Origin of the sequence: Allobosea thiooxidans, assembly GCF_900168195.1 — a bacterium.
GTDB classification, from domain to species: domain Bacteria; phylum Pseudomonadota; class Alphaproteobacteria; order Rhizobiales; family Beijerinckiaceae; genus Allobosea; species Allobosea thiooxidans.
The window spans coordinates 57672-108269 of sequence record NZ_FUYX01000016.1; the positions used below are offsets into that span (position 1 = coordinate 57672).

Here is a 50598-nt window from a genome sequence, read left to right on the forward strand (position 1 = left end):
GTGTCAGGATGACCGATCAGGGCGACCCCCGCCATGGTGTGAGCGCGGGGGGCGGAATGTTCTTGACGCAGATCAAATAGACCAAAGACTAATTGGCCTGCGTCTTGTGCATGGCTTGGCGTGTGCCTTGCGCTGGGCGGCTCCGGCTGTCCGTCTATGCCGGATTGAGTCCTTCGCTCAGGGCATAGGGCGCGAGCACGTCGCGGATGTCGCGCTCGACACGGGGCGTGAGCAGGGCGCGCGTGACCACCGCCCGCAGGTGATGATCCATCAGGTCGGCCGCGCGTGCGGCGTCGCCCGCACGCAGCGCCTCGATCAGCTGGCGGTGTTCGGAGACGGCGCATTCCGTCGAATGCGGGCGGCCATAGATCGCGAGAATGAGCGAGCAGCGCGACGAGGCTTCCTGCACATAGCGCAGCAGCAGTGCGTTGCCGGTCATCTCCGCCAGCTTGATGTGGAACTCGCCGGAGAGGCGGATCGACTCGGGGCCGTCCTGCTCATGCGCCTTCTCCTCCTGGCTGACATGGGCCTCGAGCTCCGCGGCCTGGGTCGGTGTGAGTCGGCCGGCCAGGTTCTCGGCCACGAGCCGCTCGAGCCCGCGCCGGACCTCGAAGACGTCGCGCGCCTCCTCCAGTGTCGGATAGGCGACCGAAGCGCCCTTGTTCGGCTTGAGCTCGACCAGGCCCTCCACGGCCAGCCGGCCGAAGGCTTCCCGCACCAGCGTGCGGCTGACGCCGAGCTGCTCGCCGATCGAGTCCTCCGGCAGCTTCATCCCCGGTTTGAGGGCCTGCTCGATGATGGCGCGGCGGAGTGCCCGGTAAACGGACTCGGCCCGCAGAACCGGAGTGCGTCGCTCGCCCATCTCGGCCTTTCCCCGTCCTGAAGCGGTGGTCTTCGAGAGCGTCAATGTCACGGGAGCGGGCTCCGATCCAGTTTTCGCTTGTGTTCAATAATCGCATACAATACCGTCACGATATCGTATGCAAGTCTGATCAATAATCGCACACGAGATGGCGTGCAAAGCGCCACGGTGCATAACGGGGTGGCAGGTACGATCGGGGTTCGCCCGCATGTCGCGGGGCTGGACCAACAAAAGGGGAGAGTTCGATGAAGAAGGCCTGGTTGCTCGCGGCCGTCGCCGCTCTGGCCCTGACGGGTGCCGCGGAGGCGAAGACGCTGAAATGGGGCGCTGCGCGGGAGATCGCCTCGCTTGATCCCTATTCCTATGGCGAGACCTTCACGCTCGCTGTTCTCAACCATGTCTATGAGGGGTTGGTGCGCTATACCGGCGACCTCAAGATCGAGTCGGCGCTGGCGGAATCCTGGGAGACGGTGACGCCGACCACCTGGCGCTTCAAGCTGCGTCAGGGCGTTAAGTTCCACAACGGCAATCCCTTCACCGCCGACGACGTGATCGCCTCGCTGACCCGCGTCACGCACGAGACCTCGCCGCTCAAGGGCAATCTGCCGGCCTATAAGAGCGCGAAGAAGGTCGACGACTACACCGTCGAGCTCGAGGTCAACGGCCCCTATCCGCTGCTGCTGAACGACCTCACCAATATCTTCATCTTCGACAAGGAGTGGATGGAGGCGAACAACTCCCTGCTGCCGACCGATTCCGGCAAGGGCATCAAGGGCTACGCCACCGACAACGCCAACGGCACCGGTCCGTTCAAGGTCGAGAGCCGTCGCGCCGACGCCAAGACGGTCTTCGTCAAGAACCCGGGCTGGTGGGACAAGCCGAAGCACAACATCGACGTCATCGAGTTCTCGCCGATCACCTCGGCCTCGACGCGCGTCGCCGCGCTGCTCTCGGGCGAGATCGACTACACCAACGTCGCGCCGCTGCAGGACCTGCCGCGTCTGCAGGCCTCGCCCGACGTCAAGGTGCTGCAGACCAACGAGCTGCGCTCCGTCTTCTTCGCCCTCAACCTGACCGACAAGCTGGTCGAGAGCGATGCCAAGGACAAGAACCCCTTCAAGGACATCAAGGTGCGCGAGGCGCTCTACCGCGCCATCGACATCGATGCGGTGCAGAAGCGCGCCATGCGCGGCCTGTCGCGCAACACCGGCGCGTTGGTCGCGCCGGCGATCCCGGGCTACGAGCCCAGCCAGGACGAGCGCCTGAGCTTCAACCTCAACGCCGCCAAGAAGCTGCTCGCCGAAGCCGGCTATCCCAATGGCTTCTCCTTCCTGATGAACTGCCAGAGCGATTCCCTCGTCAACGAGGAGGAGTTCTGCCAGGCGGTGGCGGCGATGTGGTCGCGCGCCGGGCTGAAGCCCAATCTCAGCATGGCGCCGCGCAGCCAGCAGACGCCGAAGCGCGTCAAGGGCGAGTTCGACGTCATCTCCTTCGGCTGGGCCAACGAGCCGATGATCGACGCCTATTCGCTGCTGGTGCAGGTGCTGCACTCCAAGAGCGGGACCGCCGGCGTCTTCAACTGGGGCAATTGGGGCGACCCGCGCATCGATGCGCTGATCGACAAGGCCGGCGTCGAGCTCGATACGCCCAAGCGCATCGAGTTGATGAAGCAGGCGCTCAAGATCGCCAAGGCCGAGCAGCTCTTCATCCCGATGCACCAGCAGCCGATGGCCTGGGCGATGCGCTCGACCGTCGCCTCGACGGTGCAGGCCTCGGACAACAAGCCGCGTCTGTGGTTGACCGTGATGAAGTGACGGCCTGACGCGAGCAACCTCTCTCAGCCCTCATCCTGAGGAGCCGCAAAGCGGCGTCTCGAAGGATGCTCCATGAGGCTCCTGAACCATCTGGAGCATCCTTCGAGACGCGAGCCTTCGGCTCGCTCCTCAGGATGAGGGCTGAGGGAACATCGGCTGAATCGGAGCTGTCCAGATGCCGGCTTTCCTCTTCAAGCGACTGCTCAACGCGGCCGGCGTCATGCTGGCGGTGGCCTTCCTCGCCTTCCTGATCTTCCGCTTCGTCGGCGACCCCGTCGAGCTGATGCTGAACGAACAGGCGAGCCAGCAGCAACGCGACGAGCTGCGCGTGCGCCTCGGCCTCGACAAGGGCTTCGTGATGCAGTTCGCGACCTTCGTCGGCAACGCCGTGCGCGGCGATTTCGGCATCTCCTATCGCAACCAGCAGGACGTCTTCACGCTGATCTCGGAGCGCTTCCCGGCGACCTTCGAGCTCGTGCTGGTCGCGACCTTCCTGTCGCTCGCCATCGGCATCCCGCTCGGCGTCTATACGGCGATCCGGCGCGACAGCTTCCTCGCCAAGACGCTGCAATTCGTCTCGGTTCTCGGCGTCTCGCTGCCGAGCTTCGCGCTCGGCATTCTCTTCATCCTGATCTTCTCCGTCACGTTGCAATGGCTGCCGGCCTTCGGCCGCGGCGAGGTGGTGCAGCTCGGCTGGTGGAGCACCGGCTTCCTGACGCCGTCGGGCCGCAGGGCGCTGATCTTGCCCGGCATCACGCTCTCGCTCTTCCAGATCACGCTGGTGATGCGCCTCGTCCGCGCCGAGATGCTGGAGACGATGCGCACCGACTTCATCCGCTTCGCCCGGGCACGCGGCTTGCCGGCCCGCGCCGTCCATTTCGGTCACGCGCTGCGCAACTGCCTGATGCCGGTCATCACCGTCACCGGCCTGCAGATCGGCAACCTCATCGCCTTCGCGCTGGTCACCGAGACGGTGTTCCAGTGGCCGGGCATGGGCATGCTCTTCGTCCAGGCCGTGACCTTCGTCGATATCCCGGTGATGGCGGCCTATCTGATCGTCGTCTCCTTCATCTTCGTCACACTCAACACGCTGGTCGACCTGACCTATGCCTGGGTCGATCCGCGCCTGCGCGAGGACGCGCTCTCGGGAGCTGCCAATGCCCGCTGATGCCGCGAAGCAACCCGGGCGCCTGCGCCGCTTCCTCGACAGCGACATCGGCTGGAGCTTCCGCCACAGCCCGGGCGCCTGGCTCTCGGCACTGGTGCTGGCGCTGCTCGTGCTGACCGCGCTCTTCGCCCCCCTCATTGCGCCGCAGAACCCGCACGACCTCGCCCAGGTCTTCATCGACAAGGCCGAGATCCCGCCGATCTGGCAGGAGGGCGGCGAATGGCCCTTCCTGCTCGGCACCGATCCACAGGGCCGCGACGTGCTCTCGGCCATCCTCTACGGCTCTCGCGTCTCGCTGATCATCGGCTTCGCGGCGGTCATCGTCTCGATGCTGATCGGCGTCTCGATCGGGCTCGCAGCCGGCTTCTATGGCGGGCGCATCGACAATCTGCTGATGCGCTTCGGCGATACCGTGCTCTCCATCCCGACATTGCTGATGGCGATCCTGGTCTCGGCGCTGTTCCGCGAGATGCTGCCGCCCTCGCTGCGCGAGCCCTTCGCCGCCGTCGTGCTGGTGCTCTCGATCGCACTGACGAGCTGGGTGCAGTACGCCCGCACCGTGCGCGCGCTCACCATGGTCGAGCGGCGCAAGGAATATGTGCTGGCCGCCCGGATCATCCGCGTGCCGGCAGGCCGGATCATGCGCCGCCACATCCTGCCCAACACGATGACGCCGGTCCTGGTCGCGGCCACGCTCAACCTCGGGCTGGCCATCCTCTCTGAGGCGACGCTCTCCTTCCTCGGCGTCGGCATGCCGATCACCCAGCCATCGCTGGGCACGCTGATCCGCATCGGCAACCAGTACCTGTTCTCCGGCTCCTGGTGGCTCGTCGTCTTCCCCTCGCTGCAGCTCGGGCTGATCGTGCTCTCGGTCAACCTGCTCGGCGATTGGCTGCGCGATGCGCTGAACCCCAAGCTGAGGTGATCGGGATGAGGCTGACGACGCTCATCCGTCATGGTCGGGCTTGTCCCGACCATCCACGTCGCTTGCGGTGTCCAAGACGTGGATGCTCGCCACAGGGGCGAGCATGACGGTGTGATTCAATCCGGCCATGACGAAAAACGAAAAGAGGATACGCCTGCGATGACTGCCTCCCTCCTGATCCGCAATGTTCGTCCGAACGCCGGGCCGGCCCTCGACATCCTGATCGAGAACGGCCGCATCAGCCGGATGGCGAAGGACATCGCTGCGCCTGCCGGCGTCGCGGTCGAGGATGGCCGTGGCGAGATCGCCATCCCCGGCCTGGTCGAGGCGCATGCCCATCTCGACAAGAGCCTCTGGGGTCTGCCCTGGTACGTCAACGAGGTCGGCCCGAAGCTGCTCGACAAGATCGACAACGAGCGCATGAACAAGCGCCGCCTCGACCTCGACCCGGCCCGCCAGTCGGCACGCCAGACTGTCCAGTCCTCGATGATGGGCTCGACCCATACCCGCAGCCATGTCGATGTCGACACCGATCATGGGCTCTGGGGCGTCGAGGGCATCATGAAGACCCGCGACGAATATGCGGACATCATGGACATCGAGCTGGTCGCCTTCCCGCAATCGGGCCTGCTGCGCCGGCCGGGCACGCTGGAGCTGATGCATGAGGCGATGAAGGCCGGCTGCGAGATCGTCGGCGGTCTCGACCCCTGCGCCATCGATCGCGACCCGAAGGGCCATCTCGATGCGGTCTTCGGGCTTTGCCAGACCTATGGCCGGCCGCTCGACATCCATCTGCACGAGCCCGGCGAGATGGGCCTGTTCTCGCTCGATCTCATCATCGAACGCACCCGCGCGCTCGGCATGAAGGGCAAGGTTACCGTCAGCCACGCCTTCTGCCTGGGCACCGCGCCGGAACTGGTCGAGCCTGTGATCCCGCAGCTCGCCGCACTCGACATCGCGATCATGACGACGGCTCCGGCCCGCAACACCGCGCCGGCCGTCAAGAAGCTGCTCGATGCCGGCATCCGCGTCTGCTCGGGCTCGGACGGCATTCGCGACACCTGGGGCCCCTATGGCAATGCCGACATGGTCGAGCGCGCCATGTTCATCGGCCTGCGCAACAATTTCCGCCGCGACGACGAGGTCGAGCTCGGCCTGCATGTCTGCACGACCGGCGGCGCCCAAGTGATGGAGATTGCCGATTACGGCCTGGCCGAGGGCAAGTCTGCCGATCTCGTCATCATGCCCGGCCAGAGCCTGACGGACATCGTCGTGACCCGTTCGCCCAAGCGCCGCGTGATCAAGCGCGGCAAGATCGTCGCCCGTGATGGCGTTTCGGTGAGGACTGCCCCGTGAGCCTGCAAGCCAAAAAGCGGCCGGAAGGCCGCGTCCTGATGACCGCGCGCTGGGTGGTCGGACACAAGGACGGCCGCCACCGCCTCTACGAGAACGGCGAAGTCGTGTTCGAGAACGGCGAAGTCATTTTCGTCGGGCACGGCTTCCCGGGCGAGGTTGCCCGCCGCCTCGACTATGGCCATGCGCTGATCGGGCCGGGCTTCGTCGACTGCGACGCGCTCTCCGACCTCGACACCACCATCCTCGGCTATGACAACCAGCCGGCCTGGAAGAAGGGCCGGGTCTGGCCGCGCAGCTATCTCGAGGCCGGTCCATACGAGATGTATACCCGCGAAGAGCTGGCCTTCCAGAAGCGCTACGCCTTCGCCTCGCTGATCCGCAACGGCATCACCACGGCACTGCCGATCGCCTCGCTGTTCTATCGCGCCTGGGGCGAGACGGTGCAGGAATTCGAGGATGCGGCGGAAGCGGCTGCCGATCTCGGCATGCGCGCCTATCTCGGCCCTGCCTATCGCACCGGCAACCAGCTCGTCGAGGCGGATGGGCGCATCGTCACCCATTACGATGAGGCCAGAGGCCTCGCCGAGCTCGACGCGGCGATCGATTTCGCCCGGCGTCACGAGGGCGCGGCGGGGGGGCTGATCCGCTCCATGTTCGCGCCCGACCGCATCGAGACCTCGACGGCTGAGCTCTTGCGCCGCACGGCCGCGGCCTCGCGCGAGCTCGATGTGCCGGTGCGGCTGCATTGCTGCCAGTCCAAGATCGAATACGACCTCGTCCTGGCGCAGCACGGCATGAGCCCGCCGGAATGGCTGGAGAGCCTCGGCTTCCTCAACGAGCGCTGCCTGCTGCCGCACGGCACCGTCGTCTCCGGCAGCCGGCATGTCGAACGCCCGGGCCGCGACCTCGAGATCCTCCGGGATTCCGGCGCCAGCATCGTCCATTGCCCGTTGGTGTCGGGCCGCGGTGGCAATGCCATCGACCATTTCGCGCGCTACCGGGCGATGGGGCTCAACATCGCGATGGGCACGGATACGAGCCCGCCCGACATGGTGATGAACCTGCAGATCGGCATGATCCTCGCCCGCAACATGGCCGGCAACGCCAGTGCGGTGCGTTCCGAGGATTATTACGACGCCGCGACCATCGGCGGCGCCGATGCGCTGCAGCGGCCCGATCTCGGCCGCCTCCAGCCCGGCGCGCGCGCCGACATCACCGTCTTCGAGCTCGACCGGCCGCATAGCGGGCAGGTCATCGATCCCATCCAGACGATGATGCTGACCGGCCATGGCCGCGACTTCTCGACCGTGGTGATCGATGGGCGCTTCGTCATGGAGGACCGGGTCGTCCCCGGCCAGGACGAAGCCGCCGACAACGCCCGCGCCCAGAAGCAGTTCGAGGGCGTGATGGCGCGCTATCCCGAGCGCACGCTCGGCCATCCGCCGATGAGCGAGATCTTCTCGTCGAGCTACGCGATCGAACGCAGCGAGGCCATCGCATGACCGAAACCGCCGCCGCGCCCCTCCTGTCCGTGCGCGACCTGCGCATCGTCTTCGACGGGCGCCACGGCCCGCTGACCGCCCTGGACGGCGTCAGCTTCGACATCGCGCCGGGCGAGATCCTCGGCGTGGTCGGCGAGTCCGGCGCAGGCAAGTCGCTGACCGGCACGGCGGTGATCGGCCTGCTCGATCCGCCGGGCCGCGTCGCCGGCGGCGAGATCCATCTCTCCGGCCAGCGCATCGACAACCTGCCGGCCGAAGCGATGCGCAAGCTGCGCGGCCGGCGCATCGGCGCGATCTTCCAGGATCCACTGACCTCGCTGCATCCGCTGCTCTCGGTCGGCGACCAGCTCGTCGAGACGATCCTGACGCATCTGCCCGTCGGTCGGGCGGAGGCGCGAAGGCGCGCGCTCGACCTTCTCAAGGAGGTCGGCATCCCGGCCGCCGAGACGCGCATCGACCACTACCCGCACCAATTCTCCGGCGGCATGCGCCAGCGCGTCGTCATCGCGCTCGCGCTCTGCGCCGAGCCCTCGCTGATTATCGCCGACGAGCCGACGACCGCGCTCGACGTCTCGATCCAGGCCCAGATCACGACCTTGCTGAAGCGGCTCTGCCGCGAGCACGGCACGGCGATCATGCTGGTCACCCACGACATGGGCGTCATCGCCGAGACGGCTGACCGGGTCGCAGTGATGTATGCCGGCCGCATCGTCGAGATCGGCCCGGTCGAGGAGGTGGTCCGCCGGCCGAACCACCCCTACACCGCCGGGCTGATGGCCTCGATTCCGAGCGTCCATGCCCGTCATGAGCACCTCAACCAGATCGACGGCGCCATGCCGCGCCTCAATGCCATCCCGCCCGGCTGCGCCTTCAATCCGCGCTGCGGCCGGGTCGAGGCCCTCTGCCGCGAGCACCGGCCGGGGTTGCCGGCCGCGCCGCATGCCGCGGCCTGCCATTTCCCGCTGAAGGAGGCGGCGCATGCATGATACCCTGGCGACGCCAATGCGGGATCAGTCGATGCGCGACCAGACCTTGCCGCAGCCGCTAGCGACACAGATGGCGGGGCAGGACGACATCATCCTCGATGTCGCCGCCGCCGCCTGCCGCTTCGACGTCTCGGCCCCAGGGTTGTCGCGCCTGTTCTCGCACGAGCCGCGGCGCATCCTGCGTGCGGTCGAAAACGTCTCCTTCACGGTCAGGCGCGGCACCACCTTCAGCATCGTCGGTGAATCCGGCTGCGGGAAATCGACGCTGGCGCGCATGGTCGTCGGCCTGCAGCGCCCCACCGAAGGCACGCTGAATTTCCGCGATATCCGCCGCGCCGATGGCTCCTTCGGCCCGCCGCGGGTGCAGATGATCTTCCAGGACCCCTATGCTTCGCTCAACCCGCGCTGGCGCGTCGGCGACATCATCGCCGAGCCGATCCGCGAGCTGAAGCTGCGGCCCGACGCGCAAAGCACGCTCCAGCGCGTCGGCGACCTGCTCGAGGTGGTCGGGCTCTCCCGCTCCGATGCGAGCCGCTATCCGCACGCCTTCTCCGGCGGCCAACGCCAGCGCATCTCGATCGCTCGCGCGCTCGCGACCGAGGCCGATTTCCTCGTCTGCGACGAGCCGACCTCGGCCCTCGACGTCTCCGTCCAGGCACAGATCCTCAATCTCATGGTCCGGCTGCAGAAGGAATTCGGGCTGACCTATCTCTTCATCAGCCACAACCTCTCGGTCGTCCGCCACATGTCGGACGATCTCGCCATCATGTATCTCGGCCGCTTCGTCGAGGCCGGGCCGGCCGAGCAGGTCTTCACCCGGCCGCGCCATCCGTACACGCGGCTGCTGCTCGACACGATCCCGGATGTCGAGCGGCCGAACCGGGAGCGCAAGCCGATGTCCGGAGAGGTGCCGAGCCCGATCGCCCCGCCGCCGGGCTGCAGCTTCAACCCGCGCTGCGCGCTCGCGGTCGACCGCTGCCGCGCCGAGCGGCCGGAGCTGCGCCGGCTCGACGATGTCGGCGTCGCCTGCCATCTGGCCTGAGGGATTGGGTGTTCCGCAAATTGCGAAAGCGTCGAGCCGGCAGCTGCCGGCTCGCCCGCCCCTGCGAGGTCAGGATGGTTCGCGACGGCGCCTAGCCCGCCAGCGTCGCCTCCAGCGTGATCGGCGCCTTGAGCAGTTTCGAGACCGGGCAGCCGGCCTTGGCCTTGTCGGCCAGCGATTGGAAGGTCGCCTGATCGGCGCCGGGTACCTTGCCCTTCAGCGTGAGATGGATCGCGGTGATGGCATAGCCGTCATCCAGCTTGTCGAGCGTGACGCGCGCGGTGGTATCGAGCGCATCGGCCTTGAGATTGGCCTCGCCGAGGATGAGCGAGAGCGCCATGGTGAAGCAGGCGGCATGGGCCGCGCCGATCAGCTCCTCCGGATTGCTGCCGGGCTTGCCTTCGAAGCGGCTGGAGAAGCCGTAGGGATAGGCGTCGAGCGCGCCGGTCTCGGTCGAGATCGTGCCCTTGCCGTCCTTGATGCCGCCTTCCCAATGTGCCGATCCGGTCTTGTTGATCGCCATGATGCTCCCTCCTGTCCTGGTTCGGGTGGATAAGCTGCGCGAGCAATGCGCTTCGTCGATAACGGTTCACGCCCTGTCGGGTTCACGCGCAACCATCGCCGGCCGCTTCTCTTCCGGCCGCCACGCCAACAATCACGGGCTTCGGGAACCCGGCGCCGAACTCGGCTTTCGGAGCCTCACCGGATCACCTGGTCGGCTCTGGAGAGCAGGTCGGGAGGAAGCGTTATGCCGATGCTCTCCGCGACCTTCACATTGAACACCAGCTCCCGATGCTTGTGGAACTCCACGGGAAGCTCGGCAGGGCTCGTCCCGCGCCAGATCTTGTCGATGATGGCCGGGAGACGGCGATGGCTGTCGACGACGCTCGTGCCATAGGTGATCAGGCCGCCCGCCGCGCCGAAGCCGCCGGCGAACATCGTGGGCAGGCGGTGTGTCCGGGCCAGCTCGGCGATCCGCTTGCCGTGGGCGAAATTGAGCGGGGTATCGAAGATCACGACGGCCTGAGCGCCTTCGCGCGTCATATCCGCGAAGGCGGCGGCGAAGTCGGGATCGGGCGATGCGGCGGTGGGGGCAGGGAGCTTCACGACCTGAGGGCGCAAGCCGAGCGCTTCGGCGGCCGCCTTGTTGGCCCGGTCGATTGGCGCGAGGCCGGAAGCGTCGGCGCCGGGGATCGTCTGGTCGCTGAGGAGGGCGAGGCGCTCGATCGTCGGGAGAGCCTCCTTCAGGAGGCGCATCTGGGCTGCTGCCTGCTCGGGGTCGAGGCTGGTGATGCCCGTCGCGTTGCGCCCAGGCCGCTGCGCCGTTTCGACCAGGCCGAGGGCGACGGGGTCGGTCACGATGGCGAAGACCACGGGGATCGTCGTCGTCGCCCTGCAAGCGGCGCTCGCCGCCGGTCCACCGAGCGCCAGGATGAGGTCGGTTCCGGCGTTGACCTGTTCCGCCGCCAACTGCGGCAATCGCCCGAGCTGGCCATTGGCGAAGCGTGGTTCGACGGTGAAGTCCCGGCCCTCGATGCGGTCGAGCTGCGCGAAATCCTGCGCGAACGTCCGGCGCCAGGCATCGTGGAATGGGCCCGCCGCGCCATTGATGAGCATGCCGATGCGATGTGGTGCAGGTTGCTGCGCAAGCACTGGGGAGCTGGCAATGGCCCCGGCCGCCGCCCACAGACCAGTTTTCAGCACGCGTCTGCGGTCCATGGCTGACCCCCGAGCTGGCTGCTTCAATATCGCATGGAACCGGGGTTTTCGCATCCATTTGTAAGGGAAAGTCCGCGCCGATCTCGCGGTGCGGGCTTCGCTGCATCGCTGCCTCGCGATGGGCTCAGCGAAAGAGCGCGAGCGACTTCGACAGGGCGATCCAGACGCCCTAGGCGATCGGCGGGCCGACCATGGCGGGCCGGGCAGGTTCCCGGCTCGTCGAACTTCTCGCTGCACCGCTTTGGCGGCGCCTTGCCTGCTAACCTTCGCGCCCCGGCCTGATCCGGGGCAGGGCGCGCCGCAGCAGGGGCGGGAGGTCCTCCGGCCGCGCGGTGAAGGCGGCGAGGAAGTCCCCGCGCATGCGCCCGGTCCAGAACTGGTTGATGTGGTCGGCCACGGAGGCGGCTGCCTGATCCTCCGGATAGGCCTTGAAGAAATCCGCGATCTGCCCGGCCATGCGCCGAAGCTTGGCGACATTCTCGTCGTGCTGTTCGCCCCCGGCGTGCTCTGTGGTCAGGGCGGCCTCCGTCATCGGGCGATGGTCTCGGTTTCGGGCGCGAGTGCGCCGGTGAAGACGATGCAGCCGTCGCGCCGCGCCACCGCGGCCAGCGTCAGGCCGAGATGTTTCGCCCGCTCGATGGCGAGCGAGGTCGGCGCCGAGATCGCGACCAGCGTGCCGGCGCCGAAGATCGCCGCCTTCTCGACCATCTCGAAGGAGGCGCGGCTGGTGACGAGCAGGAAGCCCTCGCTCGCATCGGCCCCGGCGCGCAGCCGCGCGCCGATCAGCTTGTCGAGCGCGTTGTGGCGGCCGACATCCTCGCGCACTGCCAGGATCGCGCCGGAAGCATCGCACCAGGCGGCGGCATGGACGGCGCAGGTGAGCTGGTTCAGCGGCTGGTGCTCGTCGAGCACGGCCAGCGCCGTCTCGATCGCGGTGGCGGGGACGGCGCGCGAGGCACGGGTCGCAGCGTCTGCCATCGGGATCTCCTCGATGGTCTCAACGCCGCAGAGACCGCAGGAGGTCCGCCCCGAGAGGTTGCGCCGCCGCGCCAGATGCTCGCGGAAGCGGCCGGGCGCGAGCTCGACCGTGACGATGACGCCGTCCTCCTTCGGCTCCACGGCGATGCCGCGGATCTCGTCCGCGCCGCGCACGATGCCCTCGGTCAGGCTGAAGCCGGTGACGAAATCCTCGAGGTCGGAGGGGCTCGCCATCATCACCGCATAGGGCATGTTGCCGTAGACGATGTTGATCGGCGTCTCGACCGCGATCTCGACGTCGCGCGCCTCCGCGCGTGCCGCGCCGAAGCGCAGCGGTTCGGCCGTGACGGCGGCCGAGGCCGGCGGCTGGGCGGGCGGGTTATTCCGCGGCATCGGGCAGGCGCTCCGCGATCCGGCGCAAGGTCACGTCTTCCTCGAAATTCTTCTCCTGCCAGGCCGACCAAGCGTTGGTGCGGCGCACCTCGACGGCGGTGACCTTGTATTCCGGGCAGTTCGTCGCCCAGTCGGAGAAGTCGGTGGTGATGACGTTGGCACCGGTCTTGGCGTGATGGAAGGTGGTGTAGACCACGCCGGGCTGCATGCGCTCGGAGATTTCGGCGCGCAGCGCGATCTCGCCCGAGCGGCTGGCGAGCGCCACGAGATCGCCGTCGCGGATGCCGCGGCTCTCGGCGTCGAAGGGGTGGATCTCCAGCACGTCCTCGTCATGCCAGACACCGTTCTCGGTGCGTCGCGTCTGGGCGCCGACGTTGTATTGCGAGAGGATGCGCCCGGTGGTGAGCAGCAGCGGGAAGCGTGGCCCCGTCCGTTCCTCGGTCGGAACGTATTCCGTGATCATGAATTTGCCCTTGCCGCGCACGAACCGGTCGACATGCATCAGCGGCGTGCCGACTGGGGCCTTCTCGTTACAGGGCCACTGCACCGAGCCGAGCTTGTCGAGCTTGTCATAGGAGACCCCGGCGAAGCTCGGCGTCAGGCGCGCGATCTCGTCCATGATCTCGCCGGGATGGCGATAGGACATCTCGTAGCCGAGCGCGCGGGAGAGCTCGACCGTGACCTGCCATTCGTCCTTGCCGGAAAGCGGCGCCATCACCTGCCGGACGCGGTTGATGCGCCGCTCGGCATTGGTGAAGGTGCCGTCCTTCTCCAGGAAGGAGGCGCCCGGCAGGAAGACATGGGCGTATTTCGCCGTCTCGTTCAGGAAGATATCCTGGATGACGACGCATTCCATCGCCGCCAGCCCCGCCGTGACGTGCTGGGTGTTGGGATCGGACTGGGCGATGTCCTCGCCCTGGATGTAGAGGCCCTTGAAGGTGCCGCCGACCGCCTCGTCCAGCATGTTGGGGATGCGCATGCCCTGCTCGGCGTCGAGCGGCACGCCCCACAGCATCTCGAAGACCTGCCGGGTGGAATCGTCGGAGACGTGGCGATAGCCCGAGAATTCGTGCGGGAAGGAGCCCATGTCGCAGGAGCCCTGCACATTGTTCTGCCCGCGCAGCGGATTGATGCCGACGCCTTCGCGCCCGATATTGCCGGTCGCCATGGCGAGGTTCGCCATCGCCATCACCGTGGTCGACCCCTGGCTGTGCTCGGTGACGCCCAGCCCATAATAGATCGCCGCGTTGCCCCCGGTGGCGTAGAGCCGCGCCGCCGCCCGCACCTCGGCCGCGGGCACGCCGGTGTACTGCTCGCTGGCCTCGGGCGAATTCTCCTCGCGGGCGACGAAGCGGGCCCAGTGCTCGAAATCGCCGAGGTCGCAACGTTCGCGGACGTAAGCCTCGTCGATCAGCCCTTCGGTGACGACGACATGGCTGAGGGCATTGAGCAGCGCGACGTTCGTGCCCGGCTTCAGCGCGAGATGGTGGTCCGCCTCGACATGCGGTGACCTCACCATGTCGATGCGGCGCGGATCGGCGACGATCAGGCGGGCACCCTCCCTGATGCGCTTCTTCATCCGCGAGGCGAAGACCGGGTGGCCGTCGGTCGGGTTGGCGCCGATGATCAGGATGACGTCGGCCTTGGCGACCGACTTGAAGTCCTGCGTGCCGGCCGAGGTGCCGAGCGTGGTCCTCAGGCCGTAGCCGGTCGGCGAGTGGCAGACGCGGGCGCAGGTGTCGACATTGTTGTTGCGGAAGGCGGCGCGCACCAGCTTCTGGACGAGGAAGACCTCCTCGTTGGTGCAGCGTGACGAGGTGATGGCGCCGACCGACACGCGGCCGTATGTCGCCTGGATGCGCTTGAATTCGGAGGCCGCCTTGCCGATGGCCTCCTCCCAGGAGACCTCGCGCCAGGGATCGGTGATCCGGTCGCGGATCATCGGCTTGGTGATGCGGTCCTTGTGGGTGGCGTAGCCCCAGGCGAAACGGCCCTTGACGCAGGAATGGCCCTCATTCGCCTGGCCGTCCTTGGAGGGCACCATGCGGATGACGCGGTCGCCCTGCATCTCCGCCTTGAACGAGCAGCCGACGCCGCAATAGGCGCAGGTCGTGACCACGGAATGCTCGGGCTGGCCGTGTTCGATGACCTTGTTCTCGATCAGCGTCGCCGTCGGGCAGGCCTGCACGCAGGCGCCGCAGGAGACGCATTCCGAGCCGAGGAAATCGGTCGGGCCGGCCGCGACGCGGGACTCGAAGCCGCGTCCGGTGATCGTCAGCGCGAAGGTGCCCTGCACCTCCTCGCAGGCGCGCACGCAGCGATTGCAGACGATGCATTTCGACGGGTCGTAGGTGAAATAGGGGTTCGACGTGTCCTTCGCGAGCCAGTTCGCATTGGCTTCGCCGTCCTTGCCCTTGGCGAAGACGTGGTTCTCGCCGTCATAGCCGTAGCGCACCTCGCGCAGGCCCACGGCGCCCGCCATGTCCTGCAATTCGCAGTCGCCATTGGCCGAGCAGGTCAGGCAGTCGAGCGGGTGGTCGGAGATGTAGAGCTCCATCACCCCCTTGCGCAGCGAGGACAGGTTTTCCGACTGGGTGCGGACGACCATGCCGTCTTCGGCCGGCGTCGTGCAGGAGGCGGGCGTGCCGCGCCGCCCCTCGATCTCGACGAGGCAGAGCCGGCAGGAGCCGAAGGGTTCGAGCGAGTCGGTGGCGCAGAGCTTCGGGATCGCCGTTCCCATGCTCATCGCCGCCGCCATCACCGAGGTTCCGGCCGGCACCGTGATGCTCTGGCCGTCGATGGTCAGGGTCACGGTCTTGTCCGAAAGCCGGATCGGCGTGCCGTAGTCGATCTCCTTGATCAGGGCCATGGCTGCCTCCTCACTCGGCCGCCAGAGGCAGCGGCGGGCGGTCGAAATCCTCGGGGAAATGGTTGAGCGCGCTCAGCACCGGCATCGGCGTTAGCCCGCCCATGGCGCAGAGTGAGGCGTCGGTCATCAGCTTCGAGAGATCGCGCAGCACAGCGATGTTCTTCGGCCGCTCCTCGCCGGCGATGATGCGGTCCATCACCTCGACGCCGCGCGTCGCGCCGATGCGGCAGGGCGTGCACTTGCCGCAGCTTTCCTTTGCGCAGAAGGCGAAGGCGAAGCGCGCCTGCCTGGCCATGTCTACGCTGTCGTCGAACACCACGATGCCGCCATGGCCGAGCATGGCGCGCATCGCGGCCAGTGCCTCGTAATCCATCTGCACGTCGAGCTGTTCGGCCGTGAGATAGGCGCCGAGCGGCCCGCCGACCTGCACGGCGCGGATCGGCCGGCCGGAACGCGTGCCGCCGCCCATATCCTCGATGATCTCGCGCAGGCTGATGCCGAAGGCGAGCTCGATCAGCCCGCCGCGCCTGACATTGCCGCCGAGCTGCACCGGCAGGGTGCCGCGCGAGCGGCCCATGCCGTAATCGGCATAGGCCTGTGCGCCATGGTCGAGGATCCACGGCACGGCCGCGAAGGAGAGGACGTTGTTGACCACGGTCGGCTTGCCGAAGAGCCCTTGCAAGGCCGGCAGCGGCGGCTTGGCGCGGACGATGGCGCGCTTGCCTTCCAGGCTTTCGAGCAGCGAGGTCTCCTCGCCGCAGATATAGGCGCCGGCGCCGAGCCGGACCTCGAGATGGAAGGCCTGTCCGCTGTCGAGGATGGAGGCACCGATCAGGCCCGCGGCTTCGGCCTTGAGGATCGCGCGCTGCAGTGTGCGATGGGCATGCGGATATTCGGAACGCAGATAGATGTAGCCGCGCGTCGCCCCGACCGCGAGCGCGGCGATCGCCATGCCCTCGATGGTGAGATAGGGGTCGCCCTCGAACAGCATGCGGTCGGCGAAGGTGCCGCTGTCGCCCTCGTCAGCGTTGCAGACGATGTATTTCTGCTCGGCCCGGGCATCATGAACCGTCTGCCATTTGATGCCGGTCGGGAAGCCGGCGCCGCCGCGCCCGCGCAGGCCCGAGGCCTTGATGGCGGCGACGATCTCGGCTCCGCTCAGCCTCAGGGCCTTCTCCAGCCCCCTGAACCCGCCATGGGCGCGGTAGTCGGCGATCGAGAGCGGATCGATGACGCCGACGCGTTCGAAGGTCAGCCGCTGCTGGCGCTTCATCCAGCCAAGCTCTTCGGTCTTGCCGAGCCGCAGCGCATGCGCGCCGCCTGCCATGAAATCCGCTGCGAACAGCGAAGCCACATCCTCTGCCGCGACGGGCCCGTAGGCGATGCGGCCTTCCGCCGTCTCGACCTCGACCAGCGGTTCCAGCCAGAGCATGCCGCGGGTGCCGTTGCGGACGATCTCGATGGCAAGGCCGCGTTCTGCCGCTTCGCTGGCGACGGCGCGTGCGACGGCCTCGGCGCCGACGGAGAGCGCGGCGGCGTCGATCGGAACATAGATCCGGACGGGTGCGGCGGCGCTCATGAATGCGCCTTTCCATGCTGGCAGAGCCCGGCGATCCGGGCTGCATCCACGCGCCCGATCAGTTCGCCATCGACCAGCGCCGAGGGGCCGAGCGCGCAATTGCCGAGACAATACACCGTTTCGACCATGGCGTCGCCGACCGGCGCGCCATCGACCGTGATGCCGTGCTCCCGCTCCAGCTCCGCGACGACGGCCTCGCAGCCGAGCGACTGGCAGGCCTCGGCCCGGCACAGCTTGATCACGCGGCCCGGCGGCGGGGCGGTCCTGAAGTCATGGTAGAAGGTGATCGCGCCGTGAACCTCGGCACGGGAGAGATTCAGCGCCTCGGCGATCAATGGCACCGCCTGTGGCGAGACATAGCCGAACTCGTCCTGCAGGGCGTGCAGCATCGGCAGCGTGGCGCCTTCCAGATGCGCGAGGCTTGCGATGATCGAACGGGCGCTCTCCTCGTTCCAGGCGGAGTAGCCGGCCATGTTTCCTCCATCGGCCCGGTTCGCCGGGCGCATTCCAGGAGAGGACGACAAGCTTGGAATGATTTCAAATCGTTTATATCGACCGAGTGATAGATCCCGACTATCAAAACCATGTGAGTGTCCCTGGCGTTTTGCGGACTTCTCCGAAGATGGGCCGTGAAAATCGCCAGCTCGGCACGCCTTGCTGCACTGCAGCGATAGATCAGGGCTATCGCGCTGCCGCCCGCCGCGACAGCCCGGCATCGGCGACCGGCCGGGTCATCGTCATCAGGTTGCGCGCCAGCGGCGCCATCGGCTGCCGGTCGGCGACGATGAGGCCGATGGTGCGCTGCGCCTCGGGCTCGATCAGCCGCAGCGCCTTGGTGCCGAGCGGCAGGCCGAAGAACTCCAGCAATTGGAGCGAGACGATGCTGGAGACGCTCTGGATGCCGGCATGGGAGCAGAGGTTGAAGATCGAGTTGGTTTCGATCGCCGGGCGTGGCGCCGCGCCGACCGAGCGGAAGATGCCGTCGATGATGCGCCGGTTCTGCATGTCGCCGGTGAGCAGGCAGAGCTTGTGCTCTGCGGCCTCCGCCCAGCTGATCGTTTCCTGCGCGCCGAGCGGCCCGTCCTCGCGCGTCAGCAGCACATAGGATTCCTGGTAGATCGGTTTCGAGATCACCCGGTCGAGCGGCTCGTTGTCGAGATAGGTCAGGCCGACATCGAGCTCGAAATTGTCGATGCCTTCCTGGATCTCCTGCGATGTCAGCGACAGCACGGTGAGCGACACTGCCGGGTAGCGGTCCGAGAACGGCGCGGTGATATGAGCGATCATCGGCAGCGCGGTCGGGATCGCGCCGAGCCGGATGCGCCCGCCTATGCCCTCGCGCAGCTCGGCGACCGACTCCTTCATCACCTCCGCTTCAGCCAGGATGCGCCTGGCATGGGCGAGCACGACCTCGCCCTCCTTGGTGAAGCCCTGGAAGCGCCGGCCGCGCTCGACGACCATCACGCCGAGCTCTTCCTCGAGCTGCACGATCGCCGCCGAAAGCGTCGGCTGCGAGACATGGCAGGCCTCGGCGGCGCGGCGGAAGTGTTTTTCGCGCGCGAGCGCATCGAGATAGACCAGCTGGCGAATGATCATGATGTGGCTTCGGAAGCGGCTGATATCGCCGCGCGCCCGAGCATCGGCATAGCCGGCGGCGGTTGCAAGCCTGGCAGTTGCATCCGCGCAAACAGGCTGTTGCTGCAATGGCAACGCCGCGCGAATTGCATCGCGGCAAGCACGATCCTACTTCCCCGGAGCCGGGATGGCCGGCAGGCAACAGGCCGCCACGCGGTCTCGGGATGGTCATGGAGCAGAAACTGGAATTCGGGCTCGACACCTTCGGCGACGTCACCCATGGGGCGGATGGCCAGCCGCTGTCGCATGCGCAGGTGATCCGCAACCTCGTCGACGAAGCTGTCCTGGCCGACAGCCTCGGCATCGATTTCATCGGCGTCGGCGAGCATCACCGCGCCGATTTCGCAGTGTCCTCCCCGGAGACCGTGCTGGCCGCCATGGCCGCGCGCACCAGCCGGATCAAGCTCGGCTCCGCCGTCACCGTCCTGAGTTCGGACGATCCGATCCGCGTCTTCCAGCGTTTCGCGACGGTCGACGCGATCTCGAACGGGCGCGCCGAGGTCATCCTCGGTCGCGGTTCCTTCACCGAGTCCTTCCCGCTCTTCGGTTTCGATCTGCGCGACTATGAGAAGCTCTTCGAGGAGAAGCTGGACCTGTTCACGGCGCTGCTGCCGCAGGAGCCGCTGACCTGGCAGGGCTCGATCCGCCCGCCGCTCAAGGACCAGCTGGTCTATCCGCCGGTGGAGCACGGCCCGCTCAAGACCTGGATCGGCGTCGGCGGCAGTCCGGAATCGGTGATCCGCGCCGTGCGCTACGATCTGCCGCTGATGCTCGCCATCATCGGTGGCGACCCGTTGCGTTTCAAGCCTTTCGTGGATCTCTACCACCGCGCCTATGGCCAGATTGGCAGGCCGGCGAAGCCGGTCGGCGTGCATTCGCCGGGCTATGTCGCGGCGACCGACGAGCAGGCCAGGGAGGAGTTCTTCCCGGCCTTCAAGGCGAACCGCGACCGTATCGGCGCCGAGCGCGGCTGGCCGCCGATGAGCCGCGAGGATTTCGAGCAGGAGGTCGCGCACGGCTCGCTCTATCTCGGCTCGCCCGAGACGGTGGCCCGCAAGATCGCCGCGACCGCCAAGGGGCTGGGCATCTCCCGCTTCCAGCTCAAATACAGCGCCGGCCCGCTGGCGCATGAGCGGGCGCTGGAATGCATCCGGCTCTATGGCGAGAAGGTCATTCCGCTGGTGCGGGAGATGCTGGAGTAGGGCGGGTTCAGCCGCCTCGCGTCATGGTCGGGCTCGTCCCGACCATCCACGTCTCCGCTTGTCGAGAGCTGCGCTCAAGACGTGGATGCTCGCCTCAAGGGCGGACATGACGGTAGTCGAGCTTCACCCGGCCACCTTCAGCGGATCGACCGAGAGCGTTCGCTTCAGCGTTCTCAGGCCGAAGGTCGTTCGCGTCTGGCGCACGCCCGGGATGCGGTAGATCGTTCCGCGCAGGAAGCGCTCGTAATGGTCGGTGCCGCTGACCACGACCTTGGCGAGATAGTCGTACTCACCCGTCACCAGATGGGCCTCGACCACTTCGGGAGCCCGGCTCAGCGCCTCGCCGAACTGGTCCAGCACCTTGTCGTCATGCTTGTCGAGCGTGATCTCGACGAAGACGACGTTGTTGTAGCCGAGCGCCTTGTGGTCGAGCAGGGCGACGTATTTCTCGATCGCTCCGGACTCCTCCAGCCGCTTCACCCGCGTCCAGCAGGGGGAGGGCGACAGCCCCACCTTCTCGGCCAGCGCCTGGGTCGTCAGCCGTCCGTCCTCCCGCAGCGCAGCGAGAATCTTGCGATCGATCAGATCGAGAGCAGGACCGTTCTGGCTCTTTTTGTTCATCGGCAGATCGTTCCGCTAGATTGCATGAATGCAGAAATATCTTCTGCATGATTTTCGGAGCGCCGGCAAATTCGGAAGGAACCTCCGCGGCGACGCGGCTAGCGTTGGTTGCAAGGGGAACGATCGCGGACCAGCCGTCGTTGCTGTGCGTGGCGGCGCCGATGACGGTTGGCCTTGCCGGATGCGCGCAATGGCGGAATGCTGGTCGCGTCAGGGATGGAGGCGCTCATGAGCAGCGACAAGGCCGGCAGCGCGCCGGTGGTAACCCAGCCACTGCAGTTTCACGTTCCCAGGCCTGCGAGCCGCCCCGGCGAGAAGCCCGATTTTTCCGATGTCGTGATCCCGAAGGCCGGCTCTGTCGCGCGTCCTCCGGTCGATGTCGACCCCAAGGATATCCGCGACCTCGCCTATTCGATCATCCGCGTGCTCAATCGCGAGGGCGAAGCGGTCGGCCCCTGGGCGCCGGATCTCTCGCATGACGACCTGATCCGGGGCCTGCGTCACATGATGACGCTGCGCACCTTCGACGGACGCATGCAGATGGCGCAGCGCCAGGGCAAGACTTCGTTCTACATGCAGCACACGGGCGAAGAGGCGGTAAGCTGCGCCTTTCGCATCGCGCTCCAGCCCGGCGACATGAACTTCCCGACCTATCGCCAGGCGGGGCTGCTGATCGCGCACGACTACCCGCTCGTCGACATGATGTGCCAGATCTACTCGAACGAGCGCGACCCGATGAAGGGCCGGCAATTGCCGGTGATGTACTCCTCCAAGGAGCACGGCTTCTTCTCGATCTCCGGCAATCTCGCGACGCAATACGTCCAGGCCGTCGGCTGGGCGATGGCCTCGGCGATCAAGAACGACACCCGCATCGCCGCCGCCTGGATCGGCGACGGCTCGACGGCGGAATCGGATTTCCATGCCGCCCTCGTCTTCGCCTCGACCTACAAGGCGCCGGTCGTCCTCAACGTCGTCAACAACCAATGGGCGATCTCGACCTTCCAGGGCATCGCGCGCGGCGGCTCCGGCACGTTTGCGGCACGCGGCCTCGGCTTCGGCATCCCGGCGCTGCGCGTCGACGGCAACGACTACCTCGCGGTCTATGCGGTCGCGCAATGGGCGGTCGAGCGGGCGCGCCGCAATCTCGGGCCGACGCTGGTCGAATACGTCACCTATCGCGCCGGCGCCCACTCCACCTCGGACGACCCCTCGGCCTACCGGCCCAAGCACGAATCCGACGACTGGCCGCTGGGCGATCCGCTGATCCGGCTGAAGCAGCATCTGATCGCGGTCGGCGCCTGGTCGGAGGAGCGCCACAAGCAGGCAGAGGCCGAGATCCTCGCCACGGTCATCGCCGCGCAGAAGGAAGCCGAGAGCTTCGGCACCCTGCATTCCGGCGGCAAGCCCTCGGCGCGCGACATCTTCGAGGACGTCTACGCCGAACTCCCGCCGCACCTGCGCCGCCAGCGCCAGCAGATCGGAGTCTGACGCGATGGCCAGGATGACGATGATCGAGGCGATCCGTTCCGCCATGGACGTCTCCATGGGCCGCGACGACGATGTCGTGGTCTTCGGCGAGGATGTCGGCTTCTTCGGTGGCGTCTTCCGCTGCACCCATGGGCTGCAGCAGAAATACGGCGTCTCGCGCTGCTTCGACGCACCGATCAGCGAATCCGGCATCGTCGGCACCGCCATCGGCATGGCGGCCTACGGGCTGAAGCCCTGCGTCGAGATCCAGTTCGCCGACTACATGTACCCGGCCTACGACCAGATCGTCTCGGAGGCGGCTCGCCTGCGCTATCGCTCGGCCGGCGACTTCACCTGCCCGATGGTGATCCGCATGCCGACCGGCGGCGGCATCTTCGGTGGCCAGACTCACAGCCAGAGCCCGGAAGCGCTCTTCACCCATGTCTCGGGGCTGAAGACCATCGTTCCCTCCAACCCCTATGACGCCAAGGGCCTGCTGATTTCGGCGATCGAGGACCCGGACCCGGTGATCTTCCTGGAACCGAAGCGGCTCTATAACGGCCCCTTCGACGGCCACTACGACCGGCCGGTCACGGCCTGGTCGAAGCATGAGCTCTCCGAGGTGCCGGAAGGGCATTACACCGTGCCGCTTGGCAAGGCGGTGACGCGGCGGGAGGGCTCGGCCGTCACCATTCTCGCCTACGGCACCATGGTCCATGTCGCGCTGGCCGCGGCCGAGGACACCGGCATCGACGCCGAGGTGATCGACCTGCGCACCCTCGTCCCGCTCGATCTCGAGGCGATCGTCGCCTCGGTCGAGAAGACCGGCCGTTGCATCGTGCTGCACGAGGCGACGCTGACGTCGGGCTTTGGCGGGGAGCTGGCCGCACTGGTGCAGGAGCACTGCTTCTACCATCTGGAGGCGCCGGTGATGCGCGTCACCGGCTGGGACACGCCCTATCCGCATGCGCAGGAATGGGACTATTTCCCCGGCCCCGCCCGCCTCGGGCAGGCGCTGCGCGACATCATGGAGGCACGCTGATGGGCGAGCGCATCATCAAGCTGCCGGATGTCGGCGAGGGCATCGCGGAGGCGGAACTCGTCGAGTGGCACGTCAAGGTCGGCGACATCGTCCGCGAGGACGACCTGATCGCGGCCGTGATGACCGACAAGGCGACGGTCGAGATTCCCTCGCCGGTCGAGGGCGAGGTCACCTGGGTCGGCGCCGAGGTCGGCGACACCGTCGCGATCGGCTCGGCGCTGGTGAAGCTCAAGGTTGCGGGGGAGGGCGGCGCGGCAGAGCAATCCGCCGCGGACGAGGACGCACAAGAAGCCCCGGCCGAACGATCAGCCGCGCCGCCGGCCCCGGACAAGGCAGAGCAGCCGGCCGCCGCGGCCACTCCCGTCAAGCCGGCCGCGCCTCCGCCTCCGCCGCCGAAGCCCATGCCGATGCCGGCGCGCGCCAGCGCCGCCCCCGCCCAGCGCCGCGCGCCGGGCGAGAAGCCGCTGGCCTCGCCGGCTGTGCGCCTGAAGGCGCGCGAGGCCGGGGTCGATCTGCGCCAGGTCCAGGGTACGGGTCCTGCCGGCCGCATCACCCATCAGGATATCGACGCCTTCCTGCTGCGTGGCCCGGAGCCGGCTCGCGGTGGCGGGCTCGTCGAGCAGAGCGCCATCACCGAGGTCAAAATCGTCGGCCTGCGTCGTCGCATCGCCGAGAAGATGGCGCTGTCGAAGTCGCGCATTCCGCACATCACGATCGTCGAGGAGATCAACGTCTCGCCGCTGGAGGATCTGCGCGCGACGCTGAACAAGAAGCCGACGCCGGAGCGGCCGAAGCTGACGCTCCTGCCCTTCCTGATGCGTGCCATGGTCAAGGCGCTAGCCGAGCAGCCGGCGCTGAACGCGCTTTATGACGACGAGGCCGGCATCGTGCGCCAGCATGCCGCGATCAATATCGGCATCGCCACGCAGACGCCGACCGGCCTGATCGTGCCGGTCGTCAAGCATGCCGAGGCGCGCGATCTCTGGGGCTGCGGCATCGAGCTCGCCCGCCTCGCCGAGCGCGGCCGCGACGGCACCGCGACCCGCGACGAGCTGACCGGCTCGACGATCACCATCACCTCGCTGGGGGCGCTCGGCGGCATCGCCACGACGCCGGTGATCAACTATCCGGAGGTCGCCATCGTCGGCGTCAACAAGATGGTGGTCAGGCCCGTCTGGGACGGCACCACCTTCGTGCCGCGCAAGATGATGAACCTCTCCTCCAGCTTCGACCACCGCGTGATCGACGGCTGGGATGCCGCCGTTTTTGTGCAGCGGCTGAAGGAGCTGCTGGAGAACCCGGCCACGCTCTTCGTGGACATCTGAGGGCGCGCCATGACGGACATCACCTGCAAGATCCTCGTCATCGGCGCCGGCCCGGGCGGCTATGTCTGTGCCATCCGCGCCGGCCAGCTCGGCCTCGACACCGTCATCGTCGAGAGCACCAAGCTCGGCGGTTCTTGCCTCAATGTCGGCTGCATTCCCTCAAAGGCGATGATCCATGTCGCCGAGGAATTCGAGAAGGCGGCCGAGGCCGCCGCCGGCAAGACGCCTTTCGGCCTGACGGTTTCCCAGCCGACGCTCGATCTCAAGCAGGCCGTCGCCTGGAAGGACGGCATCGTCCAGCGCCTCAACAACGGCGTCGCCGGGCTGTTGCGCAAGGCCAAGGTCAACAAGATCCTTCATGGCCGTGCCCGCTTCCGCGACGGCAAGACCGTCGTGGTCGAGACCGAGACCGGGCCGAAGACGGTCCATGCCGAGGCCATCGTCATCGCCACGGGCTCCGCGCCGGTGGAACTGCCCTTCCTGCCCTTCGGCGGCAACGTCATCTCCTCGACCGGAGCGCTGGCGCTGACCGAAGTGCCGAAGCGGCTCGTCGTGGTCGGCGGCGGCTATATCGGGCTCGAACTCGGCACTGCCTTCGCCCGGATGGGCAGCAAGGTCACGGTGGTCGAAGCGCAGGACCGTATCCTGCCGCTCTACGACGCCGAGCTCACCGGCCCGGTCTCGAAGCGCCTGACCGCGCTCGGCGTCGAGGTGCTGACCGGCGCCAAGGCGCTGGGCCTGACAGCCAAGGGCGACGGCCTGCGCATCGAGACGTCGGACGGCAAGGAGCGCAGCCTGCCGGCCGACAAGATCCTGGTCACGGTCGGCCGCAAGCCCGTCACCGATGGCCTCGGTCTTGAAAACCTCGTGCTCGACATGGATGGCCGTTTCATCCGCATCGGCGAGCGTTGCGAGACGACGATGCGCGGCATCTATGCCATCGGCGACGTCACGGGCGAACCCATGCTCGCCCACCGCGCCATGGCGCAGGGGGAAATGGTCGCGGAGATCGTCGCCGGCCTGCCGCGCGCCTGGGACAAGCGCTGCATTCCGGCGATCTGCTTCACCGATCCCGAGATCGTCTCGGTCGGCCTCTCGCCGGACGAGGCCAAGCGCGCGGGCCATGAGCTGAAGATCGGCCAGTTCCCCTTCGCAGCCAATGGCCGCGCCATGACCCGCCATGGCGAAGCCGGCTTCGTGCGCGTCGTCGCGCAGGCCGGCAGCGAGCTGGTGCTGGGCATCCAGGCGGTGGGGCAGGGCGTCTCGGAATTGTCGGCGGCCTTTGGGCTCGCGATCGAGATGGGCGCGACCTTGCAGGACATCGCCGGCACGATCCACGCTCACCCGACGCTCGGCGAAGCCTTCCCCGAGGCCGCGATGAAGGCGCTGGGCCACGCGCTGCATATCTGAGCAGGCCGCCTACGGATTCACGAGCCCCCATCCTGAGGAGCGCCGCAGGCACGTCTCGAAGGATGTTCAAGATGGTTCCGAGCCTCTTGGAGCATCCTTCGAGGCGCAAGCCATCGGCTTGCTCCTCAGGATGAGGGCTGAAATCGGGAACTGCTCCAAAGACCCGCGACCGATCCGCGCAGGCAGTCAGCTAAGATGCATACAATATTGACATTGTCCGCATCGAGGATGATTTGAGGGACGACGTCGATCGAACGGCGCCGCCCCGAGGAGAATCTCCATGTCCGGCGAGCAATGGCCGCCACTCTCTCCGCTCCAGACCGGCCTGCGCGGCCGCTGCCCGCGTTGCGGGCAGGGCAAGATGTTCGAGAGCTTCCTGAAGCTGAAGCCGAAATGCGAGAATTGCGGGCTGGACTATTCCTTCGCCGATCCCGCCGACGGTCCGGCTTTCTTCGTGATGATGTTCGTCTGCATCCCGGCTGCGGCTTTTCCACTCTGGCTGGAGCTGACCTACAACCCGCCGAGCTGGGTACATCTGGTCACGACACTGCCGTTGATCCTGCTGACCTGTATTCCACCGCTGCAGCCGCTCAAGGGCTGGCTGATCGCCTCGCAGTTCTTCCATAAGGCCGAGGAAGGCCGGCTCGCCCGCCCGACGCCGCAGGACAAGCCGGTCGCCTCGAACTGAGCCCCCGACCGGGCGCGCTCAGCGCCCGGCTTCCGCGTCATCCCGGATCAGCTCGGCAAGAAGGCCGAGCGCCGCGGCGAGCCGCGCCCGCTCTGGGATCGCTCCAAGCGCGATCCGGATCGCGTCCGGCGCCCTGCCGTCGGTGCTGAAGGCTTCGGCCGCCATGACGCCAAGCCCCGCGACGCGGGCGCGCTCGATCAGGCCGCCGCGCGCCCAATGGGCGGGCAAGGGCTGCCAGACATGCAGCGCATGTGGATGGCCCCGCATCGTCTCCGGCAGCAACTCCTTCGCCAGCGCCTGCCGTTCGGCCGCCTCGCGCCGGACGCCGTCGAGCAGGTCCTTTGCCGCGCCGATCCTGATCCAATGCGCGGCCAGCGCCGTCATCAGCGGCGCCGGCATCAAGGCCGTCGCGCGCAGCGCGGTCAGGAATGCCGCGCTGTCGGCACCCTCCGGCATCACCACGAAGGCCGTGCGCAGGCCGGGCGTCAGGACCTTCGACAGGGTCGCGACATGCCACGTGCGCTCGGGCGCGAGCGCGGCCAGCGGCGCCGGCGCATCGCCGGCGAGCGGGCTATAGGGATCGTCCTCGATCAGGATGAGGTTGCGCCGGCGGGCAACGGCCGCGAGGTCCCGACGGCGCCGCTCGGGCACAGTGATGCAAGTCGGGTTCTGCAGCGTCGGCGTCAGGGCGAACAGCCTGGCGCCATGCCGGTCGGTGGCCTCGTCGAGCGCGTCCGGCAGCGGTCCTGCCGCATCGCTTGCGACGGGGGCCATGGTGAGCCCACGCTGCCGCGCCGCGCCGATCAGGCCTGGATAGGCGAGAGGTTCCATCAGGATCGTCTCGCCGGGCTTCGCCAGCAGCGAGAGCAGGGCATTGAGACCCGTCTGGGCGCCCGACACGACCGCGATGCGCTGCGGTGGGATTGTGCCCATGAGCGGTGCGAGCCAGGCCGCTCCGGCGGCACGCTCGGCCAGGGAGCCGGCACCGCCATGATAGTTCATCAACTGGTCTGCATCGCTGCGCGCCAGGATCTCGGCTATGCCACGCTGCATCAGCTCGCCGAGCCGCAGCCCCTTCGGCGCCGGCGGGATCGTCATGCTGAGGTCGAGCGGAGGCCCTTCCTGCTCCTGCCGGGCCGAGATGAAGGAGCCGCGCCCCGTCACCGCGTCGATCAGCCCGCGCTCGCGCGCCTCGCCGAAGGCGCGCGTCACCGTGGTGAGATCGACCGCGAGATGTTCGGCCAGCCGGCGCTGCGGCGGCAGCCGGTCGCCGGGGCGGAGCAGGCCCGAAGTGACGGCGCGTTCGAGCTGTGCGACGATCTGCAGGTAGCGCGGCCCCGCGGCCGGATCGAGCCGGCCGATCCAGTGAAGCGCATCGTCGCTGTCAGCGCCAGCCTGAGCCAATTCCATACATTCCCGCGATTGTAGGTATCGCATAGCGCGGACAAGCGCTTGGCGCCAGTGGCATGCCGTTGCTGCCGGCTGGCCTCGCGGCAATGCCGGTGGTTGCGGGCTGTGGCTCCTGTAAAAGGGCGATGTCCCCCTAGGGATCGGAGACAGGGAATGGCACGCCTGCGCCTCGACGCGCTCGACCGCAAGATCATCGCGGAGTTGCAGATCAATTCGCGGCTCTCGGTGCAGGACCTCGCCCACCGCATCGGGCTGTCGGCCTCGCCCTGCGCGCGCCGGATCCGCATGCTGGAGGAAGCCGGTGTCATCACCGGCTATGCCGCTATCATCGACCAGACCAAGGTCGGGCTCCCGATCAGCGTCTTCGTCTCGGTCAAGCTTGAGCGCCAGCGCGAGGATGAACTCGACCGCTTCTCGCAGGCCGTGGCGCGTTGGCCCGAGGTGGTCGACTGCTATCTGATGACCGGCCAGCGCGACTATCTGCTGCGCATCGTCGTGCGCGATCTGCCGGCCTATGAGCGCTTCCTCAAGGACAAGCTCACCCGCCTCGACGGCGTCGCCTCGATCGAGTCGAGCTTTGCGCTCGGTCAGGTGAAGCGCTCCAGCGCCCTGCCGATCGCGGCGGTGCCGGAGGAGGACTGAGGTCACCCGTCATTCTCGGGCGCGGCGCAGCGGCGGCCCGAGAATCTCGTGACGAGAAGGCGCTGGTTTCCGAGATGCTCGGGTCAAGCCCGAGCATGACGGCGCACGTGACTTACCGCTCCGCCGAGGCCGCCCAGATGTTGATGCCGCCGTCGACGGCATGCTTGTCGATGGCCGCCAGTTCCTCGGGCGTGAACTCAGTGTTCTTCAGCGCCGCGACGCAATCGGTGACCTGCTCCGGCCGGCTTGCGCCGATCAGGGCCGAGGTGACGCGCCCGCCGCGCAGCACCCAGGCGATCGCCATCTGGGCGAGGCTCTGGCCGCGCGCCTTGGCGATCTCGTTCAGCGCCGCGATGCTCCTGAGATTGGCCTCGCTGAGGAAGCCGTCGCGGAAGGAGGGCGCCTTCTTGTCGGCGCGGCTGCCGGCCGGCACGCCCTTGAGATACTTGTCGGTCAGCATGCCCTGCGCCAGCGGTGAGAACACGATGGAGCCGATCCCTTCCGCGTCGAGCGTGTCGAGAAGCCTGTCCTCCTCGATCCAGCGGTTGAGCATGGAATAGCTCGGCTGGTGGATCAGGCAGGGCGTGCCCAGGCGGCGCAGGATCGCCGCCGCCTCCTGGGTGCGCTTCGAATTGTAGGAGGAAAGCCCGACATAGAGCGCCTTGCCCTGGCGGACGATGGCGTCGAGCGCGCCCATCGTCTCCTCCAGCGGCGTGTTCGGGTCGAAGCGATGCGAATAGAAGATGTCGACATAGTCGAGCTTCATCCGCTTCAGGCTCTGGTCGAGACTGGAGATCAGGTATTTGCGGCTGCCCCATTCGCCATAGGGGCCGGGCCACATCCGGTAGCCGGCCTTGGTCGAGATCACGAGCTCGTCGCGAAGCCCGTCGAAATCCTGCCTCAGGATCTCGCCGAAGGCGGTCTCGGCCGAGCCGGGCGGCGGGCCGTAATTATTGGCGAGGTCGAAATGGGTGATGCCGAGGTCGAAGGCCGTGCGGCAGATATCGCGCATATTGGCGTGGCTGCCGGTCTCGCCGAAATTCTGCCAGAGACCGAGCGAGAGCGCCGGCAGCTGCAAGCCGCTACGACCGCACCGGTTGTAGCGCATCGCGTCATAGCGGTTCGGATTGGCCATGGCCTTTGCCTCTCGATCGATTGAATGGGTCATAAAATGAAGGCCCGGTGGCATTTGTCCACCAGGCTTCGCTTTCACCGGAGCCACGCCGTCATGCTCGCCCTTGTGGCGAGCATCCACGTCTTGAACACGGGCCTGGACCAGCGAAGACGGGGATGGTCGGGGCAAGCCCGACCATGACGGAAGCGTCTCCGTTCGATGACGCCGCAGCGAGATGCCTCAAGCGGCGGCGTAACCGACAGTGCCCTTGATCTCTAGGAACTCCTCGAGGCCGAAATCCGCGTATTCGCGGCCGTTGCCGGACTGCTTGTAGCCGCCGAAGGGCGCGCCGGCGTCCCAGGCCGGGTAGTTGATGTAGACATTGCCCGAGCGCATCTGCGCCGCGACCTTGCGGGCGCGCTCCTGCGAGCCGGACTGGACGTAGGAAGCCAGGCCGTAGGGCGTGTCGTTGGCGCGCGAGACCACCTCGTCGTCGCTCTTGTAGGGCAGGATCGAGAGCACGGGGCCGAAGATCTCCTCGCGGGCGATCGTCATCTCGTCGGTGACGCCGCCGAAGACCGTCGGGCGGACATAGTAGCCGCGGTTCAGCCCTTCCGGGCGCCCCGGTCCGCCGGCGACCAGCGTCGCGCCTTCCTTGATGCCGGCCTCGATCAGGCGCTGCACCTTCTCGTACTGGGCCTCGCTGACCACCGGGCCGAGGAAGACGCCGTCGGCCGAGGGAGCGCCGACCTTGAGCGGCTCGGCCACCTGCTTGGCGATGGCAAGCGCCTCCTCATGCAGCTTCTCCGGCACGAACATGCGGGTCGGCGCATTGCAGGACTGGCCGGAGTTGCGCATCACGCTTTCGACGCCGAGCTTCACCGACTTCTTCAGGTCGGCATCGTCGAGGATGATGTTGGCCGACTTGCCGCCGAGCTCCTGGTGCACGCGCTTGACGGTGTCCGCCGCCGCCTTGGCGACGAGGATGCCGGCGCGGGTCGAGCCGGTGAAGGAGACCATATCGACTTGCGGATGACGCGAGATCGCTTCGCCGACCGTCGGGCCGTCGCCGTTGACGAGGTTGAACACGCCCTTCGGCACGCCGGCCTCTTCCATCGCCTCGGCGAAGATGATGGCGTTGAGCGGCGCGATCTCGGAGGGCTTCAGCACCATGGTGCAGCCGGCGGCGAGCGCCGGCGCGACCTTGCACATGATCTGGTTCAGCGGCCAGTTCCACGGCGTGATCATGCCGACGACGCCGATCGGCTCCTTGGCGATCAGGGTCGTGCCGCGCAGCTCCTCGAACTCGAAGTTCTCGAGCGTCTCGATCATCTTGGCGAGATGGGCGCTGCCCATCGCAGCCTGCGCCCGGTGCGCCAGCTCCTTCGGCGCGCCCATCTCGCGCGAGAGGATGTTGGCGATGTCGTCGTAGCGCTTCTTATAGGCCTCGGCGAGGCGGCGCATCAGCGCCAGGCGCTCGGCCTTCGACGTCGCAGCGAAGGCCGGGAAGGCGGCGCGGGCGGCGGCGACGGCCTTGTCGACATCGGCCTGCTCGCCGAGCGCGATCGTGGCGAACACCTCCTCGTTCGACGGATCGACCACGCCGAGCGTGCGGCTGCCGGACGGCTTCACCCACTGGCCGTCGATGTAGAATTCGAGCTCATGTGCCATGGTCTGGTCTCCTGCCTCATCTTGGCCCGAGAGCGCAGGTCACCGGCCGGGAAGCGTCCGGCGATCCATGCCCCGAGCGGGAACTGTCGATGTCCAAGCGAATGGGCGGCCTCGTGCGATCATGCATCGCAGGCCGCCATCGACGCTGTATCTGACGGGGCATAACGTTAGGGGGGCGACGCGCGCCTGTCACCTTGGCGGGAAGCGCGTTTGCGGATGGCCGCCATGCAGCGGTGCTTCTTGTCTGACGATCGATCTCACCAGCCACCCCGTCATTGCGAGGAGCGTGAGCGACGAAGCAATCCAGGGGGCCGGGTGAGATGCTCCACCCAGCCCCCTGGATTGCTTCGCTACGCTCGCAATGACGGGGTGCGCTATAGCCGCGCCTTGACGCTGCGCGGGGTCGCCAGCAGCAGGCTGGTCTCGCTGTTGGTGACGCCGGGGATCAGGCGGATGCGCCTGAGCACCTGGTCGAAGGCGATCAGGTCCGAGGTGCCGAGCTCCACCACGAGGTCCCAGTTGCCATTGGTGGTGTGGATGCTGGAGACCTCGCTGAAGCCGGAGAGCGCCGCGATCACCGAATCCGCGGCCTGGCCGGCGATCTCGATCATGGTGATGCCGCGCACGGGCAGGTCGATCGCGTCCGAACGCAGGATCACGGTGAAGCCGATGATCTCGCCCGACTGCTCCAGCTTCTCCAGCCTTGCACGCACCGTCGCCCGCGTCAGGCCGAGATCGGCGGCGAGGTCCGAGATGCTGCGGCGCCCGTCATGGCGCAGCAGGGTGATGAGCTTGCGGTCGATATCGTCCATTGTCCGAAATGGATAATTATCTTCACCGATTTGATCAATAGTGGCGTCGATCGGGTCAATTTGGCTTCTATCGACTGCCGCGAAAAACAGGTGAAATGGGTCTTTCACAAGAACAGCGCGGGGACCCATGATTCAGCAGCTCAACGTCGTGCCTTTCGTCAGCGTCGACCACATGATGAAGCTGGTCCATGCGATCGGTATCGAGCGGATGCTGTCCGATATCGCGGGTTACATCGAGGACGACTTCCGGCGCTGGGAGATCTTCGACAAGACACCGCGCATCGCCTCGCACAGCCTCGAAGGCGTGATCGAGCTGATGCCGACCAGCGACGGCAGGCTCTACGGCTTCAAATACGTCAACGGCCATCCGAAGAACATGAAGGCCGGGCTGCAGACGGTCACCGCGTTCGGCCTGCTCTCCGACGTCGCGACCGGCTATCCCGTCCTGCTCTCGGAAATGACCTTCCTGACGGCGCTGCGCACCGCGGCGATGTCGGCCGTGGCGGCGAAGCACCTCGCGCCGAAGAACGCCGCGACCATGGCGATCATCGGCAACGGCGCGCAGTCCGAGTTCCAGGCCTTCGCCTTCCGTGCGATCCTCGGCATCGAGAACCTGCGGCTTTACGACGTCGATCCGGCGGCGACCGAGAAATGTGCCCGCAATCTCGCCCGCCATGGCTTCAAGATCACCCGCTGCGCGACCGCGATGGAGGCGGTCGAGGGGGCCGAGATCGTCACCACCGTCACCGCCGACAAGCAGTACGCCACGATCCTGACCGACAACATGGTCGGCGCCGGGGTCCACATCAACGCGGTCGGCGGCGACTGCCCGGGCAAGACCGAGATCCATCGCGACGTGCTGTTGCGCTCCTCGATCTTCGTCGAATACCCGCCGCAGACCCGCATCGAGGGCGATATCCAGCAGCTCGCGCCCGATCATCCGGTCGAGGAGCTCTGGAAGGTCATCACCGGGGCGGCACAGGGCCGCACCGACGCCCGCCAGATCACGCTGTTCGACTCGGTCGGCTTCGCCATCGAGGATTTTTCGGCGCTGCGCTACGTCTACGAGCGCATCCGCGAGGCTGGCACCTATGTCGATCTCGATCTGATCGCGGACCCGGACGATCCGCGCGACCTCTTCGGCATGCTGATGCGTGCGGCGCCGGGCGCCGCCGCCGCGGCCTAAACTCAACCGGTCTTTCTGCTGAGCGCGAGGAACGCGGCCGCCGCCTTGGCGAGGTAGCGTTCCTTGTGGCGCAGCGCGAGGAAGCGGCGCTTCGGCAGCGGCAGCGCCACGGTGGCAAGCCGCCCTGCTGCGATCGCGTTGGCGGCGACGAGGCGCGAGATCGCGGTCGCGCCGGCGCCAGATGCAACGGCGGCGCAGATCGCTTCGTTGGAGGGCAATTCCAGCGCCACGGTGAGATCGTCCGCGCTGAGACCGAGCCCCGGCAACGCCGCCTCGAACATCGCCCGCGTCCCCGAGCCCGTTTCGCGCAACACCCAGGCGCCGTGCGACAGATCTCCGGCTGAAGGGGCGTTGTCCGCCCAGGGATGGCCGGCGGGCACGACGATGACGAGCTCGTCCTCGTCGACCTCGGTCATGTCGAGGGATGGGTCGTCGATCTCGCCTTCGATGAAGCCGAGATCGGCCACGCCGTCACGGATGGCGGCGCTCACCGTCTCCGTGTTGCCGATGGCAAGCGAGACGGCGATGCCGGGATGCTCTCGGCGAAACCGCTGGATCAGGGGCGGCAGCCAGTAATTCGCGACGGTCTGGCTGGCCATCAGCGCAAGCGAGCCGCGCACCAGTCCCGAGAGATCTGAGAGCACCGCTTCGGCCGCTGCCGCCCGCGCCAGCACGGCGCGCGCTTCGATCAGGAAGAGCTTGCCGGCTTCGGTCAGGACGATGCGCCGGCCGATCCGGTCGAACAGTTTCGTCGCATAGCGCGCTTCCAGCGTCGTGATCGCGGAACTGACCGCCGATTGCGTGAGGTTGAGGACGCGCGCGCCTTGCGTCAGGTGCTCCCGTTCGGCGACGGCGACGAAGATGCGAAGCTGTTCGAGCGTCATGCCTCCACCTTAAGCCGATTCACGAAGCCGGCATCTCCGCCAGGAACGACAGATAGGCCGGGTTGTCGCTCTCGCTCCAATAGGGATAGCCGAGCGCATCGAGCCTTTTGGCGAGTTGGCCGCGCTGGGCGGGCGGGATCTGGATGCCGGCAAGGATGCGCCCGTAATCGGCGCCGTGATTGCGGTAGTGGAAGAGCGAGATGTTCCAGTCGGCCGAGAGGCTGTTCAGGAACTTCAGCAGCGCGCCCGGCCGCTCCGGGAACTGGAAGCGGAAGATCAATTCGTCGCCGAGCCCGGGCGCCTTGCCGCCGACCATGTAGCGGAAATGCAGCTTGGCGAGCTCGTTGTCGCTCATGTCGAGCACGGGATAGCCGTGCTCGGAGAGCATCGCGATGATCTGACGCTTCTCGGCATCACCCTCGGAGAGCTGCACGCCGACGAAGATGCGCGCGGCCTTCGGATCGGAATAGCGGTAGTTGAATTCGGTGATGGCGCGCCGGCCGAGCAGTTCGATGAAGGCACGGTAGGCGCCGGGTCTTTCGGGAATGGTGACTGCCAGCAGCGCCTCGCGATGCTCGCCGATTTCGGCCCGTTCGGCGATATGGCGCAGGCGGTCGAAATTCATGTTGGCGCCGCTGTTGATCGCGATCAGCGCGCCCGTCCGCTTGGCTTCGCGCGCCGCATAGGCCTTCAGGCCCGCGAGGCTGACGGCGCCGGAGGGCTCGGCGATGGCGCGGGTATCCTCGAAGATGTCCTTCACCGCTGCGCAGATCTCGTCGGTCGAGACGGTAACGACCTCGTCGAGCAGGTCGCGGCAGAGCCTGAACGTCTCCTCGCCGGCCTGCCGCACCGCGACGCCGTCGGCGAAGAGCCCGACCTGATCGAGCACGACGCGCTTCCCCGCCGCGATGGCGCCGGCCATGGAGGCGGCATCCTCGGGTTCGACGCCGATCACCTTGATCTCGGGCCGCAGGAACTTCGCGTAGACCGCGACACCGGCCGCCAGTCCGCCGCCGCCGATCGGCACGAAGATCGCTTCGATCGGATCGGAGTGCTGGCGCAGGATTTCCATGCCGACGGTGCCCTGGCCGGCGATGACGTCGGGGTCGTCATAGGGATGGACGAAGGTCAGCCCCTTCTCGGCTTCGAGCTTGCGGGCATGGCCATAGGCTTCGTCGAAGTTCTCGCCATGCAGCACGACGCGCCCGCCGAGGCTGCGCACCGCTTGCACCTTGATGTCCGGCGTGGTGCGCGGCATGACGATGGTCGCCTTGATGCCGAGCTTGCGCGCCGCCAGCGCTACGCCCTGCGCATGGTTGCCGGCCGAGGCGCAGATCACGCCACGCTCGGCCTCGATGGCGGAAAGACCGGCGATCTTGTTGTAGGCGCCGCGCAGCTTGAACGAGAAGACCGGCTGCAGATCCTCACGCTTCAGCAGGGCGCTGCCGCCGATCCGGACGGATAGGCGCGGCAACGGGTCGAGCGGGCTTTCGATCGCGACGTCATAGACGCGCGCCCCGATGATCTTGCGGATGTAGTCTTGCATGGCCGGCCCGTCCTTTGGACGCGGCGATAGTCCGATGCGCGGACATGTCAATTGCGATCGTTGCGTGCGGCGAGGGGCGGGCGATGCCGGCCATGCGCCGGGCGGGATTGCCAAGCCCCCGGCCGGCGCGCCAAAGCGTTGGAGGAAACAAGGCGCCGCGCAGCGACGGTGCCGCAGAGGTGGAGACGAGCATGAACTGGGGCAATCGCGATTTCATGGTGCCGGGCCGGCCGGTTGCGGTTGGCGATCGCGGCATGGCGGCGACCTCGCACCCGGCCTCGACGCTGGCCGCGGTCGATATCCTGCGCGCCGGCGGCAACGCCATCGATGCCGCCATCGCGGCCGTAGCGGTCCAGGCCGTCGTCGACCCGCACATGACCGGCATCGGCGGCGACTGCTTCGCGATCTATGCCCCGGCCGGCGGCAAGATGGTGGCGCTCAACGGCTCGGGCCGGGCGGCGGCCAAGGCCGAGCTCGGCTGGTTCCTCGGTCAGGGCATGACCTCGATCGCGGCGGATTCGCCCCATGCCGTCACCGTGCCCGGTGCCATCGATGCCTGGTGCCGCCTCGTCGCCGACTATGGCAGCAAGAGCCTGGACGAGATCTTCTCAGCCGCGATCCGCGCCGCCGAGGAGGGCTTCGTGGTGACGCCGCGCGTCGCGCTCGACTGGGCCAAGGCCCGCGGCCGCATCGAGAAGCACGGTCTCGGCAACGCCGTCTATCTGCCCGGCGGCAAGCCCCCGGCCGTCGGCGACAAGATGGTCCATCCCGCGCTCGGCAACATGCTGCGCCGCATCGCCCGCGACGGCCGCTCCGCCTTCTACGAGGGCGAGCTCGCCGAGGACATGGTCTCCGTGCTGAACGCAGCCGGCAGCCTGATCAGCCTTGAGGATTTCGCCGCTTCGAAGCCGGATTATGTCGATCCGATCGGCGCCGATTATCGCGGCCACCGCCTCTGGGAGTGCCCGCCGAACGGCCAGGGCATCGCGGCACTGCTGATCGCGCGCATCCTCGACGGCTACGACCTCTCGGACGGCAAGCTGAGCGAAGCCGACCGCATCCACCTCCTCGCCGAGGCGAGCAAGGCGGCCTATCGCCAGCGCGACGCGCTGGTGGCCGACCCGGCCGTCAGCCCCTTCGACACGGAAGCCTTCCTGTCTGACCAGTTCATCGGCCGCATCCGCAAGGAGATCAGCCTGGAGAAGGCCGCGAAGCCGGAAGCCTTCGACATGCCGCTGCACAAGGACACGATCTATCTCTGCGTCGTCGACCGCGACGGCAACATGGTGTCCTTCATCAACTCGCTGTTCTCCGCCTTCGGCAGCGGCATCTATGCGGCCAAGGCCGGCGTCATGCTGCAGAACCGCGGCTCCGGCTTCCGCCTGATCGAGGGGCATCCCAACGCCATCGCGCCGCGCAAGCGCCCCTTCCACACCATCATCCCCGGCATGCTCGCCAAGGACGGCAAGCCGATCATGCCCATGGGCGTGATGGGCGGCCAGTATCAGGCAACCGGCCATGTCCATTTCCTCTCCGGCATTCTCGACCGCGGCCTTGACCCGCAGCAGGCCTCGGACGCGCCGCGCAGCTTCGCCTATGACGGCAAGCTCTCGCTGGAGACGACGATCCCGGACAGCGTCGCCGCGGATCTGAAGGCGCGAGGCCATGATGTGGTCCGGGCCGAGGACCCCCTCGGCGGTTGCCAGGCGATCTGGGTCGACCACAAGCGCGGCGTGATGTTCGGTGCTTCCGATCATCGCAAGGACGGCTTCGCGCTGGCGGTCTAAGCAGCCGTTGGGCACGCCGTCATTCCAGATGCGTCATGCTCGCCCTTGTGGCGAGCATCCACGTCTTGAACACCGCCTTCGATGAAAGAAGACGTGGATGGTCGGGACGAGCCCGAGCATGACGGCGAGGAAGGTATTCAAGAATTCCAGGCTCGCAACTGCGCGGTCGCCATGGCATGAGGCGCGGCTTCCATCACGTCCGACACCGCCCTTTAACGCCCTTCCGCTATCGCGATCATGCGGTCGGAGGGTGAAAGCAGCGTGGCGCAGGAACGGCCATTCGGTTGGGGGATCATGGGCACCGGCACTATTGCCGGGCTCTTCGCCGCCGATCTCGGTCTGCTGCCGCAGGCGCGCCTCGCCGCCGTCCATTCGCGCTTGCTGGCGAAGGCGCAAGGCTTCGCTGCACGCTTCGGCGGCGGTGCAGCCTATGGCGACGAAGCGGCCTTTCTGGCCGACCCCGCGATCGAGGCCGTCTATATCGCGACGCCGAACCAGTTCCATGCCGCGCAGGCGCTGCGCGCGATCGCGGCCGGCAAGCCGGTGCTGGTCGAGAAGCCGGCGGCGCTGAGGAGCGGCGACGTCGAGGCCATCGCGCAGGCGGCGCGTGAGCGCGGCGTCTTCGCCATGGAGGCCCTGTGGAGTCGCTTCCTGCCGGCGGTTCGCGCGATCCGTGAGCAGATCGCGACCGGGCGGATCGGCGAGGTGAAGCGCATCCGTGCCGATCTCTCCTATGCCCATCCGCAGGAACCGGGCAGCCGCTTCTTCGATCCTGCGCTGGGCGGCGGCGCTGCCTTCGATCTCGGCGTCTATCCGCTGTCGCTGACGCTGCATCTGCTCGGCGAGCCGCTGGCCGTCGGAGGATGCTGGGTCGCCGCCGCGACAGGCGTCGATCTGCGCAGCGAGTTCCGGCTCGCCTACCCCGATGCCGTGGCCGAGCTCTCCTGCGGCTTCGACCGCAACGGCACCAACCGCTTCCTGGTCACCGGCACGCGAGGGGCGCTCACCCTCGAAGCGCCGTTCCTCAAGGCGCAACGCCTGAGTTTCGACGCTGATGCCGGCCGTGCCATGGCGGCCTACGGACGCGGGCGGGGTTTTGCGCCCCGGCTGCTCGACCGCCTCCCGCGGCCTGGGCGCAGCAGTGAGGTTTTTGCGTTCCCCGGCAACGGCCTGCAGTTTCAGGCGCAGGCTGTGATGGCGGCGGTTCGGGCGGGCGAAACGTCCTGCGCGACCATGCCATTGGCTGGAAGCGCCGCCGTGCTTCGGATCATAGAGAGTATGCTGGCGCAGCCTTCGGCGGACGGCGTCGATCAGAAACGCGACCGCAGCCGATAGGGTTGCGGCAGGTCGCGCGCATTGTTCAGCGCCAGCGCGAGTTCCGTGATGTGCAGCGCCAGCGCCCCCGAGAAGCGCGGCGCCTCCCCGCGCCGGATCGCTTCCGCCTGGTCGGCGACGCCCCGCATGAAATCGATCTGCGAGGGGAAGGCGGGCAGGGTCTTGCTCGCCGCCTGCGAGGGGTAGGGCAGGCGCCGCCCCGGGGTCGGCTTCCAGGGCAGGGCGCGGCCGAGCTTCGCCTCGGCGCGGGTCAGGAGCCGCCCCAGAAGCGGCCGCGCGGCATCGCTCTCCTCGGCATGGACGACGGAACGGTTGTCCCAGAGATCGCGCACCGTCAGCGAGCCCTTCTCGGCGAAGATCTGCAGCGAGCGGTCGCGCGGGGCGGCAAGCCCGCTCGTCAGCCTTGCCACGACGCCGGAGCGGAAGCTCAGGCAGCCAACCGAGAAATCCGGTGCCATCGCGATGTGGCCGGTGCCCGGTCCCTTGTCCGGAAAGGTCACGGCCGAGAAGGCGGTCAGGCTTTCGACCGCGCCGAAGAGCGTGACCAGCCAGGAGAGGGCGTAGCCGGCATGCTCCAGCGTGCAGCCGATCTCGAATTCGTGCAGCCCGGGCCAGTGCGCGCCCGAGCGCGAGCGCCAGCTCGCCCATTTGTCGCGGAAGACGGGGCCATCCTCCATCGCGGCATAGACGAGCCGCGGCGCGCCGATCCGGCCCGCGCGCAATGTATCGTCGACCAGCCGATGCGCGTCGCTGAGCCCGTTCGCGGGCGCGGTGGCCAAGGTGAGCCCGGCTGCCTGCGCCTGCGCTGTCAGCGCTTCGGCCTGCGCCAGCTCCATCGCCAGCGGCTTCTCGCAATAGACATGCTTGCCGGCGGCGAGCGCGCGGCTGGTGATCTCGTAATGGCTTTCCGGCGTCGTCAGGTTGACGACGATCTGCACCGTCCGGTCGGCGAGCAGGGCGTCGAGATCGGCATAGGCCGGCACATTGTAGAAGCTGCGGAAGGCTTCGAGCCGCGCGCCGTCGCGGTCCCAGACGCCGGCGAGCGACAGGGCCGGATGGTTCGCCAGCGTCGTCATGTAGTAGTCGGCGACGAAACCCGTGCCGACGAGCGCGATCTTCATGCGTGGCTGACCCGGCTCACCATCCGCGTCATTCCGGGTCATCGCCGCTTTGCGGCCGTCCGGAGCGACGCATTCCAGCAGGGTCTATCGCATCGAAGGATGAAGATCGGCTTTCGCTGAACCTGTCGATGCCGCTTTGCCGTCATTGCGAGGAGCGCGAGCTCCGAAGCCATCTAGGGGCCCCGGAGCTCTACGTCCTCCTGGATTGCTTCGCTGACGCTCGCAATGACGGGCCTTTGCGGCTTACGCGGCGCCGATCGCGTTCGACGGCGTCTGCCGGTCGGTGATCTGCTGGCCGAACAGGCTGCCCGCGAGCTCCACCGCGAGGCGGGCCGTCTGGCCGCGATCGTCGAGGAAGGGGTTGAGCTCGACGATGTCCATCGAGCGCACGAGCCCGGAATCGTGCAAGAGCTCCATCACGAGATGAGCCTCGCGATAGGTCGCGCCGCCCGGCACGGTGGTGCCCACGCCCGGCGCCAGCGGCGGGTCGAGGAAATCGACGTCGAACGAGACATGCAGCACGCCGTCGGCGGCGCGCACCTTCTCGATGACCTGTCGGATCAGCACGCCGACGCCGTGTTCGTCGATGGCGCGCATGTCGGCGATGTCGATGCCGCGCGCCTTCACTGCGGCCTTCTCCAACGGGTCGATCGAGCGGATGCCGAACAGGCTGAGCTGCGCCGGCGAGATCGAGGCGCGCGGCTCGCTGCCGAGCAGATCGTCGAGGCCGGTCTCGCCGCAGAGGAAGGCCGAGGACATGCCGTGCATGTTCCCGGAGGGAGAGATCGCCGGCATGTTGAAATCGGCATGCGCATCGAGCCAGAGCACGAAGAGCTTGCGGCCCTGCTCCCGCCAGTGGCGGGCGACGCCGTTGACGGAGCCCATCGACAGGCTGTGGTCGCCGCCGAGGAAGATCGGCGTCGCGCCGGAGCGGGCGAGTTCGTAGGCGCGGCCGCTCAGCGCCCGCATCCAGGCGGCGATCTCATGGTAGAAGCGGGCGTTCTCCGGCGCCGGGCCGTCGACCGGCGTCAGGTCGCGCGGCAGGATGTCGCCATGGTCCGCGACCGCGTAGCCGAGGCTTTCCAGCACGCCGACGAGGCCGGCGGTGCGCAGCCCGGCCGGGCCCATCAGCGCGCCGCGGCGCGAGGCGCCGACCTCGATCGGGGCGCCCAGCAGGGCGATCCGGCCCTGGGAAGCGGGAGCGTTCGCGAAGGTGGCGGTCATGCTGGCAGTCCGTTGGATATGAATTTGGCGGGCGCGATGCGCCGATGCGCCGTCATTGGCGCATCGGCCCCCGCCTGTCGAGTGCCGCGCTCGCGTGACCGTTCTGTGTCGGGGCATCGCGCCGGGAACGGAAAGGCACCCGACCGATCGGACTGCACCGTCTTTGCGAGCGCAGCGAAGCAATCCAGGAAGACTGGGCTGGACCGTCGAGCGCGGGCGCCCCTGGCTTGCTTCGTCGCCTTGCTCCTCGCAATGACGGCCGCGGCGTCCGCCCAGCCTAGGCCAGGCCGAGCACGCCGCGCAGCTTGGAGAGGTCCTCGGCCAGCGTGGTGATCATCGCGGCGAGCGCCTTGCGGTCGGCCTCGCTCAGCTTGTCATAGGTCTCGAAGCCGCCATCCTTGAGCTTGTACTTGGCCAGCGTCTTGTCGACGGTCTCGAAATTCGCGTCGATCTTGGCTGCGAGCGCCTTGTCCTCCTTGCCGACCAGCGGCCGCAGCAGGTCGACGATCTTCTTGGCGCCGTCGATATTGGCCTGGAAATCCCAGAGATCGGTGTGGCTGTAGCGATCCTCCTCGCCGGAGACCTTGGTCGCCGCGACCTCCTCGATCAGCACGGCTGCGCCGCCGACCATCTTGTCCGGCGGAACCGTCAGGCCCTTGATCCGACCCTGCAGCTCGGTGACGTCGGCAAGCAGCTTGTCGGCGAAGGGGGCGAGCCCCTCGGTGCTGTTCTTGGCGAAGAGCCCGTATTCGATGCGGTGGAAGCCGGTGAACTCCGGATCCTCCTCCTTCTTCTCATGGTCGTCGGCGCGCGAGTCGATGCTGCCGTCGAGGTCGCTGAACAATTCGGCGATCGGCTCGATCTTCTCGTAGGAGACACGCGTCGGCGCATAGAGCGCCTTGGCCTTGGCGAGGTCGCCGGCCTTGACCGCATCGGTGAAGGTCTTGGTGTCCTTCACCAGCTGATCGACTCCCTGGGAGACATAGAGCTTGTACTCGGAGACCGGCGCGACGAGGTCGAGCGGGGAGGCGGCCTGCGCCGTTCCGGCGGTCACGGCGGCGATCAGGCTGGCTCCGGCCAGCCATGCGAAGCGCAAGCTCATCTCAGTCTCCTGTCTTGCGGTGGGAAGGCGAAGTCGAGGCGGGGACGATGCCGCGCGCGGCCCTGATCAGCCCGGCGCCGAGATAGGCGCCTGCATCGGGCACGCCCGGAAGGGCGAAGAAATAGCCGCCGCCGACGGGCTTGATGTATTCCTCCAGCGGCTCGCCATCGAGCCGCTTCTGCACGGCGATGAAGCTGCGCTCGAGATCCTGCTGGAAGCAGATGAAGAGCAGCCCCATGTCGAGCTGGCCGGCGCGGGTGACGCCGTTGGAGTAGTTGAAGGGCCGGCGCAGCATGCGGCTGCCTTCTGTCTCCGGCCGGCGCGGATTGGCCAGCCGGATATGGGCGTCGAGCTTGGTGCGCTTGCCTTCGGGATCATCGGCATAGACGGGTTCGTCATATTCTTGGCTGCCGCCGATCGGCGCGCCGCTCGCCTTCTCGCGGCCCATGATCGCTTCCTGCTCGCCGAGTGGCGTGCGGTCCCAGCGCTCGACGAAGTTCCGGATGATCCGGACGGCCTGATAGCTGCCGTTCACGGCCCATTCCGGTTCGCCGGAGCCGGGCTGGACCCAGACGAGGTGATCCATCAGGGCTTTGTCGGCGGCGTCGGGATTGGCGGTGCCGTCGCGGAAGCCGAGCAGGTTGCGCGCGCTCTCCGCCGGTTCGCCCTGCCTGGGCTTGAGGACAGGAACGCTGCCTTCCTGCTTCCAGCGCAGCAGCAGGAGGTCGGGCGCGTTCTTCAGTATGTCGCGCAGCGCATGGATATTGGTATCGGCGGTGTTGGCGCAGACTTGCAGCAGCAGATCGCCATGGCAGAGCGCACCGTCGAGCGCGTCGTTGCGGAAGCGCTTCATCCGCTGCAGGTGCTTCGGCTTCAGCGGTCTGAGCCCGAAGCGATCGTCGAAGAGCGAGGCACCGAGCGCGATGGTGACGGTCAGGTTGTCGGGGGCGATGACGGGGCCGAGGATGCCGCTGTCCGGCGGCGGGAAGCCCGGATCGGCGGTGGGCGCCGGCCCGCCCTCTGTGAGGAAGGCGATGCGCTCGCTGAGCAGCCGGAAGAGCCGTTCGAGTTCGTCGAGCGAGGTCGCGGTGACGTCGAAGGCGGCGACGAGACCGGTCGCCGGACGCGGCGTGACGATGCCGGATTGATGGATGCCGTGGAAGGGCTGGCGCTGCGCGGTCGTGTCGCTTTCGGGGGCCGCCGCAGGGTTCTGGACCGGCTCGCTTGCCGCCTGTGCCAGCGAGGCGCCGCCGAGAGCGGCTGCTCCGCCCGTCAGGAGCGATCGCCGCGAGGGTGTGAAGGTCCTGTCCGGAGGGGTCATGATCTGCGCTCCGCTTCGGGCAAAGCGAGCGCCTTGCGCATCGCCGAGAGGTCCTCGGCCAGCGCCTGCAGCGCGCCGCCCGGCTTGGCGTCGTTCGGCAGGGCGACGAGGACTGCCCTGGTCCGTGCCGCGAGATCGGGGTCGATCCGCGCCGCGAGCGGCACCAGCAGCTGCGCGATATGGCTCGCCGCCGCGACGTCCTCGGGCGAGGGCGCTTCGCCTTCCGGCGAGGACAGGAGGGTGATTGCGCCCGCCAGCATCGTGTCCGGCAGGACCGTGCGCTGGCCGAGCGCCGCGCGGAACGCTTCGGCTGCCGGCTTGGTCTCGGCGCCGGCGACCGCGCCATCCTCGGCAAGGGCGGCCCGCAGCCGGATGAACAGCGCTTCGAGTTCTGCGTCGCTGGCCGCCGCCGGGTGCAGGCTGGGCAGCAGGGCGGCCGTGTCGCGCCGTGCCTTCTCGGTGGCTGCGGTATCGCCCCCGCTTCTCGCCCGGTCCAGGACGTCGACCGCCGCGCCGAAGGCGGCCGAGCGCTCGCTCAGAAAGGCGCGGTATTCGGCAGCCGGACCGACCATGTCCATCAAGGTCAGGGCCGGGCGCGGCTGTGTCGCCGAGGCCTGCACGATCAGCCGGCCGCGGGGCGCGCTCAGCAGCCCGCAGGTGATGGCGTATTCGCCGGGGTGGAGCTGTGTCGTCAGGCGCCGCGACTGGCCGGGGGCGATGTTCTCGCGCTCCTCCAGCACCATGACACCGTCGAGGATCTCCCACTCCAGCACGCGCGCGCCGCGATTGGTCACGACGAAGCTGGCCTTTCCGGCCGGGACGGTCAGCGTCGAGGGCTCGCAGGTCCGGTCGGTGATCGCGACGGCGATGTCGGTCGTTCCCGCCTCGGCGGCGCGCCGTCCGCCGGTGCCGGCGGCATAGATGAAGGCACCGATGCCGCCGCAGATCAGCAGCAGCGTGCCGATGCCGGCAAGCCTGAGGCGCGGCGAGCGCCGGGCTTCGGCGCGGGGCGCGACGGCCGCCGTGTGCTCCTGCCGGTTTCCAGCCAGGAACAGGACGAGCATCGGGATCAGGAAGACGAGATAGGCGATGACCTCGCCTAGCGCCGCGCGCTCCTGATAGCCGAAGAAACCGGAAAGCACCGCGCCGAGCGCGCCGTCGGCCGGCAGCACCGTGCCGAGATCGTAGACGGTCTGCTGGAGGTGGTTCCACAGTCCGGCCTCGTGCAGGGAGCGCACGGCATTGGCCACGAGCCCGGCTGCGACGAACAGGATCAGGATGCCGGTCCAGCGGAAGAAGACGCGCAAATTGAGCTTCACGCCGAGCGCATAGATCGCATAGCCGGCCGCGGCCGCGAGGAGGAGGCCGAGCCCCGCGCCGAGCGCCGGCGCCCAGCCGCCGCTCTGCTGGAAGATCGCGAGCAGGAAGAAGACCGATTCCAGCCCCTCGCGGACCACGGCGAGGAAGGCGAGCCCGACCAGAGCCAGTCCCTGATGCTCGCCGGAGAGCGCCGCATCGACGCCGGCCTGCAGTTCGCCCTTGATCGAGCGGGCCGCCTTGCGCATCCAGAACACCATCGAGGTCAGCATCGCGGCGGCGATCAGCCCGACCACGGCCTCGAATAGCTCCTGCCCGCGCTGCGGCAGCTCGCCGGCGATGATGTCGAGCGCCGCCCCCGCGGCGAGGCTCACGGCGCAGGCCAGCCCGACGCCGATCCAGAGTGACGGCAGCCATTCGCGCCGCCCCGTCCTGACCAGATAGCTCGCGACGATGCCGACGATCAGCGCGGCTTCGATCCCCTCGCGGAGCATGATGAGAAACGGAACGATCACGGCGAACCAGCCTTGATGCGCGTCACGGGTCGTTGCCGCCCGTGGCGCAGATGCCCGTGCCTAGGCACCCCGGGCGCGCAGGTCAACCAAAACCGTTCAGTTTAGAACGATGATAAACTACTGAAATCGCTGATGTTCTTACTCCCGCATCTCGCGGGCGCCGCGTTGCCCGCGGGGCCGCCGGGGCCTCTCAGTGCCGCTTCATCAGGATCATCTTGTCCTGCGTCATGTCGTGCATGGTGTAGGGGATGCCGCCGGTGCCGTAGCCGGAGACGCGCCGGCCGGCGAAGGGCATCCAGTCGACGCGGAAGCTCGTCGGGTCGTTGATCATCACGGCCGAGGCTTCGAGCCGGTTCGCCGCCCGCAGCGCGACGTCGATATCCTGCGCGAAGATGCTCGACTGGAACGAGACCGGCAGGGAATTCGCGCGGGCGATGGCGTCGTCGAGATCGCGATAGCGATAGATCGCGACGGCGGGTCCGAAGATCTCCTCGCGCGAGATACGGGCATCCGGCTCCGGGTCGATCAGCACGGTGGGCTCCAGCGTCGTCTCGGACAGGCGCTTGCCGCCGGTGAGCAGCCTGGCGCCGCCCTTGACCGCCTCGTCGATCCAGGAGGCGACGCGGTCGGCCTCCTTCGGCGTGATCAGCGGGCCGACCTCGGTGTCCTTCAGGCTCGGATCGCCGGTGCGCAGCTTCTTCACCCGTGCGACCAGCCGCTCGGTGAAGTCGTTGACGATCGCGTCATGGACATAGATGCGCTGCGTCGACACGCAGACCTGCCCGGCATGGTAGTAGCCGCCCTTCACCAGCGGCTCGATGATGGTGTCGAGATCGGCGCTCCTGTCGACGATCGCCGGAGCGACGCCACCATGCTCCAGCGCCGAGCGTGTGCCGGGGCTGAGCTTGGAGTGCAGATACCAGCCGACCTTGGCCGAGCCGATGAAGCTGAGGAAGGCGATGCGCGGATCGGTGGCGAGTTTCTCCGCCAGCGCCGTCTCGGTGGGGACGAAGCTCTGGCACCAGGCCTCCGGCAGTCCCGCTTCATGCACGAGCTGGACGAAGTCGAGGCATGAGAGCGGCGTCGTGCCGGCCGGCTTGACGATGACCGGGCAGCCGGTGGCGATCGCCGGCGCGACCTGGTGGACGATCAGGTTGAGCGGGTGGTTGAAGGCGGAGATCGCGGCGACGATGCCGATCGGCTCCTTGGTGGTGAAGGCCCAGCGCCCATCGGCCGCGGCGGAGAGCCCCATCGGGATCTCGCGGCCGGCGAGGTTGCGCAGTTCGTCGGCGGCGTTGTGGACGCCGTCGATGGCGCGGTTCGTCTCGACGATCGCATCCGGCAGGGGCTTGCCGCCTTCGCGCGCGATCTGCATGGCGAAATGGTCGCGCTTGCCTTCCATCAACCCGGCGAGCTTGCGCAGGATCGCGATGCGCTGATGCGGCTTCAGCCAGCTGTCGCGGTTCGCGAAGACCTGCTGGGCGGTTTGCAGCTTGCGTTCCAGCGCGGCTTCGTTCTCGGTCTCGATCTCGCGGATCGGGGCGCGGTCATAGGCTTGAACAACCTGGAGCATGGTTTTCTCTCCTGTGGAACGCTGGCGTCATGCTTCCGAGCCCTCATCCTGAGGAGATCCGCGAGGGCCGTCTCGAAGGATGTTCCAGATGGTTCGGGAGCCTCCTGGAGCATCCTTCGAAACGCAAGCTCCGCTTGCTCCTCAGGATGAGGGCTTCGGCCGTGAGCCACTAAGCCAGATCGACGTCCGGCACCTTGTTGCGCAACTCCTCGACGAGGACGCGGGTGTTCTCGGAATAGTCGATCGGGCAGTCGACGAGATGGACCCCGCCACCCTTGAAGGCCGCGTCCAGCGTCGGCACCAGCGCCTCGGCCGAGGTCACGCGCGAGCCCTTGGCGCCATAGGCCTCGGCATAGCGCACGAAATCGGGGTTGCCGAAGGTCATGCCGAAATCGGGGAACTTGTCGACGGCCTGCTTCCAGCGGATCATGCCGTAGGCGCCGTCGTTGAGCACGAGCACGACGAGGTTGAGACCGAGCCTCACCGCCGTCTCGAGCTCCTGCGAGTTCATCATGAAGCCGCCATCGCCGCACACCGCCATGACGCGCCGCTGAGGGTTCAGCATCGCCGCCATCATCGCCGAGGGCAGGCCGGCGCCCATCGTTGCCAGGGCGTTGTCGAGCAGCAGCGTGTTGGCGACATGGGTGCGGTAGTTCCGCGCGAACCAGATCTTGTACATGCCGTTGTCGAGGCAGACGATGCCATCCTCCGGCATCGCCGCGCGTACGTCATGGACGAGCCGCTGCGGGGTCACCGGGAAGCGGTCCTCCTCGGCGCGGGCATTGATCTTCGCCAGGATCTTCTGGCGCAGTTCCAGCATCTGCTTCTGCTCGGGCAGCTTGCCTTCCAGCCGCTCGGCGAGCCCCGTCATCGTGGTACCGATATCGCCGATTACCTCGGCGTCGGGGTGATAGACCTGTTCGACGTTGGCCGACTGGTAGCCGATATGGACCACCTTCGGACCGCCGGCATTGCGCATCAGGAAGGGGGGCTTCTCGATCGTGTCATGGCCCACCGCGACGATCAGGTCGGCCGCCGCGACGGCCTCGTGGACATAGTCGCCCTCGGAGAGCGCGGCGGTGCCGAGATAGAGGTTGGAGCCGCCCGTCACGGCGCCCTTGCCCATCTGCGTGTTGAAGAAGGGCAGGCCGATGCGGCGCATGGCGGCCGAGAGCGGCTCGACCAGGCGCGGCCGGTTGCCGGCGGCTCCGATCATCACCAGTGGCCGCCTGGCGGCGAGGATCATCTCGGCGGCGCGGTCGAGCGGGGCTGCGGGCGCGACCGGCCGGTCGAGCGGGTGCACCGGGATCAGCGGGACGTCCTCGATCTCCTCGGCCGCCACATCCTCGGGCAGTTCGAGATGGACCGGGCCCGGCCGCTCTTCCATCGCCACGCGGAAGGCGTCACGCACGACCGAGGGTATGCTGCCGGGGCTGACGATCTGCCGCGTCATCTTGGTGAGCGGGCGCATCGAGGCGACGACGTCGACGATCTGGAAGCGCGCCTGCTTGGCGGTCATGATCGCCTTCTGTCCGGTGATCAGGATCATCGGCATCGCGCCGAGATGGGCATAGGCCGCGCCGGTCGAGAAGTTGAGCGCACCGGGGCCGAGCGTCGCCAGGCATACGCCGGGCTTCCCCGTGAGGCGCCCATGCGTCGCGGCCATGAAGGCGGCGGCCTGCTCGTGCCGCGTCAGCACGAGCTCTATCTTGGAATTGCGCAGGGATTCGAGGACGTCGAGGTTTTCTTCGCCCGGAACGCCGAAGACGCGGTCGACGCCTTCGTTCTCGAGCGCTTCGACCAGAAGATCGGAACCCTTCTTCATCGTCCGTGCCTTTCGCGGAAGCAGCCTCGCCGGACAGCAAGGCTAGGCCTTCGACGTAGGAAGGCAACTGGTTCCGCGGCAGGGCGCGTGACGCATGGCCGTCCTGTCGCGACGCGGCCCGGCCGGCCAGCCGGATCAGGCCGCCTGCTTCAGCGCGATCTCGAAGGGGGAGAGCGCCACCGTGCCGCCGCGCACCGTGGCCAGGGTGTTGCAGGGCAGGGCCTGCCAGCATTCGCGCGCGGCGTCGACCGGCTCGGATGCGACGACGACGCTGTCGGCGCGCGGGCAGAGATAGAGGCTCGGCGGCTTGGCGTCGGACGACCAGCGGACGGCATGGATGGTTTCGCCATCGGCAAGCGCCGCCGCGCAGCGCAGCGGCTCGCGCGTGCCCGCCTGCTCCATCAGGGCGAGCGCGTCGGAGAGGGCGGCGGCCAGCGCTTCGCCCGGCGCCATGCCCTCCTCCATGCGCGCCAGGGCGAGCAGGAACAGCGCCTCGGAATCGGTCGTGCCGGCGCGGGCGCCGTAGAGGGAATCCGGGATCAAAGCCTCCAGCCGCCGGCGGATCAGGCCGTAGCCGCCGATCTGGCCGTTATGCATGAAGAGGTAGCGGCCATGGACGAAGGGGTGGCAGTTCGCCCGCGTCGTTGCCGTTCCGGTCGCGGCCCTGACATGGGCGAAGAACAGATGCGAGCGCACCTGCTTGGCGATCGAGAGCAGGTTCTCGTCCGACCAGGCCGGCCTGACCTCGCGATACTGCCCCGGTTCTGCCCGTTCGCCATACCAGCCGACGCCGAAGCCGTCGCCATTGGTACCGGTCTTGGCCTCCTCGGCATGGAGCGACTGGTGGATCAGCGAATGGCAGGGCGAGGCGACGAGGTCCTCGAGAAAGACTGGCGCGCCCGAATAGGCGAGGAAACGGCACATCTCGGCCTCGAATCAGCCGGTGGGAGACGATGACGGGGAATATTCTTCTGCGAAGATGAATGCGGACATAATGATTTTCCGCCCCCTTCCGCGCTCCGGCTGTCGGGGCGGTCGCGACCGATTATTGCCGAAAAAACAGGCAGTCGCGTGCTTCGCCTTTCGTCCAATGGATAAGGGCGACACAGTCTTGCGTGGCGCGCATCCCTCCTATACCGATCCTGCGCGTAAACAGCGCATAATCAGATGCCCGGAGAGGTTTGTCCGGCGCATGGCGCCTCTCGACGGGAGCGGGAATGTGAAGGGCCTCCTCGCAGTCAGCCGTGTCATTGACGCGGTGAATGGCCAGATCGGCAGGAAGGTCGCCTGGCTGATCTTCGTGGCGGTGATCATCGCGGCCGGCAACGCGGTCATCCGCAAGATCTTCAACTGGTCGTCGAACTCGCTGCTCGAGCTGCAGTGGATGCTGTTCGGAGCGGTGTTCCTGATGTGCGCGTCCTGGACGCTGCAGGTGAAGGAGCATATCCGCATCGACATCGTGAACAGCATGCTGCCGCGGCGGGTGCGGCAATGGATCGAGCTGCTCGGGCACATCTTCTTCCTGATGCCGTTCGCGCTGCTGATCGTCTACCATTCGGTGCCGTTCTTCCTGCGCTCCTATGCGATCGACGAGCAGTCGCTCTCGGCCGGCGGCCTGGCCCAGTGGCCG

General features: G+C 67.6%; 42 protein-coding genes and 1 pseudogene. 18 read left to right on the forward strand and 25 right to left on the reverse strand.

Annotated features, from left to right (window positions below):
* Nucleotides 1-154 precede the first annotated feature (154 nt).
* Nucleotides 155-862, reverse strand: coding sequence for a GntR family transcriptional regulator (locus tag B5Y19_RS22170; protein ID WP_079592120.1), 708 nt, complete (start codon nt 860-862; stop codon nt 155-157).
* A 245-nt stretch (nt 863-1107) separates the two neighbouring features.
* On the opposite strand from B5Y19_RS22170, the gene B5Y19_RS22175 reads away from it, so the two are divergent.
* The 7 genes from B5Y19_RS22175 (at nt 1108) to B5Y19_RS22205 (ending at nt 9655) form a co-directional block, all read left to right on the forward strand.
* Entirely contained in the window at nt 1108-2676 is a 1569-nt protein-coding gene (locus B5Y19_RS22175) for an ABC transporter substrate-binding protein (protein ID WP_079592121.1), read from the forward strand.
* Between the two features lie 175 nt (nt 2677-2851).
* On the forward strand, nt 2852-3844 hold the full coding sequence (locus tag B5Y19_RS22180; RefSeq protein WP_055730409.1) for an ABC transporter permease: 993 nt from the start codon (nt 2852-2854) through the stop codon (nt 3842-3844).
* A complete protein-coding gene (locus B5Y19_RS22185; protein ID WP_055730408.1) occupies nt 3834-4769 on the forward strand; it encodes an ABC transporter permease in 936 nt (311 codons plus the stop codon). The genes B5Y19_RS22180 and B5Y19_RS22185 overlap by 11 nt, the downstream gene beginning before the upstream one ends.
* 159 nt (nt 4770-4928) lie before the next feature.
* Nucleotides 4929-6125: an amidohydrolase family protein gene (locus B5Y19_RS22190; protein WP_055730407.1), complete on the forward strand. Its 1197-nt coding sequence runs from the start codon at nt 4929-4931 to the stop codon at nt 6123-6125.
* Between the two features lie 38 nt (nt 6126-6163).
* Nucleotides 6164-7627, forward strand: coding sequence for an amidohydrolase family protein (locus B5Y19_RS22195; RefSeq protein WP_079592141.1), 1464 nt, complete (start codon nt 6164-6166; stop codon nt 7625-7627).
* Nucleotides 7624-8613, forward strand: a complete 990-nt coding sequence (locus B5Y19_RS22200) for an ABC transporter ATP-binding protein (protein WP_079592122.1) — start codon at nt 7624-7626, stop codon at nt 8611-8613. Before B5Y19_RS22195 ends, B5Y19_RS22200 begins: the two co-directional genes overlap by 4 nt.
* A 70-nt stretch (nt 8614-8683) precedes the next feature.
* Nucleotides 8684-9655, forward strand: a complete 972-nt coding sequence (locus B5Y19_RS22205; RefSeq protein WP_055730428.1) for an ABC transporter ATP-binding protein — start codon at nt 8684-8686, stop codon at nt 9653-9655.
* A 91-nt stretch (nt 9656-9746) separates the two neighbouring features.
* Here B5Y19_RS22205 and B5Y19_RS22210 read toward each other — a convergent pair whose 3' ends face one another.
* From B5Y19_RS22210 to B5Y19_RS22245, 8 genes are all read right to left on the reverse strand, one after another.
* Nucleotides 9747-10178: an OsmC family protein gene (locus B5Y19_RS22210; protein ID WP_079592123.1), complete on the reverse strand. Its 432-nt coding sequence runs from the start codon at nt 10176-10178 to the stop codon at nt 9747-9749.
* A gap of 176 nt (nt 10179-10354) precedes the next feature.
* Entirely contained in the window at nt 10355-11374 is a 1020-nt protein-coding gene (locus B5Y19_RS22215; RefSeq protein WP_176168697.1) for an ABC transporter substrate-binding protein, read from the reverse strand.
* A 259-nt stretch (nt 11375-11633) separates the two neighbouring features.
* Nucleotides 11634-11906, reverse strand: a complete 273-nt coding sequence (locus B5Y19_RS22220) for a formate dehydrogenase subunit delta (RefSeq protein ID WP_055730403.1) — start codon at nt 11904-11906, stop codon at nt 11634-11636.
* Nucleotides 11903-12745, reverse strand: coding sequence for a formate dehydrogenase accessory sulfurtransferase FdhD (gene fdhD, locus B5Y19_RS22225; protein WP_079592125.1), 843 nt, complete (start codon nt 12743-12745; stop codon nt 11903-11905). The genes B5Y19_RS22220 and fdhD overlap by 4 nt, the downstream gene beginning before the upstream one ends.
* Nucleotides 12732-15614: a formate dehydrogenase subunit alpha gene (gene fdhF / locus B5Y19_RS22230; protein ID WP_079592126.1), complete on the reverse strand. Its 2883-nt coding sequence runs from the start codon at nt 15612-15614 to the stop codon at nt 12732-12734. The genes fdhD and fdhF overlap by 14 nt, the downstream gene beginning before the upstream one ends.
* Nucleotides 15615-15624: 10 nt before the next feature.
* The gene (locus B5Y19_RS22235) at nt 15625-17193 is read right to left on the reverse strand and encodes a formate dehydrogenase beta subunit (protein ID WP_079592127.1); all 1569 of its coding nucleotides are present in this window, start codon (nt 17191-17193) and stop codon (nt 15625-15627) included.
* Nucleotides 17190-17666 (reverse strand): NAD(P)H-dependent oxidoreductase subunit E, encoded by a 477-nt coding sequence (locus B5Y19_RS22240; RefSeq protein WP_079592128.1) that lies wholly within the window; start codon nt 17664-17666, stop codon nt 17190-17192. Before B5Y19_RS22240 ends, B5Y19_RS22235 begins: the two co-directional genes overlap by 4 nt.
* A gap of 208 nt (nt 17667-17874) precedes the next feature.
* A complete protein-coding gene (locus tag B5Y19_RS22245) occupies nt 17875-18789 on the reverse strand; it encodes a LysR family transcriptional regulator (RefSeq protein WP_079592129.1) in 915 nt (304 codons plus the stop codon).
* Nucleotides 18790-18998: 209 nt separating this feature from the next.
* Between B5Y19_RS22245 and B5Y19_RS22250 the strand changes: the two genes are divergently transcribed.
* Entirely contained in the window at nt 18999-20030 is a 1032-nt protein-coding gene (locus B5Y19_RS22250) for an LLM class flavin-dependent oxidoreductase (protein WP_055730427.1), read from the forward strand.
* 123 nt (nt 20031-20153) lie between these two features.
* On the opposite strand, the gene B5Y19_RS22255 is transcribed toward B5Y19_RS22250, so the two are convergent.
* On the reverse strand, nt 20154-20651 hold the full coding sequence (locus tag B5Y19_RS22255) for an Lrp/AsnC family transcriptional regulator (protein ID WP_055730397.1): 498 nt from the start codon (nt 20649-20651) through the stop codon (nt 20154-20156).
* A gap of 228 nt (nt 20652-20879) precedes the next feature.
* Here B5Y19_RS22255 and B5Y19_RS22260 point away from each other — a divergent pair, with 228 nt between their 5' ends.
* The 5 genes from B5Y19_RS22260 (at nt 20880) to B5Y19_RS22280 (ending at nt 26583) form a co-directional block, all read left to right on the forward strand.
* Nucleotides 20880-22139: a thiamine pyrophosphate-dependent enzyme gene (locus B5Y19_RS22260; RefSeq protein WP_055730426.1), complete on the forward strand. Its 1260-nt coding sequence runs from the start codon at nt 20880-20882 to the stop codon at nt 22137-22139.
* A gap of 4 nt (nt 22140-22143) precedes the next feature.
* A complete protein-coding gene (locus tag B5Y19_RS22265; protein WP_079592130.1) occupies nt 22144-23160 on the forward strand; it encodes an alpha-ketoacid dehydrogenase subunit beta in 1017 nt (338 codons plus the stop codon).
* Nucleotides 23160-24485 (forward strand): dihydrolipoamide acetyltransferase family protein, encoded by a 1326-nt coding sequence (locus tag B5Y19_RS22270; protein WP_079592131.1) that lies wholly within the window; start codon nt 23160-23162, stop codon nt 24483-24485. The genes B5Y19_RS22265 and B5Y19_RS22270 overlap by 1 nt, the downstream gene beginning before the upstream one ends.
* Before the next feature lie 9 nt (nt 24486-24494).
* Nucleotides 24495-25895 (forward strand): dihydrolipoyl dehydrogenase, encoded by a 1401-nt coding sequence (gene lpdA / locus B5Y19_RS22275; protein WP_079592132.1) that lies wholly within the window; start codon nt 24495-24497, stop codon nt 25893-25895.
* A gap of 280 nt (nt 25896-26175) precedes the next feature.
* Nucleotides 26176-26583, forward strand: coding sequence for a DUF983 domain-containing protein (locus B5Y19_RS22280; RefSeq protein WP_079592133.1), 408 nt, complete (start codon nt 26176-26178; stop codon nt 26581-26583).
* Between the two features lie 18 nt (nt 26584-26601).
* On the opposite strand, the gene B5Y19_RS22285 is transcribed toward B5Y19_RS22280, so the two are convergent.
* The gene (locus B5Y19_RS22285; RefSeq protein WP_244555683.1) at nt 26602-27987 is read right to left on the reverse strand and encodes an aminotransferase-like domain-containing protein; all 1386 of its coding nucleotides are present in this window, start codon (nt 27985-27987) and stop codon (nt 26602-26604) included.
* Between the two features lie 159 nt (nt 27988-28146).
* Between B5Y19_RS22285 and B5Y19_RS22290 the strand changes: the two genes are divergently transcribed.
* Nucleotides 28147-28635, forward strand: a complete 489-nt coding sequence (locus B5Y19_RS22290) for an Lrp/AsnC family transcriptional regulator (protein ID WP_055731075.1) — start codon at nt 28147-28149, stop codon at nt 28633-28635.
* 112 nt (nt 28636-28747) lie between these two features.
* On the opposite strand, the gene mgrA is transcribed toward B5Y19_RS22290, so the two are convergent.
* The 3 genes from mgrA to B5Y19_RS22305 form a co-directional block, all read right to left on the reverse strand.
* The gene (gene mgrA, locus B5Y19_RS22295; RefSeq protein WP_055731076.1) at nt 28748-29770 is read right to left on the reverse strand and encodes an L-glyceraldehyde 3-phosphate reductase; all 1023 of its coding nucleotides are present in this window, start codon (nt 29768-29770) and stop codon (nt 28748-28750) included.
* Nucleotides 29771-29989: 219 nt separating this feature from the next.
* Nucleotides 29990-31420: an aldehyde dehydrogenase family protein gene (locus B5Y19_RS22300; protein WP_055731077.1), complete on the reverse strand. Its 1431-nt coding sequence runs from the start codon at nt 31418-31420 to the stop codon at nt 29990-29992.
* Between the two features lie 374 nt (nt 31421-31794).
* A complete protein-coding gene (locus B5Y19_RS22305; protein ID WP_055731078.1) occupies nt 31795-32232 on the reverse strand; it encodes an Lrp/AsnC family transcriptional regulator in 438 nt (145 codons plus the stop codon).
* Nucleotides 32233-32359: 127 nt separating this feature from the next.
* On the opposite strand from B5Y19_RS22305, the gene B5Y19_RS22310 reads away from it, so the two are divergent.
* Nucleotides 32360-33418 carry an ornithine cyclodeaminase gene (locus B5Y19_RS22310; RefSeq protein ID WP_055731079.1) on the forward strand — a complete coding sequence of 353 codons (1059 nt, stop codon included), beginning with the start codon at nt 32360-32362 and terminating at the stop codon, nt 33416-33418.
* 2 nt (nt 33419-33420) lie between these two features.
* On the opposite strand, the gene B5Y19_RS22315 is transcribed toward B5Y19_RS22310, so the two are convergent.
* Nucleotides 33421-34302 (reverse strand): LysR family transcriptional regulator, encoded by an 882-nt coding sequence (locus B5Y19_RS22315; protein WP_055731080.1) that lies wholly within the window; start codon nt 34300-34302, stop codon nt 33421-33423.
* 19 nt (nt 34303-34321) lie between these two features.
* Nucleotides 34322-35848, reverse strand: coding sequence for a threonine ammonia-lyase, biosynthetic (ilvA, locus tag B5Y19_RS22320; protein ID WP_079592135.1), 1527 nt, complete (start codon nt 35846-35848; stop codon nt 34322-34324).
* A gap of 191 nt (nt 35849-36039) precedes the next feature.
* Between ilvA and ggt the strand changes: the two genes are divergently transcribed.
* Complete coding sequence (gene ggt, locus B5Y19_RS22325; protein WP_055731082.1) at nt 36040-37635, forward strand: gamma-glutamyltransferase; 1596 nt, start codon at nt 36040-36042, stop codon at nt 37633-37635.
* Between the two features lie 294 nt (nt 37636-37929).
* Complete coding sequence (locus tag B5Y19_RS22330) at nt 37930-38970, forward strand: Gfo/Idh/MocA family protein (RefSeq protein ID WP_244555684.1); 1041 nt, start codon at nt 37930-37932, stop codon at nt 38968-38970.
* On the opposite strand, the gene B5Y19_RS22335 is transcribed toward B5Y19_RS22330, so the two are convergent.
* From B5Y19_RS22335 to B5Y19_RS22370, 9 genes and pseudogenes are all read right to left on the reverse strand, one after another.
* Nucleotides 38946-40091, reverse strand: a complete 1146-nt coding sequence (locus B5Y19_RS22335; protein ID WP_055731084.1) for a Gfo/Idh/MocA family protein — start codon at nt 40089-40091, stop codon at nt 38946-38948. The two genes, B5Y19_RS22330 and B5Y19_RS22335, sit on opposite strands and share 25 nt — an antisense overlap.
* A gap of 243 nt (nt 40092-40334) precedes the next feature.
* A complete protein-coding gene (gene rocF / locus B5Y19_RS22340) occupies nt 40335-41315 on the reverse strand; it encodes an arginase (RefSeq protein WP_055731085.1) in 981 nt (326 codons plus the stop codon).
* A gap of 277 nt (nt 41316-41592) precedes the next feature.
* Nucleotides 41593-42417, reverse strand: a complete 825-nt coding sequence (efeO, locus tag B5Y19_RS22345) for an iron uptake system protein EfeO (protein ID WP_055731086.1) — start codon at nt 42415-42417, stop codon at nt 41593-41595.
* A gap of 1 nt (nt 42418) precedes the next feature.
* Nucleotides 42419-43738 (reverse strand): iron uptake transporter deferrochelatase/peroxidase subunit, encoded by a 1320-nt coding sequence (gene efeB / locus B5Y19_RS22350; protein WP_079592136.1) that lies wholly within the window; start codon nt 43736-43738, stop codon nt 42419-42421.
* A complete protein-coding gene (locus B5Y19_RS26560) occupies nt 43735-44802 on the reverse strand; it encodes a cupredoxin domain-containing protein (protein WP_244555687.1) in 1068 nt (355 codons plus the stop codon). The genes efeB and B5Y19_RS26560 overlap by 4 nt, the downstream gene beginning before the upstream one ends.
* A pseudogene (gene efeU / locus B5Y19_RS26565) lies at nt 44785-45570 on the reverse strand (iron uptake transporter permease EfeU); the annotation flags it as partial. The pseudogene efeU and the gene B5Y19_RS26560, both read right to left, overlap by 18 nt.
* 190 nt (nt 45571-45760) lie before the next feature.
* Complete coding sequence (locus tag B5Y19_RS22360) at nt 45761-47143, reverse strand: aldehyde dehydrogenase family protein (protein WP_055731087.1); 1383 nt, start codon at nt 47141-47143, stop codon at nt 45761-45763.
* Between the two features lie 169 nt (nt 47144-47312).
* Entirely contained in the window at nt 47313-48968 is a 1656-nt protein-coding gene (locus tag B5Y19_RS22365; protein WP_055731088.1) for an acetolactate synthase large subunit, read from the reverse strand.
* A 135-nt stretch (nt 48969-49103) separates the two neighbouring features.
* A complete protein-coding gene (locus B5Y19_RS22370) occupies nt 49104-49892 on the reverse strand; it encodes a class II glutamine amidotransferase (RefSeq protein WP_055731089.1) in 789 nt (262 codons plus the stop codon).
* A gap of 295 nt (nt 49893-50187) precedes the next feature.
* Here B5Y19_RS22370 and B5Y19_RS22375 point away from each other — a divergent pair.
* On the forward strand, nt 50188-50598 hold a 411-nt coding region (locus B5Y19_RS22375; RefSeq protein ID WP_079592142.1), incomplete at its 3' end, for a TRAP transporter small permease subunit.

Excerpts from the sequence above, each read along its gene's own strand:
- B5Y19_RS22170 (WP_079592120.1), bottom strand. The coding sequence starts at position 862 with ATGGGCGAGCGACGCACTCCGGTTCTGCGGGCCGAGTCCGTTTACCGG.
- B5Y19_RS22175 (WP_079592121.1), top strand. The coding sequence starts at position 1,108 with ATGAAGAAGGCCTGGTTGCTCGCGGCCGTCGCCGCTCTGGCCCTGACG.
- B5Y19_RS22180 (WP_055730409.1), top strand. The coding sequence starts at position 2,852 with ATGCCGGCTTTCCTCTTCAAGCGACTGCTCAACGCGGCCGGCGTCATG.
- B5Y19_RS22185 (WP_055730408.1), top strand. The coding sequence starts at position 3,834 with ATGCCCGCTGATGCCGCGAAGCAACCCGGGCGCCTGCGCCGCTTCCTC.
- B5Y19_RS22190 (WP_055730407.1), top strand. The coding sequence starts at position 4,929 with ATGACTGCCTCCCTCCTGATCCGCAATGTTCGTCCGAACGCCGGGCCG.
- B5Y19_RS22195 (WP_079592141.1), top strand. The coding sequence starts at position 6,164 with ATGACCGCGCGCTGGGTGGTCGGACACAAGGACGGCCGCCACCGCCTC.
- B5Y19_RS22200 (WP_079592122.1), top strand. The coding sequence starts at position 7,624 with ATGACCGAAACCGCCGCCGCGCCCCTCCTGTCCGTGCGCGACCTGCGC.
- B5Y19_RS22205 (WP_055730428.1), top strand. The coding sequence starts at position 8,684 with ATGGCGGGGCAGGACGACATCATCCTCGATGTCGCCGCCGCCGCCTGC.
- B5Y19_RS22210 (WP_079592123.1), bottom strand. The coding sequence starts at position 10,178 with ATGGCGATCAACAAGACCGGATCGGCACATTGGGAAGGCGGCATCAAG.
- B5Y19_RS22215 (WP_176168697.1), bottom strand. The coding sequence starts at position 11,374 with ATGGACCGCAGACGCGTGCTGAAAACTGGTCTGTGGGCGGCGGCCGGG.
- B5Y19_RS22220 (WP_055730403.1), bottom strand. The coding sequence starts at position 11,906 with ATGACGGAGGCCGCCCTGACCACAGAGCACGCCGGGGGCGAACAGCAC.
- fdhD (WP_079592125.1), bottom strand. The coding sequence starts at position 12,745 with ATGCCGCGGAATAACCCGCCCGCCCAGCCGCCGGCCTCGGCCGCCGTC.
- fdhF (WP_079592126.1), bottom strand. The coding sequence starts at position 15,614 with ATGGCCCTGATCAAGGAGATCGACTACGGCACGCCGATCCGGCTTTCG.
- B5Y19_RS22235 (WP_079592127.1), bottom strand. The coding sequence starts at position 17,193 with ATGAGCGCCGCCGCACCCGTCCGGATCTATGTTCCGATCGACGCCGCC.
- B5Y19_RS22240 (WP_079592128.1), bottom strand. The coding sequence starts at position 17,666 with ATGGCCGGCTACTCCGCCTGGAACGAGGAGAGCGCCCGTTCGATCATC.
- B5Y19_RS22245 (WP_079592129.1), bottom strand. The coding sequence starts at position 18,789 with ATGATCATTCGCCAGCTGGTCTATCTCGATGCGCTCGCGCGCGAAAAA.
- B5Y19_RS22250 (WP_055730427.1), top strand. The coding sequence starts at position 18,999 with ATGGAGCAGAAACTGGAATTCGGGCTCGACACCTTCGGCGACGTCACC.
- B5Y19_RS22255 (WP_055730397.1), bottom strand. The coding sequence starts at position 20,651 with ATGAACAAAAAGAGCCAGAACGGTCCTGCTCTCGATCTGATCGATCGC.
- B5Y19_RS22260 (WP_055730426.1), top strand. The coding sequence starts at position 20,880 with ATGAGCAGCGACAAGGCCGGCAGCGCGCCGGTGGTAACCCAGCCACTG.
- B5Y19_RS22265 (WP_079592130.1), top strand. The coding sequence starts at position 22,144 with ATGGCCAGGATGACGATGATCGAGGCGATCCGTTCCGCCATGGACGTC.
- B5Y19_RS22270 (WP_079592131.1), top strand. The coding sequence starts at position 23,160 with ATGGGCGAGCGCATCATCAAGCTGCCGGATGTCGGCGAGGGCATCGCG.
- lpdA (WP_079592132.1), top strand. The coding sequence starts at position 24,495 with ATGACGGACATCACCTGCAAGATCCTCGTCATCGGCGCCGGCCCGGGC.
- B5Y19_RS22280 (WP_079592133.1), top strand. The coding sequence starts at position 26,176 with ATGTCCGGCGAGCAATGGCCGCCACTCTCTCCGCTCCAGACCGGCCTG.
- B5Y19_RS22290 (WP_055731075.1), top strand. The coding sequence starts at position 28,147 with ATGGCACGCCTGCGCCTCGACGCGCTCGACCGCAAGATCATCGCGGAG.
- mgrA (WP_055731076.1), bottom strand. The coding sequence starts at position 29,770 with ATGGCCAATCCGAACCGCTATGACGCGATGCGCTACAACCGGTGCGGT.
- B5Y19_RS22300 (WP_055731077.1), bottom strand. The coding sequence starts at position 31,420 with ATGGCACATGAGCTCGAATTCTACATCGACGGCCAGTGGGTGAAGCCG.
- B5Y19_RS22305 (WP_055731078.1), bottom strand. The coding sequence starts at position 32,232 with ATGGACGATATCGACCGCAAGCTCATCACCCTGCTGCGCCATGACGGG.
- B5Y19_RS22310 (WP_055731079.1), top strand. The coding sequence starts at position 32,360 with ATGATTCAGCAGCTCAACGTCGTGCCTTTCGTCAGCGTCGACCACATG.
- B5Y19_RS22315 (WP_055731080.1), bottom strand. The coding sequence starts at position 34,302 with ATGACGCTCGAACAGCTTCGCATCTTCGTCGCCGTCGCCGAACGGGAG.
- ilvA (WP_079592135.1), bottom strand. The coding sequence starts at position 35,848 with ATGCAAGACTACATCCGCAAGATCATCGGGGCGCGCGTCTATGACGTC.
- ggt (WP_055731082.1), top strand. The coding sequence starts at position 36,040 with ATGAACTGGGGCAATCGCGATTTCATGGTGCCGGGCCGGCCGGTTGCG.
- B5Y19_RS22330 (WP_244555684.1), top strand. The coding sequence starts at position 37,930 with ATGGGCACCGGCACTATTGCCGGGCTCTTCGCCGCCGATCTCGGTCTG.
- B5Y19_RS22335 (WP_055731084.1), bottom strand. The coding sequence starts at position 40,091 with ATGAAGATCGCGCTCGTCGGCACGGGTTTCGTCGCCGACTACTACATG.
- rocF (WP_055731085.1), bottom strand. The coding sequence starts at position 41,315 with ATGACCGCCACCTTCGCGAACGCTCCCGCTTCCCAGGGCCGGATCGCC.
- efeO (WP_055731086.1), bottom strand. The coding sequence starts at position 42,417 with ATGAGCTTGCGCTTCGCATGGCTGGCCGGAGCCAGCCTGATCGCCGCC.
- efeB (WP_079592136.1), bottom strand. The coding sequence starts at position 43,738 with ATGACCCCTCCGGACAGGACCTTCACACCCTCGCGGCGATCGCTCCTG.
- B5Y19_RS26560 (WP_244555687.1), bottom strand. The coding sequence starts at position 44,802 with ATGCTCGTCCTGTTCCTGGCTGGAAACCGGCAGGAGCACACGGCGGCC.
- B5Y19_RS22360 (WP_055731087.1), bottom strand. The coding sequence starts at position 47,143 with ATGCTCCAGGTTGTTCAAGCCTATGACCGCGCCCCGATCCGCGAGATC.
- B5Y19_RS22365 (WP_055731088.1), bottom strand. The coding sequence starts at position 48,968 with ATGAAGAAGGGTTCCGATCTTCTGGTCGAAGCGCTCGAGAACGAAGGC.
- B5Y19_RS22370 (WP_055731089.1), bottom strand. The coding sequence starts at position 49,892 with ATGTGCCGTTTCCTCGCCTATTCGGGCGCGCCAGTCTTTCTCGAGGAC.